The 57671-nt window shown below is 65.2% G+C and carries 48 protein-coding genes (1 of these 48 running past the window's edge); 30 read left to right on the top strand and 18 right to left on the bottom strand.

Annotated features, from left to right (window positions below; all coding sequences use genetic code 11):
- Positions 1 to 38 precede the first annotated feature (38 nt).
- A complete protein-coding gene (locus tag B8115_RS18925) occupies positions 39 to 1190 on the top strand; it encodes a fumarylacetoacetate hydrolase family protein (protein WP_010629418.1) in 1152 nt (383 codons plus the stop codon).
- Positions 1191 to 1317: 127 nt separating this feature from the next.
- Positions 1318 to 2088: a FadR/GntR family transcriptional regulator gene (locus tag B8115_RS18930; protein ID WP_010629419.1), complete on the top strand. Its 771-nt coding sequence runs from the start codon at positions 1318 to 1320 to the stop codon at positions 2086 to 2088.
- Here B8115_RS18930 and B8115_RS18935 read toward each other — a convergent pair.
- The 5 genes from B8115_RS18935 to B8115_RS18955 are packed head-to-tail and all read right to left on the bottom strand — an operon-like array spanning position 2085 to position 8241.
- Complete coding sequence (locus tag B8115_RS18935) at positions 2085 to 2867, bottom strand: SMP-30/gluconolactonase/LRE family protein (RefSeq protein ID WP_035591656.1); 783 nt, start codon at positions 2865 to 2867, stop codon at positions 2085 to 2087. The genes B8115_RS18930 and B8115_RS18935 overlap by 4 nt on opposite strands.
- Before the next feature lie 38 nt (positions 2868 to 2905).
- Positions 2906 to 4651, bottom strand: a complete 1746-nt coding sequence (locus tag B8115_RS18940) for an IlvD/Edd family dehydratase (protein WP_010629421.1) — start codon at positions 4649 to 4651, stop codon at positions 2906 to 2908.
- A gap of 24 nt (positions 4652 to 4675) precedes the next feature.
- Positions 4676 to 5686, bottom strand: coding sequence for an L-arabinose ABC transporter permease AraH (araH, locus tag B8115_RS18945; RefSeq protein ID WP_010629422.1), 1011 nt, complete (start codon positions 5684 to 5686; stop codon positions 4676 to 4678).
- Between the two features lie 37 nt (positions 5687 to 5723).
- Positions 5724 to 7217, bottom strand: a complete 1494-nt coding sequence (gene araG / locus B8115_RS18950) for an L-arabinose ABC transporter ATP-binding protein AraG (protein ID WP_010629423.1) — start codon at positions 7215 to 7217, stop codon at positions 5724 to 5726.
- A 31-nt stretch (positions 7218 to 7248) separates the two neighbouring features.
- Positions 7249 to 8241: an arabinose ABC transporter substrate-binding protein gene (locus B8115_RS18955; protein WP_010629424.1), complete on the bottom strand. Its 993-nt coding sequence runs from the start codon at positions 8239 to 8241 to the stop codon at positions 7249 to 7251.
- Between the two features lie 157 nt (positions 8242 to 8398).
- Here B8115_RS18955 and B8115_RS18960 point away from each other — a divergent pair, with 157 nt between their 5' ends.
- On the top strand, positions 8399 to 9355 hold the full coding sequence (locus tag B8115_RS18960; RefSeq protein WP_010629425.1) for a LysR family transcriptional regulator: 957 nt from the start codon (positions 8399 to 8401) through the stop codon (positions 9353 to 9355).
- A gap of 1 nt (position 9356) precedes the next feature.
- Here B8115_RS18960 and B8115_RS18965 read toward each other — a convergent pair whose 3' ends face one another.
- A complete protein-coding gene (locus B8115_RS18965; protein WP_010629426.1) occupies positions 9357 to 10283 on the bottom strand; it encodes a Gfo/Idh/MocA family protein in 927 nt (308 codons plus the stop codon).
- Between the two features lie 160 nt (positions 10284 to 10443).
- Here B8115_RS18965 and araD1 point away from each other — a divergent pair, with 160 nt between their 5' ends.
- On the top strand, positions 10444 to 11442 hold the full coding sequence (araD1, locus tag B8115_RS18970; protein WP_010629427.1) for an AraD1 family protein: 999 nt from the start codon (positions 10444 to 10446) through the stop codon (positions 11440 to 11442).
- Between the two features lie 120 nt (positions 11443 to 11562).
- On the opposite strand, the gene B8115_RS18975 is transcribed toward araD1, so the two are convergent.
- Positions 11563 to 13278 carry a DEAD/DEAH box helicase gene (locus tag B8115_RS18975; protein ID WP_010629428.1) on the bottom strand — a complete coding sequence of 572 codons (1716 nt, stop codon included), beginning with the start codon at positions 13276 to 13278 and terminating at the stop codon, positions 11563 to 11565.
- Positions 13279 to 13787: 509 nt separating this feature from the next.
- Between B8115_RS18975 and B8115_RS18980 the strand changes: the two genes are divergently transcribed.
- The 7 genes from B8115_RS18980 to B8115_RS19010 are packed head-to-tail and all read left to right on the top strand — an operon-like array spanning position 13788 to position 19898.
- Positions 13788 to 14816, top strand: coding sequence for a LacI family DNA-binding transcriptional regulator (locus tag B8115_RS18980; RefSeq protein ID WP_026038241.1), 1029 nt, complete (start codon positions 13788 to 13790; stop codon positions 14814 to 14816).
- 11 nt (positions 14817 to 14827) lie between these two features.
- A complete protein-coding gene (locus tag B8115_RS18985) occupies positions 14828 to 15847 on the top strand; it encodes an ABC transporter substrate-binding protein (protein ID WP_010629430.1) in 1020 nt (339 codons plus the stop codon).
- Entirely contained in the window at positions 15847 to 16686 is an 840-nt protein-coding gene (locus B8115_RS18990; RefSeq protein ID WP_010629431.1) for an ABC transporter permease, read from the top strand. The genes B8115_RS18985 and B8115_RS18990 overlap by 1 nt, the downstream gene beginning before the upstream one ends.
- Positions 16683 to 17474, top strand: a complete 792-nt coding sequence (locus B8115_RS18995) for an ABC transporter permease (RefSeq protein ID WP_010629432.1) — start codon at positions 16683 to 16685, stop codon at positions 17472 to 17474. The genes B8115_RS18990 and B8115_RS18995 overlap by 4 nt, the downstream gene beginning before the upstream one ends.
- Positions 17471 to 18550, top strand: coding sequence for an ABC transporter ATP-binding protein (locus tag B8115_RS19000; protein ID WP_010629433.1), 1080 nt, complete (start codon positions 17471 to 17473; stop codon positions 18548 to 18550). Before B8115_RS18995 ends, B8115_RS19000 begins: the two co-directional genes overlap by 4 nt.
- Positions 18543 to 19388, top strand: a complete 846-nt coding sequence (locus B8115_RS19005) for a phosphodiesterase (protein ID WP_010629434.1) — start codon at positions 18543 to 18545, stop codon at positions 19386 to 19388. The genes B8115_RS19000 and B8115_RS19005 overlap by 8 nt, the downstream gene beginning before the upstream one ends.
- A 60-nt stretch (positions 19389 to 19448) precedes the next feature.
- Positions 19449 to 19898, top strand: a complete 450-nt coding sequence (locus tag B8115_RS19010; protein WP_010629435.1) for a YaiI/YqxD family protein — start codon at positions 19449 to 19451, stop codon at positions 19896 to 19898.
- Here the strand turns inward: B8115_RS19010 and B8115_RS19015 are convergent.
- Positions 19895 to 20899 (bottom strand): glutathione S-transferase family protein, encoded by a 1005-nt coding sequence (locus B8115_RS19015; protein WP_010629436.1) that lies wholly within the window; start codon positions 20897 to 20899, stop codon positions 19895 to 19897. The two genes, B8115_RS19010 and B8115_RS19015, sit on opposite strands and share 4 nt — an antisense overlap.
- A gap of 99 nt (positions 20900 to 20998) precedes the next feature.
- A complete protein-coding gene (locus B8115_RS19020) occupies positions 20999 to 21898 on the bottom strand; it encodes a LysR family transcriptional regulator (RefSeq protein ID WP_010629437.1) in 900 nt (299 codons plus the stop codon).
- A 99-nt stretch (positions 21899 to 21997) separates the two neighbouring features.
- Between B8115_RS19020 and B8115_RS19025 the strand changes: the two genes are divergently transcribed.
- From B8115_RS19025 to B8115_RS19040, 4 genes are all read left to right on the top strand, one after another.
- Positions 21998 to 22846 carry a pirin family protein gene (locus B8115_RS19025; RefSeq protein WP_010629438.1) on the top strand — a complete coding sequence of 283 codons (849 nt, stop codon included), beginning with the start codon at positions 21998 to 22000 and terminating at the stop codon, positions 22844 to 22846.
- A 231-nt stretch (positions 22847 to 23077) separates the two neighbouring features.
- Complete coding sequence (locus tag B8115_RS19030; RefSeq protein ID WP_010629439.1) at positions 23078 to 24832, top strand: peptidoglycan DD-metalloendopeptidase family protein; 1755 nt, start codon at positions 23078 to 23080, stop codon at positions 24830 to 24832.
- 95 nt (positions 24833 to 24927) lie between these two features.
- Positions 24928 to 26787, top strand: coding sequence for an ABC transporter ATP-binding protein (locus B8115_RS19035; protein ID WP_010629440.1), 1860 nt, complete (start codon positions 24928 to 24930; stop codon positions 26785 to 26787).
- A 313-nt stretch (positions 26788 to 27100) separates the two neighbouring features.
- A complete protein-coding gene (locus B8115_RS19040) occupies positions 27101 to 27367 on the top strand; it encodes a DUF1127 domain-containing protein (protein ID WP_010629441.1) in 267 nt (88 codons plus the stop codon).
- A 50-nt stretch (positions 27368 to 27417) separates the two neighbouring features.
- On the opposite strand, the gene B8115_RS19045 is transcribed toward B8115_RS19040, so the two are convergent.
- On the bottom strand, positions 27418 to 29061 hold the full coding sequence (locus B8115_RS19045; protein ID WP_141638664.1) for a murein L,D-transpeptidase: 1644 nt from the start codon (positions 29059 to 29061) through the stop codon (positions 27418 to 27420).
- Positions 29062 to 29231: 170 nt separating this feature from the next.
- On the opposite strand from B8115_RS19045, the gene B8115_RS19050 reads away from it, so the two are divergent.
- The 6 genes from B8115_RS19050 to B8115_RS19075 all read left to right on the top strand — a co-directional run bounded on the left by B8115_RS19050 (position 29232) and on the right by B8115_RS19075 (position 36460).
- The gene (locus B8115_RS19050; protein ID WP_010629443.1) at positions 29232 to 29957 is read left to right on the top strand and encodes a murein L,D-transpeptidase catalytic domain family protein; all 726 of its coding nucleotides are present in this window, start codon (positions 29232 to 29234) and stop codon (positions 29955 to 29957) included.
- Between the two features lie 363 nt (positions 29958 to 30320).
- Positions 30321 to 31673, top strand: a complete 1353-nt coding sequence (locus B8115_RS19055) for a NarK family nitrate/nitrite MFS transporter (protein WP_010629444.1) — start codon at positions 30321 to 30323, stop codon at positions 31671 to 31673.
- 92 nt (positions 31674 to 31765) lie between these two features.
- Positions 31766 to 33058 carry a nitrate regulatory protein gene (locus B8115_RS19060; RefSeq protein WP_010629445.1) on the top strand — a complete coding sequence of 431 codons (1293 nt, stop codon included), beginning with the start codon at positions 31766 to 31768 and terminating at the stop codon, positions 33056 to 33058.
- 315 nt (positions 33059 to 33373) lie between these two features.
- A complete protein-coding gene (locus tag B8115_RS19065) occupies positions 33374 to 34678 on the top strand; it encodes a CmpA/NrtA family ABC transporter substrate-binding protein (RefSeq protein ID WP_010629446.1) in 1305 nt (434 codons plus the stop codon).
- Positions 34679 to 34703: 25 nt separating this feature from the next.
- Positions 34704 to 35558: a nitrate ABC transporter permease gene (gene ntrB, locus B8115_RS19070; protein ID WP_010629447.1), complete on the top strand. Its 855-nt coding sequence runs from the start codon at positions 34704 to 34706 to the stop codon at positions 35556 to 35558.
- Between the two features lie 11 nt (positions 35559 to 35569).
- Positions 35570 to 36460: a nitrate ABC transporter ATP-binding protein gene (locus B8115_RS19075; protein ID WP_010629448.1), complete on the top strand. Its 891-nt coding sequence runs from the start codon at positions 35570 to 35572 to the stop codon at positions 36458 to 36460.
- A gap of 63 nt (positions 36461 to 36523) precedes the next feature.
- Here the strand turns inward: B8115_RS19075 and B8115_RS19080 are convergent, their stop codons facing one another.
- The 4 genes from B8115_RS19080 to B8115_RS19095 are packed head-to-tail and all read right to left on the bottom strand — an operon-like array spanning position 36524 to position 41203.
- On the bottom strand, positions 36524 to 36892 hold the full coding sequence (locus B8115_RS19080; protein WP_010629449.1) for a hypothetical protein: 369 nt from the start codon (positions 36890 to 36892) through the stop codon (positions 36524 to 36526).
- The gene (locus B8115_RS19085) at positions 36879 to 38297 is read right to left on the bottom strand and encodes an acyclic terpene utilization AtuA family protein (RefSeq protein WP_010629450.1); all 1419 of its coding nucleotides are present in this window, start codon (positions 38295 to 38297) and stop codon (positions 36879 to 36881) included. Before B8115_RS19085 ends, B8115_RS19080 begins: the two co-directional genes overlap by 14 nt.
- Positions 38294 to 40207: a TRAP transporter fused permease subunit gene (locus tag B8115_RS19090; RefSeq protein ID WP_010629451.1), complete on the bottom strand. Its 1914-nt coding sequence runs from the start codon at positions 40205 to 40207 to the stop codon at positions 38294 to 38296. The genes B8115_RS19085 and B8115_RS19090 overlap by 4 nt, the downstream gene beginning before the upstream one ends.
- Before the next feature lie 21 nt (positions 40208 to 40228).
- A complete protein-coding gene (locus B8115_RS19095; RefSeq protein WP_010629452.1) occupies positions 40229 to 41203 on the bottom strand; it encodes a TAXI family TRAP transporter solute-binding subunit in 975 nt (324 codons plus the stop codon).
- A 131-nt stretch (positions 41204 to 41334) separates the two neighbouring features.
- Here B8115_RS19095 and B8115_RS19100 point away from each other — a divergent pair, with 131 nt between their 5' ends.
- Complete coding sequence (locus tag B8115_RS19100; protein ID WP_010629453.1) at positions 41335 to 42234, top strand: LysR family transcriptional regulator; 900 nt, start codon at positions 41335 to 41337, stop codon at positions 42232 to 42234.
- A 21-nt stretch (positions 42235 to 42255) separates the two neighbouring features.
- On the opposite strand, the gene B8115_RS19105 is transcribed toward B8115_RS19100, so the two are convergent.
- The gene (locus B8115_RS19105) at positions 42256 to 43545 is read right to left on the bottom strand and encodes a phosphatidylserine/phosphatidylglycerophosphate/cardiolipin synthase family protein (RefSeq protein ID WP_010629454.1); all 1290 of its coding nucleotides are present in this window, start codon (positions 43543 to 43545) and stop codon (positions 42256 to 42258) included.
- Positions 43546 to 43732: 187 nt separating this feature from the next.
- Between B8115_RS19105 and B8115_RS19110 the strand changes: the two genes are divergently transcribed.
- From B8115_RS19110 to B8115_RS19125, 4 genes are all read left to right on the top strand, one after another.
- On the top strand, positions 43733 to 44152 hold the full coding sequence (locus tag B8115_RS19110; RefSeq protein ID WP_346657474.1) for a GFA family protein: 420 nt from the start codon (positions 43733 to 43735) through the stop codon (positions 44150 to 44152).
- A 92-nt stretch (positions 44153 to 44244) separates the two neighbouring features.
- Positions 44245 to 44730 carry a peroxiredoxin gene (locus B8115_RS19115; protein ID WP_010629456.1) on the top strand — a complete coding sequence of 162 codons (486 nt, stop codon included), beginning with the start codon at positions 44245 to 44247 and terminating at the stop codon, positions 44728 to 44730.
- Positions 44731 to 44815: 85 nt separating this feature from the next.
- On the top strand, positions 44816 to 46150 hold the full coding sequence (locus B8115_RS19120) for an HD domain-containing phosphohydrolase (protein WP_010629457.1): 1335 nt from the start codon (positions 44816 to 44818) through the stop codon (positions 46148 to 46150).
- On the top strand, positions 46143 to 48635 hold the full coding sequence (locus tag B8115_RS19125) for an EAL domain-containing protein (protein ID WP_010629458.1): 2493 nt from the start codon (positions 46143 to 46145) through the stop codon (positions 48633 to 48635). The genes B8115_RS19120 and B8115_RS19125 overlap by 8 nt, the downstream gene beginning before the upstream one ends.
- Before the next feature lie 18 nt (positions 48636 to 48653).
- On the opposite strand, the gene B8115_RS19130 is transcribed toward B8115_RS19125, so the two are convergent.
- The 3 genes from B8115_RS19130 to B8115_RS19140 all read right to left on the bottom strand — a co-directional run bounded on the left by B8115_RS19130 (position 48654) and on the right by B8115_RS19140 (position 53601).
- A complete protein-coding gene (locus B8115_RS19130) occupies positions 48654 to 49718 on the bottom strand; it encodes an AI-2E family transporter (protein WP_010629459.1) in 1065 nt (354 codons plus the stop codon).
- A 126-nt stretch (positions 49719 to 49844) separates the two neighbouring features.
- Entirely contained in the window at positions 49845 to 50795 is a 951-nt protein-coding gene (gene cobA / locus B8115_RS19135) for a uroporphyrinogen-III C-methyltransferase (RefSeq protein WP_010629460.1), read from the bottom strand.
- Positions 50755 to 53601 carry a nitrate reductase gene (locus B8115_RS19140; protein ID WP_010629461.1) on the bottom strand — a complete coding sequence of 949 codons (2847 nt, stop codon included), beginning with the start codon at positions 53599 to 53601 and terminating at the stop codon, positions 50755 to 50757. The genes cobA and B8115_RS19140 overlap by 41 nt, the downstream gene beginning before the upstream one ends.
- A gap of 464 nt (positions 53602 to 54065) precedes the next feature.
- Between B8115_RS19140 and B8115_RS19145 the strand changes: the two genes are divergently transcribed.
- The 4 genes from B8115_RS19145 to nirB all read left to right on the top strand — a co-directional run.
- A complete protein-coding gene (locus tag B8115_RS19145; RefSeq protein WP_010629462.1) occupies positions 54066 to 54698 on the top strand; it encodes an ANTAR domain-containing response regulator in 633 nt (210 codons plus the stop codon).
- A complete protein-coding gene (locus B8115_RS19150) occupies positions 54695 to 55735 on the top strand; it encodes a CmpA/NrtA family ABC transporter substrate-binding protein (RefSeq protein WP_010629463.1) in 1041 nt (346 codons plus the stop codon). The genes B8115_RS19145 and B8115_RS19150 overlap by 4 nt, the downstream gene beginning before the upstream one ends.
- A 284-nt stretch (positions 55736 to 56019) precedes the next feature.
- On the top strand, positions 56020 to 57330 hold the full coding sequence (locus B8115_RS19155) for an NAD(P)/FAD-dependent oxidoreductase (RefSeq protein ID WP_010629464.1): 1311 nt from the start codon (positions 56020 to 56022) through the stop codon (positions 57328 to 57330).
- Positions 57327 to 57671, top strand: the 5' portion of a protein-coding gene (nirB, locus tag B8115_RS19160) for a nitrite reductase large subunit NirB (RefSeq protein WP_010629465.1). The gene runs 2169 nt beyond the window's last position; 345 of the gene's 2514 nt are visible here — the first part of the coding sequence; it begins with the start codon at positions 57327 to 57329; its stop codon lies beyond the right edge, outside the window. The genes B8115_RS19155 and nirB overlap by 4 nt, the downstream gene beginning before the upstream one ends.

The raw sequence follows: 57671 nt of genomic DNA on the forward strand, positions 1-57671 counted from the left end.
TGTCACGCCTGGTGGATGGCAAACGCGAGGCATGAGACGTGAACGACAACAAGACGACTGCTTATCTTCCCGAGGATGTTGATCAGGCTCTGCTGGTGGGACGCGTCTGGCGTGAGGATGGCCCGGCCCTGGTGGTCATTCGCCAGGGCGAGGTGATCGATATCACCTCCCACTGCGACTGCATGGCCGACCTGCTCGACCGTGACGATGTCACCGATTTCGCACGTAGTGCAAAAGGCGAATCGCTGGGCTCAGTCACTGCGCTGCTGCAGAACTCCCTGGCCGAACCGCAGGTCGCCCCTTACCTGCTCGCCCCCTGCGACGTGCAGGCGATCAAGGCCTGCGGCGTGACCTTCGCCGTGAGCCTGCTGGAGCGGGTGATCGAGGAGCAGGCCGGCGGCGACGCCGCCAAGGCCAGCCAGTTGCGCGCCGAGCTCAAGGAGATGATCGGCCAGGACCTGTCGCGCATCGCGCCGGGCTCCGACGAGGCCATGTCACTCAAGGCGGCACTGCAGGCCCGTGGCGCCTGGTCTCAGTACATGGAGGTGGGCCTCGGGCCCGACGCCGAGGTGTTCACCAAGGCGCAGCCGTTCTCATCGGTGGGCTTTGGCGCCCGCGTGGGTCTGCATCCGGCATCGAAGTGGAACAATCCCGAGCCGGAGATCGTGCTGGCGGTGGACGCCAAGGGCGAGCCCAAGGGCGCCACCCTGGGCAACGACGTCAACCTGCGCGACATCGAGGGCCGCAGCGCCCTGCTGCTGGGCAAGGCCAAGGACAACAACGCCTCCTGCGCCATCGGCCCGTTCATCCGCCTGTTCGACCGGGACTTTACCCTCGGCAGCGTGCGCCAGGCTCGGGTGACGCTGCGCATCGAGGGCGAGGACGACGACTTCCTGCTCGAAGGCGAGAGCGACATGCGCGAGATCAGCCGCGACCCGCTGGATCTGGTGCGCCAGACCGTCGGCGCCCATCACCAGTATCCGGACGGCTTCATGCTGTTCCTCGGCACCATGTTCTCACCGATCCAGGATCGCGACGGCGAGGGCCAGGGCTTCACCCATCACGTCGGCGACAGAGTAACCATCGCCACTCCGGCGCTGGGTGCGCTGGTCAATCGAGTCGATCGCTCCGACAAGCTGCCGCCCTGGACCTTTGGCATACGCCAGTGGATGGCCCACCGTCGTCGCTAGGTGGCGCTGCTCAATAGGCTGCGCAACGTCAAGGCGGCATTACCGCCCTGGCGTTGCGACCTAGGCCGCATTGCCAATATGTTCAACATATGGCACTTTGCGAGGCAAATCATCGACATGGGATGCCATGACCTCGCCCAAGCGCAGCGCAAAGCCCGCCCGCCCCAGCGTGGCGGAATACCTCGCCGAAGCCATCTTTTCCGGGCGCTACCAGCCCGGTGACTTCGTGCCGAAGGAGATCGACCTCTGCGAGCAGTTCGCCATCAACCGTTCGGCGGTGAGAAGCGACCTGCGCCAGTTGGTGGACCTCGGCATCATCGCGCGAATCTCAGGTCATGGCTCCAAGGTGCGCGACTACGAGGAGTGGAACATCCTCGATCCCACGGTAACCGCCTGGATGACCCGCTACGCCTCCCCCAACCCACGCATCCAGCGTGAGATCCTCGCCTTCCGCCTGGATGTCGAGCCCTACGTGGCGATGATGGCGGCAAGCCGTGCCAAGGCGCTCGACCTGGTCGCCATCGAGACGGCCCTGGAGGGCATGAGCGGCCATCTGCACGGCGCAAGTGCCGAAGAGCGTCAACGCTACAGTGAGCATGACGTCGCCTTTCATGTGGCCATCTTCAAGGCCAGCCACAATATCGTCTGGGCGCAGCTCTCGCACATCCTGCGCCCTTCGATTCACCTGCTGGTGGAAACCTCCAACGACAGCACCGCCGACCCGGTGGCCAGTTTCGAGCGCCATCGCCGGGTGATGGAGGCAATTCGTACCCGCCAGCCTCGCGAAGCTTTTCTGGCCGCCAGGGAAGTACTGCGGGGCACCGCCGAGGCGCTGGGAATCGAGCCGGGAGATAGCACGCTGGGCAGCTGGCTGGAATTGAGCCAGGCGACGGACTAGGCGACGAGCACGGGCGCGGCCAGCCCCCGAACCCCAGGCGCCACGCGAAACAGGCTGCCCGCCAGCGCCTCCTGATCGCGGCCATCGGCGGCGGTGGTGATGTAGAGCTGGTCCAGCTCGGGCCCGCCGAAGGCGCAGGAGGTCACCCGCGAGGCGGGCAGAATCAGGGTCTCGTCCAGGGTGCCGTCGGGCAGGAAGCGGCTGACGCGCCCGCCGCCCCAGTGGGCGACCCACAGGCCGCCCTCCGCGTCGCAGGTCATGCCGTCCGGATAGCCCTGGGCACCGTGGAAGCGCAGGTGCTCGCGCTTGCCGGTCAGTTCTCCGCCCGGAGAAAGATCGAAGGCATAGACGACGCCAGCCGCCCTATCACTATGGTAGAGCGTCCTGCCGTCGGGACTCACGGCGGTCTCGCTGGTCACACCAGAGCTGTAGTCGACTTGGCGCAACTCGGCATCGACGAGGCGAGCGAGGCCGCCCCGTCCCGGCTCCTCGGGGGTGACCCAGTCTCCCACGATGCGCGGCCCGTTCTCGTCGAGGCGCAGGTGCACCAGCCGCGAGGCGAGACCGGCAATGAAGCCGTCGCCGTCGGCACGCGGCACCAGCCAGCTGCACGCCTCCTCGAACGACCAGCCCCACGTCCTGCCGCTGGCGAAGTCATGCACATGCAGCGCGCGCCGCAGAATGTCGACGAACAGCAGCCGCCCCGCTTCGCCCTGCTCAGGGCACCACAATGGCCCTTTGCCCAGCCGCGCCCTGCCCCGCCATACGCACTGGATCATCGCCCCTTCCACCAGGCGCCTCTCTCCCGCCAGCCGCATCAATGGGAGTGCCTCGGCACGTCGGCACCGCGAGAGCCGAGCAGGAAGTCGAAGTCGCAGCCCTCGTCGGCCTGCAACACCCGCTCGATGTAGAGCTGGCGATAGCCGCCGTCGCTGGCGATCCGGCGCGACTCGGCGGTGGGATCGCGCTCGGCCAGGCGCGCCTGCAGCTCGGTATCGTCGACCTCCAGGTGCAGGATGCCGGCGTTGCAGTCGAGCTCGACCCAGTCGCCGTCGCGCACCGCCGCGAGCGGCCCGCCGGCGGCAGACTCGGGCGCCACGTGCAGCACCACGGTACCGTAGGCGGTGCCGCTCATGCGCGCATCGGAGATACGCACCATGTCGGTCACGCCCTGCTCGAGCAGCTTCGCCGGCAGCCCCATGTTGCCCACTTCGGCCATGCCGTGATAGCCGCGCGGCCCGCAGTTCTTCATCACCAGCACGCTGTCGGCATCTACCTCGAGGCCGGGATCGTTGATGCGCGCCTTGTAGTCGTCGAAGTCCTCGAACACCACCGCCCGACCGCGGTGGGTCATCAGCTCGGGGCTCGCCGCCGAGGGCTTGAGCACCGCCCCGCGCGGCGCCAGATTGCCGCGCAGCACGCACATGCCGCCATCCTCGCGCAGTGGCCGCTCCAGCGGGCGAATCACTTCGTCGTTGTAGAGCGGGGCCTCCTTGACGTTCTCCCACAGCGTCCTGCCGTTGACCGTCAGCGCCTCCTTGTGCGGCAGACGGTCGGCCTCGCCCAGCCGGCGCAGCACCGCGGGCAGTCCGCCGGCATAGTAGAATTCCTCCATCAGGTAACGCCCCGAGGGCTGCAGGTCGACGATGGTCGGCATACCGCGACCGATACGGCTCCAGTCGTCGAGGTCGAGCTCGACACCGATGCGCCCGGCGATTGCCTTGAGGTGAATCACTGCGTTGGTCGAGCCGCCGATGGCGGCGTTGGTGCGAATGGCGTTCTCGAAGGCCTGCCGGGTGAGCACCCGGGAAAGCCGCAGGTCCTCCTCGACCATCTCGACGATGCGGTTGCCGGAGAGGTGCGCCAGCACGTAGCGCCTTGCATCCACCGCGGGGATCGCCGCGTTATGCGGTAGAGAGGTGCCCAGCGCCTCGGCCATGCAGGCCATGGTCGAGGCCGTGCCCATGGTGTTGCAGGTACCCGCCGAGCGCGACATGCCGGCCTCGGCGGCCATGAACTCGTGAATCGAGATCTTGCCCGCCTTGACCTGTTCGGAGAGCTGCCAAACCACGGTGCCCGAGCCGATGTCCCGGCCCTCGTGCTTGCCGTTGAGCATCGGCCCGCCGCTGACCACGATGGTAGGAATGTCACAGCTCGCCGCCCCCATCAGCAGCGCGGGCGTGGTCTTGTCACAGCCCACCAGCAGCACCACGGCGTCGAGCGGGTTGCCGCGGATCGACTCCTCCACGTCCATACTGGCCAAGTTGCGAGTGAACATGGCCGTGGGCCGTAGCAGCGACTCGCCGTTGGAGAACACCGGGAACTCCACCGGGTAGCCGCCCGCCTCCAACACCCCCTTCTTGACGTGCTCGGCCAGCTTGCGAAAGTGCGCGTTGCAGGGCGTAAGCTCCGACCAAGTGTTGCAAATGCCGATGATCGGCTTGCCCTCGAACTCATGGTCCGGGATGCCCTGGTTCTTCATCCAGCTGCGGTACATGAAGCCGTTCTTGTCGGCACTGCCGAACCACTGGGCGCTGCGCAAGGGACGCTTGCGGTCGGTCATATGAGCTCTCCTGAAACCGAAGGATCACGCACGCTGGCGTCGGGTCTGCTTCCAGCGGTCGAACATCACCGCCAGCAGCAGAATCGCGCCGCGCACCAGGTATTGATAGAAGGTGGGCACGTTGAGCAGGCCCATGGCGTTCTGCACGCAGCCCATGATCAGCACGCCCACCAGCACCCCGGTGATGGTGGCCACGCCGCCGGAGAGCGCCACGCCGCCCAGCACGCAGGCAGAGATCACCGCCAGCTCCAGGCCCATCGAGGTGTTGGGATCGCCGAGCCCCATGCGCGAGGCGAGCAGCACCCCGGCAATGCCGGCCACCACCCCCTGCAGGCCGAAGACGATGACCTTGAGCCGACGCACGTTGACACCGGCCAGGGCTGCCGCCTCGGAGTTGCCACCGGTGGCCAGCACGTTGCGCCCGAAGGCGGTCATGTTGAGCAACACGCCGAAGATCACGAAGCAGGCGATCATGGTCCATACCGGCAGGGTCAGGCCAAGAAAGGAGGCGCTGCCCAGATCGAAGAACTCCGGCACGGTGATCATCACCGCATCGCCACGGGAGGTGATGTAGGCCAGGCCGCGCACGAACTCCATGGAGGCGAGAGTGGCGATCAACGAATTGATGCCGAACTTCGCCACCACGAAGCCGTTGAAGGCCCCTACCGCACCGCCGGCGAGCACGCCGCCAAGCACGCCGATCACCACGCTGCCCGAGGTCGAGGTGACCACGGCGGCGACGACACCGGCGAAAGCGACGGTGGAAGCTACCGAGAGGTCGACCTCGCCTAGCGCCAGTACCATCATCATGGTGGTGGCGATGGTGCCGATCAGGGTGATCGAGAGCAGCAGCCCTACCATGTTGCGTCCGGTGAGAAAGCCGGGGATGAACACGGACAGCGCCACGAACAGGATCACGAAGATGGCGATCAGGCCGGAGGTGTCGAGCAGGGTGCGCAGGGGCTTGGGCAGCCCCCGGCGCGGGGGAGCGGCAGCCACGCTACCGCCCCTCCCGGCAAACTTGTGGGTTGTCATGGCGTCTCTCTCTTCGTTGATGTTGTCGGGCGAGTCGTCAGGCGGGCAGGGCCAGCCCCAGCAGGCGCTCCTGGGTGGCCTCATGGCGCGGCACGATCTCGATCAGGGCACCGTCGCGCATCACGCCGATGCGGTCGCAGATCGAGCTCACCTCGGCCAGGTCGCTGGAGATCACCACCACGCTCTTACCCTGCTCGGTCAGGTCGAAGAGCAGGGTGTAGATGTCGCGGCGCGCGCCCACGTCGATGCCGCGGGTCGGCTCGTCGACCACGAACAGCTCGATCTCCTCGGCCAGCCAGCGGGCCAGGATCACCTTCTGCTGGTTACCGCCCGAGAGCGTGCCGATGGCCGTGCGCGGCCCCGGGGTCTTGATGCTGAGCCGCCGAATGTACTCCTCGGCGTTGGCGCGCTCGCGGCGGGTGTCGCGCAACACGCCCCAGCGCTTGAAGAAGCGCCGGCAGCTGATGTTGAGGTTGTCGGCCACGCTGGCCACCGGGAAGATGCCCTGGGACTTGCGGTCCTCGGGACACATGGCGATCCCCATGCGGATCGCCTCGCCGGGGCTGGCGAAGCATCGCGTCTGACCCTGGAAGCGCACCTCGCCCGAGCGGGCTCTCTCGGCGCCGCATACCAGCCGCATCAGCTCGCTGCGCCCCGCCCCGACCAGGCCGAACAGGCCGAATACTTCGCCACGCCTCACCTCGAAGCTCACCGGCGCCTTCAGTCCGCGTCCCTCTATCGCATCGATCTCGAGGATCACCTCGCCCCGCTCGCGCTCCCGGTAGCCGTAGACGTCCTCGATGTCGCGGCCGACCATCTCGCTGACCAAGGTGTCGTGATCCAGGGCGGCGAGGCTGGCATGGGTGCGGATGTGCTTACCGTCGCGGAACACGGTGACGGCATCGCACATGTCGAAGACCTCCTCCATGCGGTGGGTGACGTAGAGCACCACACGGCCCTCTTCGCGCAGCCGGGCAATGATGCGCTTGAGCTGACGCGTCTCCTGAACGGACAGGCTGCTGGTGGGCTCATCGAAGGCGATGATGCGGGCATCACGCAGCAGCGCGCGGCCGATCTCGATCATCTGCTGCTGGCCGATGGAGAGATCGCGCACCTTGGTCGAAGGGTGAATGTCGCCCTCGCCGAGATCGGCAAGGATCGCCAGCGCCCGCTCGCGCAGCTGGCGGCGCTTGATGAAGCCATGGCGGGTGGGCAGCTGGCCCAGCAGCAGGTTCTCGGCCACCGTCATGTTCGGCGACAGGGTCAGCTCCTGGTAGATGATGGCGATGCCCTGAGCCAGCGCCTCGCGGGCGTTGGCGAAGACATGCCGTTGGCCATCGATCCACAGACCGCCCTCGGTCACTCGGTTGATGCCGCTGAGCACCTTGAGCAGCGTCGACTTGCCGGCGCCGTTCTCGCCCATCAGTGCATGCACCTGGCCGGCATGGGCACCGAAGCTGACCCCGTCCAGCGCCCGCACGCCGGGAAAGACCATGCTGATGCCATCGAAGCGGAGGTAGGGTTCGGTCATGGCGTTCTCCCGCCAGCGTGAGCCGTCACGTTCACAGCCCGAGTTCGGCGCGCACGTCCTGCCAGTTGTCGCGCGTCATCAGGGTACCGGTGGTTTCGGTGTTGGCCGGGGGCTCCACGCTTTCGGTGATCCAGCGATAGAGATTCTCCGCCGTCTGGCGCCCGTGCTGGGTGGAGCTCACCGCCACGGTACCGTGGAAGCCGGTCGGGTTGCTGCGCGAGAACTCGGCGAAGGCCGCCCCGGAGCCGTTGATGCCCACGCCGATCACGTCGGCGGCGCCGAGGCCGTACTGCTCGGTGGCACGCACACCGCCCAGCACGCTCTCCTCGTTGAGGGCGTAGATGATCCAGTGCTGGAACTCGCTGCGCTGGGAGAGCACGGGCGAAGCGGCAGAGAAGGCGCTGTTGGTATCGGTGCTCTGCTGCGGGGCATCGAAGATGTTGGCCTCGGGGAAGCCCCACTCGAGTAGCACGTCGCTGGCGCCGTCGGTACGTTCCCGGGCGGTGGGCAGTTCGTTGTTGGTGATGCGCAGCGCGGCGACCTGCTGCGGATCCCAGCCGCGCGCCTCGATCTCTGCGGCTAGCGCCTCGCCCACCTGGCGGCCGATCTGGTAGCCGGACATGCCCAGGTGAGGCACGCCTTCGAGCGGTTCGCCGCTGCCGTCGACGAACTGATCGTCGACCGTGATCACCTTCATGCCGTACTGATTGGCGCGGTTCATCACGGCCGGCCCCAGGCGCACATCGGGCGGACAGATGACGAAGCCCTGAGCGCCCTGGGAGTAGAGGTTGTCGATGGCGCTGAGCACCTCCTGGCCATCTCTGCCGGCCAGGCGCACCACGCGGAAGCCGAGCTCCTCGCCGCGTTCGGTGGCGGCCCGCTGCTCATTGATGAACCAGGCCTGCTCGGGCTGCTTGACGATGAAACCGATGCGCACGTCGTCCTGGGCCTGGGCGCCACCCAGCGTTGCCAGAGCCAGGGCGCCGCCCAGCGCCAGTCGGGAAAGCGTGGTCGTGATTGGCATGTGTCGTCTCCTGCTGCGGAGGATTGTTGTTGTTGCCGCGACGGGGGTGTCGCAGATACAGCCGCTACAGTAGACAGGCCTGACATAACCAACCAATATGCATTTATCGATCGAGTAATATAAAAATGGATATCGACAGGCGAAGCGGAGAGGCGCCATGCGCACCCTGAACGACGACTGGTTCCTGGAAGCACGACTAAAGTTGCGCCACCTCCAGCTCTTTCTCGCCCTCGACGAGCAGCGCAATCTACATCGTGCCGCGGCACAGTTGGGCATCAGCCAACCGGCCGCCTCGAAACTGCTGGGAGACGTCGAAGCCCAACTGGGGGTCAAGCTGTTCGATCGGCATTCCCGTGGGCTCGACCCGAACTGGTACGGGGAGGTCATGGTGCGGCATGCGCAGACCATGCTCTCGGAGCTGCACAACGCCGGCGAGGAGCTCAACGCCCTGTTCGAGGGCAACGCCGGCAAGGTAGCCATCGGCACCGTGATGGCACCGGCGGTGACGCTGGTGGCCAGTGCCATCGAGCGGGTGCACCGCAGCCACCCCAGACTCAAGGTCAGCGTCGAGGTCGACGTCAGCAAGCGGCTGGTGCCAAGGCTGCTGGAGGGAGAGCTGGACTTTGCCATCACCCGGATACCGGCCGGCTTCCCGTCCGAGCCGTTCGTGTTCGAGGAGATCGGCGAGGAGGAGATCTGCTTCGTCTGTCGCGAGGGCCATCCGCTCACGGGCGTCGACCCGCTGACGCTCGAGGCCATGGCCGCCTATCCGTGGGCGCTACAGCCCGAGGGAGCGCTGATGCGCCAGCGGGTCGACGCGCTGTTCCTCTATCACGCCATCGAACCTCCGGCGCAGATCGTCGACACCACCGACATCCTGGTGGCGCTGGCCCTGATCGACCGCTCGGATACGATCACGGCCATGACGCGTCGGGTCGCCGAGCTGCTGTGCGCCCCGACGCGGTTTCGCATCCTGCCCTTCCATCAGCGGCTCAGCGTGCAGCCGTTCGGCCTGGTGAGCCTGCGGCGCCGACGCCCCTCCCCAGGCGCGGCGACACTGATGACCATGTTGCGAGAACTGATCGGGTATCAGCGCCAGCAAGGCCTACTCTAGTTCACTCGATGAAGGGCTCGGTCGGCTCGCGCCAGGCAGCAAGACAGGCGTCCGCCACGTGGCGGAGAGGCGCCAGATCGACGTCGCTGCGTCGCTGTCGAATCAGTTCGGCGAACCTGGCATAGAGATTCGGGTATTCGCGCTCCTCGGCGTCGAGCAGGCAGCGGCCGTCGAGCTCCAGCCGGCAGCCGCCCCGCAGCAGACTGAGCCGTCCCGCCTCGGTCTCCACGTGAATGCTCCAGATCGGCGGGCTCGGCTGGCGGAAGTCGAAGTCGGCCACGATGGGCGTTCCCTCGGTGTCGCTGAAGGTCAGCGCGGCGGCAATGGGCGCCTGGCAGTTGCTCGGGACCCACAGCCGCGCATCACGCAGGAAGAAGGCCCGCGGCAGGATCTCGGTGGCGATCGACAGCGCATTGATGCCGGGGTCGAACACCCCCATGCCGGCCGGCTCCCAGATCCACGCCTGCCCCGGGTGCCACACCCGCACGTCTTCCCGCCAGTCGATCTCGACCCGCTGAATACGCCGCTCGCGCAGCCAGTCACGAGCCTCCGCCACGGCCGGGGCGAAGCGTGAATGCCAGGCCGCAAACAGCGTGCAGCCCTGGCGCCCGGCCAGCTCGACCAGATCCTCCACCTCGCTCAGGGTCGCACCGGGCGGCTTCTCCAGCAGCACGTTTCTGCCTCGCTCGAGGGCGATACGTGCCTGGGAGTAGCGCAGATGCGTCGGCGTACAGATGGCTACCGCCTCCAGCTCGGGATGCGCTTCGAGCATTGCCGTCAGGCCGGCATAGCCGGGCATCGACGCAAGCCGAGCGTTGGGGTCCGCTGTCGCCAGCAGACGGAAATCGCGGCTCTCGGCCAGAGCCGGCAAGTGCTGGTCGCGGACGATCTTGCCGACTCCGACCAGGCCTAGTGTGGTGACGGACATGACGCCTCCTTCTGCTTGCTCAGCGCTTGCCTTGCTTCAGCGCGATTGGGAGATAGCGATACGAAAGTATAAATTGAACATTGAAACTTATATGTTGAACATACAAGCCTTGCCTTCCTTTGGCCAGCCATTGAGGCGACATCCCCAGGAGAGCTTCACCATGCGTTTGATTCAATGCGAGCACCAGGGCCGGGTCCATGCCGCCCAGGTCGAAAGCGACCGGGAGGTTCGTCTGCTCGATGCCGATACCTACACCCTGACCCGCCGCGCCATCACCGCAGGCCGGTCATTGGTGGAAACCGCTGAGGCAGCACTCAGCGAAACCCGCCTCGACTATTCGAAGCTGATCGAGGAAAAACACCTGCTGCCGCCGCTGACCCATCCCGACCCGGCCCACTGCCTGGTCACCGGCACCGGCCTCACTCACCTGGGCAGCGCCGATACGCGTGCGGCCATGCACGCCCACTCTCAACAACAGGCTCAGGTCGCCGAAACGGAACTGACCGACTCGATGCGCATGTTCAAGCTCGGCGTAGAAGGCGGCAAGCCCGCCCCCGGCGAGACCGGCGCCCAGCCGGAGTGGTTCTACAAGGGCGACGGTAGCTGTGTCGTCGCCCCCGAGGCAGCGATTGCCGTGCCACACTTCGCCGAGGATGCCGGCGAGGAACCTGAGCTGGCCGGGCTCTACGTGATCGGCGACGACGGCCAGCCCTGGCGGGTGGGCTACGCCATCGGCAACGAGTTCTCCGATCACATCACCGAGCGCTTCAATTACCTGTGGCTGGCCCACTCCAAGCTGCGCGCCTGCAGTTTCGGCCCCGAGCTGTTGATCGGCGAGCTACCAGCGCACCTGGAAGGCACCAGCCGCATCGTACGCGGCAGCGAGACCGTGTGGCAGAAGCCCTTCCTCACCGGCGAGGCCAATATGGCCCACAGCCTGGCCAACCTGGAGCATCACCACTTCAAGTACCCAAACTTTCGACGCCCCGGCGACGTGCACGTGCACTTCTTCGGCACAGCGACCCTGAGCTTCGCCGATGGCATCCAGACCCAAGACGGCGACCGCTTCGAGATCAGCCTTCCCGAATTTGGCAGGCCACTACGCAATCCTCTGCGCTTCGAGTCAAGCAGCCCCGCCATCGCAGTGAAATCGCTCTGAGAAACCGGCCCAAGCCGCGCGCACCATGGCCATGATCGCTTCCCTTGAGCATAAAAAAACCCAGGCCGGTACCGGCCTGGGTGTCGTTCGCCTCAGCCACCGTAGCGGCCGAGGGTGCGCTCAAGCGCTGGTGCGACGACGCACCGGCGCATCGCCGTCTTCACGGCGGCGGCGCGGGGCACGCTCGGGGGCACCGCTGTCTTCGCTGATCTCCAGCGCACGGCCGGCGACGCGGGCGCGAGCCATCTTGGCCAGGATGCTGGGCGGCAGCGAGCTGGGCAGCTCCACCACCGAGAAGGCGTTACGGATGTCGATACGGCCGATCCGCGAACCTTCGATACCACCCTCGTTGGCCAACGCGCCGACCAGCTGGCCCGGCTTGACGCCATCCTTGTGGCCGACAGCCACACGATAGCGGGTCATGCCTTCGCTCGGAGCACGGTCGCGACGCGGGGCCTTGCCGTCACGCGGGGCACGCTCGCCGCCACGCTCGACACGCTCCTTGCGCGGCGCCTGCAGGCGGCCGATGGGCGCCTCGTCGGCGCGGGCCAGGGCGGCAAAGGCACAGGCCAGCTCGACCGGGTCATGACCTTCCGCCACCAGACGCTCGACCAGCGCACGCTGCTCGTCGGCTCCGGCGGTCAGGGAACCGATGATGCGCTGATGGAACACCTCGTCACGATGGGCGCGAATGGCCGCTTCGTCGGGCAGCGCCATCTCGGTCATGCGCTGGCCGGTAGCCTGCTCGATCCAGCCCACCTTGCGGCCTTCACGGAAGCCCACGAAGGTGATCGAGATGCCGGTACGTCCCGCCCGGCCGGTACGGCCGATACGGTGGGTATAGGCTTCGCTGTCCTGGGGCAGGTCGTAGTTGAAGACGTGGGTGATACGCGGCACATCGAGGCCACGAGCGGCCACGTCGGTGGCGATCAGCACGTCGACCTTGCCGCGCTTGAGGCGCTGGATGGTGCGCTCACGCAGGCTCTGATCGAGGTCGCCGGAGAGGCTGGCCACGTTCACGCCACGGGCGGAGAGCTGCTCCATCAGCGTGGTACAGGCGGCACGGGTGCGTACGAAGACGATGGCGGCATCCACCGGCTCGACCTCGAGGATACGTGCCAGCGCTTCCAGCTTGGCCCCGCCGTCGACCCGCACCAGGCGCTGTTCGATGTTCTCACCCGTCGTGGTACGCGACTCGATGGCAACCTTGACCGGATCGACTAGGTAGCGATTGACGATGCGCTCGATCTCGGCCGGCAGGGTGGCGGAGAAGAACACGCGCTGAGCGTCCTTGGGGGTATCGGCGACCACGCGCTTGACGTCGTCGATGAAGCCCATGCGCAGCATCTCGTCGGCTTCGTCCAGCACCAGGGCGGAGAGGCCGTCGAGCTTGAGGCTTCCGCGGTCGAGGTGATCGATCACCCGGCCCGGGGTACCCACGACTACCTGGGCGCCGCGCTTCAGCGCACCCAGCTGTTCACGATATTCCTGGCCACCGCACAGGGTGGCCACTTCCAGACCCTGCAGGTTCTGGCCGTACTTGGTGAAGGAGACGGCCACCTGCTGGGCCAGCTCACGGGTCGGTGCCAGCACCAGCACCTGGGGCTCGCGGCGAGTCAGCTCGAGCCGCGACAGCAGGGGCAGCGCGAAGGCAGCGGTCTTGCCGGTGCCGGTCTGCGCCTGGCCCAGCATGTCACGACCTTCCAGCAGCGCAGGAATGGTCTGTGTTTGAATCGGTGAAGGAGTTTCGTAACCCAGTGTTTCGACAGCGGCGAGAACGGCAGGCAGCAGAGCAAGATCGCCGAAGCTCGGCGAGGCGACAGAAGTCGAGGTCATCAATCACACCTTGGTAGGCCGGCACTCGCCGGCAAATCACATTGAGGCATCCCCGACACCGCTCTTGGCAGGTCGGTGGCTCTGTCTTCACTGGCCGATAGGGCCTGGACAGAGCGGATCACGTTATCGTGGGATGCCGGTCGCACCTGGCATCCGGTTCGCGCCATCGGCGGGAACCGCTGTGGCGACCTTTTTGCGCCGATGTCGCCCGGTTGGCGGCATCCTGTAGCGCTCCATCTTCACATCTCGGACGTTGCAGCGGATCGCTGTCGGTCTCGGTGATTGCCTCTCGAACGCGCGGCGCTCGGAGCGAATCGTCATGATGGCGGGGTCAACACATGCGAGGAGCGCGCATGCTATCACGCTGCATGCCGCCTTGCCAGCATTATCACCGTCGCTATGGCTGCCACCGAACTGCCACCCGAACATCATCATTCCGTCATTGAGCACACCTAGAGTGACGCAATGAGATCGATCTCATTGCGTTCACGAACAAGTCGAGGTGGTGAGTGGCAAACCTACTCAGCGTGGCAAGACTGGCGGGAGTCTCCCGGGCCACGGCAGCCCGAGCGTTTTCCTCACCGGAAAGCCTGCGCCCCGAAACCCACCGGCGGGTGATGAAAGCGGCCCGCGATCTTGGGTTTCGCCCCAACAAGGTGGCACAACAGCTTCGCACCCGAGCCACCCTGATGCTAGGTGTGATGGTTCCCAGTCTCGACAACCCTGTGTTCGCCGAGCAGTTGCAGGCAATGGAGCAGGCGGCCCGGGCCGCTGGCTATTCCTTGCTTGTCACCACGAGCGGTTACAACCCTGGTCGCGAGGAAGCCATCGTCGAGGAGATGCTGCGTCAGCGGGTCGACGGGCTGGCCCTAACCGTGGCAGAGGCAGAGCGCAGCACGATACTCGACAAGCTACGCCGGGAGAACACGCCTTGCCTGCTGGTGCACAACCCCCCCGTCGCCCCGTGTTTTCCTTCTGTGGGAGTGGATAATCGCGCCGCCATGGCCGATGCGACCCACTACCTCATCGCTCAGGGTCATCGGCGCATCGGCATGATTGGTGGCCCGTTACTGCAGTCGGATCGCGCCCGCCTGCGCCATGAGGGCTACCGCGAGGCCATGCAGGCCGCAGGCCTCACTCCCCTTGCACTGATTGAAATGCCCCGCCACACCCAGGTCGCCCTCTCCCAACTGGAACCCGCCTTGGGTGGGGCAGACGGGCTGACGGCCGTACTCTGCACCAACGACTTGCTCGCCATCAGTCTGATCGGCGAGTTACGACGCAGCGGACGCTCAGTGCCGGGAGACCTGTCGGTGATGGGCTTCGACGGTATCGAGCTTGGTCGTCATCTCTACCCTTCGCTTTCCACGGTAGTACAGCCCCGCGCCGAGTTCGGTCGCGTGGCGGTAGAAACATTGCTTGCCCTGATACGGGGAGAGGATCCACAGCCTCGCCCCCTGCCCCACGTCTTGCGTGAGGGCGAAAGCGCCGGATCACCTCCGGCACCCTACCAAGCCCCGGAACCATCCGCCCCATAGAGGAACACACCATGCCCTTCCCGCGTCTTCGTCAGACTCTGCTGGCTGCCGCCTTGCTAGGTATCAGCGGGGTTGCATCCGCCGCACAGGCCAGCGGCAATGCGATCTGCTACAACTGTCCCCCGGAGTGGGCCGACTGGGGTTCCCAACTGCGTCTAATCCAACAGGAAACCGGCATCAACGTGCCGCAGGACAACAAGAACTCCGGCCAGTCACTGGCTCAACTCGTCGCCGAGCGCAGCAATCCCGTGGCGGATGTCGTCTACTACGGTGTCAGCTTTGGCATCCAGGCTGCGGATGAGAACGTCATCGAGCCCTACCAACCTGCGCACTGGGACGAGATCCCCGAGGGGCTCAAGGATCCCGAAGGCCATTGGTTCACCCTCCACTCCGGCACCATGGGGCTGATGGTCAACGTCGACGCCCTGGATGGCGCTCCAGTTCCTACCTCCTGGTCCGACCTGCTCAAGCCAGAGTATCGCGGCATGGTCGGCTACCTCGATCCTGCCAGTGCCTTCGTTGGCTATGTCGGCGCAGTGGCAATCAACCTGGCCTTGGGCGGCGACATGGATGACTTCTCTCCGGCCATCGACTATTTCAACGAACTCGCCGCCAACCAGCCCATCGTGCCGCAGCAGACCAGTTACGCACGGGTGCTCTCCGGTGAGATTCCCATCCTGCTCGACTACGATTTCAACGCCTACCGAGCACGCCACAGCGACGGCGCTAACGTGGAGTTCGTGATTCCCGAGGAAGGCAGCGTGGTAGTGCCCTACGTGATGAGTCTGGTGAAGAACGGCCCCAACCCCGACAACGGCCGTGCGGTACTGGACTTCGTGCTCTCCGATCAGGGGCAGGCAGTGTGGGCGAACGCCTATCTACGCCCGGTGCGCGAAAGCGCCATCTCCGAAGAGGCTCGCGAAGTCTTCCTTCCCGACAGCGACTATGCCCGTGCCAAGACCGTGGATTACGACGCCATGGCCGCTGCGCAGCGAAGCTTCTCCGAGCGTTATCAGGCCGAGGTGCGCTGATGCTCCAGCAGGTAAACCGGCGCCAGCAAAAGCTGGCGCTTTTCACCCTGGCCCCGGCAATGGCAGTGTTCGGCGCCTTCTGGCTACTGCCCTTCACTCGCTTGGTGGCAATGGGCACGGAACTTGACCGGGCCAGCGGCATGAGCGCTTACTTCGCCATCCTCACCCAGCGCCAGTACCTCATCAGCCTGGGTACCACTCTAGGCATCTCGCTGACCGTTTCGGCCCTGGCAGTACTGATTGCGGGTGTGGCGGGTTTCTTCCTTGCCCGCCACCACTTTCCCGGCAAGGCGGTATTAGTCGCTATTCTCACCTTCCCATTGGCCTTTCCCGGTGTGGTGGTGGGTTTTCTCGTCATCATGCTGGGCGGTCGTCAGGGCGCCTTGGCGCAATTCAGCATGTGGCTGTTCGACGAGCGATGGATGTTCGCCTACTCCCTCACAGGGTTATTCGTCGGCTATCTCTACTTCTCCATCCCTCGCGTCATCACGACCGTCATGGCCGCCTGTGAAACCCTGGACCGTAGCTTGGAGGAGGCCGCACGCTCACTGGGCGCCAGCCCTTGGCGGGTCACTCGCGACGTGATAGTACCCGGCATCGCTCCGGCCCTGCTCTCCACTGCGGCGATCTGCTTCGCCACCAGCATGGGAGCCTTTGGCACTGCTTTCACCTTGGGCACACGCATGAGCATCATGCCGCTGACCATCTACGGCGAGTTCACCAACTACGCCAACTTCGCCATGGCTGCGGCACTTTCGGTGGTGCTCGGCGTGATCACCTGGCTGGCACTTAGCCTTGCCCGCAAGCTGGCCGGTGCCAGCCTGGGAGCACCGGCATGAATCGCTTACGTTTCTACTTGCAACTGAGCTTCACCCTGGTGGTGTGCCTGTTCATGATCGTACCGGTCATCATGTCGGTCATGGCCGGCCTTACCGCCAATTACTTCATCGGCCTGCAGAGCGGCCTGACGCTACGCTGGGTAATAGAGGTGTGGGCGCTTTATGCAGATACCATATGGCTCTCCATTCGGCTCGCCCTGGCCTGCTTGTTTCTCACCGTGCTGCTCGGTGTGCCTGCCGCCTACGGCCTGCTGCGCAGCAAGCGCCGCTGGGCGAACGCCATCGAAGAGGCGCTACTACTGCCAGTGGCAATACCCGGACTGGCCACAGCGCTGGCCCTGCTGCTGTCCTACGGCCATATGCGCGGATTCCGTGAGAGCTGGCTGTTCATTCTCATTGGCCATGTTCTCTTCACCCTGCCATTCATGATCCGCCCGGTACTGGCGGTCATGCGTGGCGCCCGGCTGGCCGAACTGGAGGAGGCCGCCGCCAGTCTCGGCGCCGGCTTCAGACAGCGCTTCCTCGGCGTGGTGGTGCCTAACTGCATAGGCGGCATACTCGCCGGCGCACTGATGGTGGTAACTCTCTCCATCGGCGAATTCAACATCACCTGGATGCTGCACACTCCGCTCAACAAGACCTTGCCGGTAGGCCTGGCCGACAGCTACGCCTCGATGCGGCTGGAAATCGGCTCTGCCTACACGCTGATCTTTCTCGCCATGACCCTGCCTCTACTTGTCGTGATTCAATGGGCAGGGCGTTTCGTCAATCGTTCGAGAACGCCATGACTTCCACCTCCATTACTCTTGAAAGGTGCGGACGCACCTTCCCCGGCGGCCAGGTTGCGCTGCACCCACTGGATCTCACCGTCGCCGCCGGAGAAACCCTGGTCCTGCTCGGCCCATCCGGCTGTGGCAAGACCACCACCCTGCGCATCATCAGCGGCCTGGAGAGTCCGGACGCCGGCGGCCGTGTTCGCTTCGGCGAGCGTGATGTCACCGCTCTGCCCATCGAGCAGCGCGACGTGGGAATGGTGTTTCAAAATTATGCGCTCTTTCCCAACATGAGCGTTGCCGACAACATTGCCTACGGCCTGCGGATCAAAGGCTTGCCTCGAGACGCGATCCGCCGGCGGCTGGAAGAAGTGATGGCCATGGTCGATCTCCAGGGCTTCGACACACGGCGCATTCACGAACTCTCCGGCGGCCAGAAGCAGCGTGTGGCGCTGGCCCGAGCCATCGCCGTGCGGCCAAAGGTCTTGCTGTTTGACGAACCGTTGGCAGCACTGGACGCGAAGCTACGCGACCGGTTGCGCCTGGAAATCGGCCAACTGCTACGCGAGCTTGGTATCACGGCCGTATACGTTACCCACGATCAGGCCGAGGCCATGGCGCTAGGCGACCGTATCGCCGTGATGCAGGCGGGGCGCATCGCCCAACTCGCAACACCGAGGGAAATCTATCACCGCCCTACCAGCACCTTCGTGGCCGACTTCATCGGCGCCGTCAACCGCCTTGAGGTTCACGCCACGTCGGCTGACCGCCGCTTGCGCGTGAGTGGTGGCGAACTGCACGCACCGCACCTCGCCGGAGTTGCAGCGGTCTATTGCCGGCCGGAAGACGTTCAGATAGTGACGGCTGACAGTGCAGACTTACGCGGAAAAGTGCGTCAGAGCATCTTTCTTGGCCAGAGCCAGCGTCTGTTGATAGACCTTGGCGACAGCACATGCTTACAGGTCGAGACCGCTTCGCGCCGCCAGTGGCGTGCGGATGAACCCATTGGTCTCCGGCTACCGCCAGAAACTCTGTTTCACCCAGAGTCTCATGCGTATCCAGCCAAGGACCTGGAGACAAATCATGCATGACCCAAGCTCAAGCGAACCTTTTCTGATTGCCCAGATCAGCGACCCACACATCAAGACCGATGGGCGCCTCTCTTACCGCCAGGTGGATACGGCTGGGGCATTGCACCGGGCCGTCGAGGCCCTCAACTCACTGACTCCCGCACCGAAGCTGGTATTGATCAGCGGCGACCTGACCGACTTCGGCCACCCCGAGGAGTACGCCGCCTGCAAAGCGTTGCTGGAGAGGCTCCAGGTGCCCTACTACCTGGTGCCCGGTAACCACGACGATCGCACCGCCATGCGCGACGCCTTCGCCGGGCACGAATACCTTTTTCAGCACCCTCGTTTCCTGCAATGGGTCGTAGAGGATCACCCGGTGCGGCTGATCGGTCTGGATTCCAGCGTACCCGGGCAGTCCCATGGCGAACTCTGCGCCGAACGCCTACGCTGGCTCGACGAGACCTTGAAGCAGCGGCCCAACCGCCCCACCCTCGTGATGCTGCACCACCACCCTTTTGCCAGCGGTATCGCCCATATGGACCGTCAGCCCCTGCACGAGCCGGCGGCTCTGGCCGAGATCATTGCGTCTCACCCTCAGGTGGAGCGGGTACTCTGTGGCCACCTGCATCGCGCGATCCAGACACGCTTCGCCGGCACCCTGGCAATGAGCTGTCCCGGTGTATCGCATCAGGTCAGCCTGGATCTCGATCCGCACGGCCCCTCAGGCTTCCACCTCGAGCCACCGGGCTATTTGTTGCATCAATGGAGCCTTACCCACGGCTTGGTGACTCACCAAGCCGTCATTGGCGATTATCCCGGACCCTTCCCTTTCTATGACGAACACGGTCTGATCGACTGATCGGCAGGAGACGGGGGCATGCTATTATCTTGCCCTCGTCTTCACGAGGAGCCCTGCCGAATGCCCACGCTCTGGGTCGATGCCGATGCCTGTCCCAAGGTCGCGCGCGAGATCATCGTTCGCGCCGCCGAGCGCACTACCACGCCCACCTGGTTCGTCGCCAACCACTCGATCCCGCTGCCGCCCTCGAAGTGGGTCAAATCGCTGTCGGTGAGCCATGGCTTCGACGCCACCGATAACGAGATCGTGGCGCGCCTCGCCGCCGGGGACCTGCTGATCAGCTCCGACCTGCCGCTGGCCATGGAGGCCATCGACAAGGGCGCCGCGGTGATGACCACTCGCGGCGAGATGCTCGATAAAAATAACATTCGCGCCAAGGTACAGCTGCGCGATTTCATGGAGACGATGCGCTCCAGCGGCGAACACACCGGCGGGCCGAAAGGCTATTCGGACACCGACCGGCGCGAGTTCGCCAATGCTCTGGATCGCTGGCTGGCCAAGAACCGTTAACCCTTCTCGCGAATGCCCTGCCCCGGCAACCGCTCCCGATCGTGGGGCCGGTCGAAGTCGAGCAGCGGCCCCTTGGGCACGATGCGGGTCGGATTGATGGTGTCGTGGCTGTAATAGTAGTGGCGCTTGATGTGGTCCAGGCTTACCGTCTCGGCCACGCCCGGCCACTGGTACAGCTCACGCAGGTAGTTCGAGAGGCTGGGGTAGTCCTCGATGCGGCGGAAGTTGCACTTGAAGTGGCCATAGTAAACCGCATCGAAACGCACCAGGGTGGTGAACAGGCGGATGTCGGCCTCTGTGAGCCACTCCCCGGCCAGGTAACGGTGCTCGGTCAGCCGTCTCTCGACCCGATCCAGCGCCTCGAACAGGGCCGTGACGTGCTTCTCGTAGACCGCCTGCTCAGTGGCGAAGCCCGACTTGTAGACCCCGTTGTTGATGTGGTCGTAGACGTCATCGTTGATCGCATCGATGGTCTCGCGCAGGTCGAGGGGGTAGAAGTCGAGACGGTTGCCGGTCAGGTCATCGAAGGCATCGTTGAAGATCCGTACCAGCTCGGCCGACTCGTTGTTGACGATGCGCTTCTCGTGCTTGTCCCACAGCACCGGCACCGTGACCCGGCCGGTGTAGCGAGAGTCGGTCAGCGTGTAGAGTTCGCGGTGGTATTCGACGCCGTTGACCGGATCTCCGCTGGCGCCTTCGTCCTCGTGGTAGGTCCAGCCCTGGTCGAGCATCAGCGGACTGACCCAGGACACTCCGATCAGGTCGTCCAGCCCCTTGAGCTTGCGCATGATCAGGGTGCGATGCGCCCAAGGACAGGCCAGCGAGACATAGAGATGGAAGCGCCCCGCCTCGGCCGGCACGGCGCGATGGCCCTCGGGGCCGGCGCTGCCGTCACGCGTGACCCAGTCGCGCAGCTTGGCGGATTCGCGTACGAACTCGCCGCCGTGCTTCTTGGTGTCGTACCACTGGTCGTGCCACTTTCCGTCGATCAGCAGGCCCATAACGTTCTCCGGCAAACAGAATTTGCTAGTCAGAGTAAACCGTTCGGCCTCTCGCTCAAGCGCAGTTTTTCCGTTTCATGCAATGAAAATTCCGAACGGTCACACTCGACCCGTACATTCACTCGCCACGGCTTCCTTGAGCGCACGCGCCATGGCACGGGTGGCGGGGCCGGCCCGGTCCCGGTCGCGGAAGATCATCTGCATGGGCACCTCGCGGACCCCACCGGCCGCAAGCGGCAGCGGTCGCAGCACGCCGCTCTCCAAGTCAGTGTGGATGCGGGTCTCGGGCAGCCAGGCAAAGCCCAGGCCACGCCGTACCATGTCGATGGAGGTTTCGAGATGGCTCACCGTCCAGCGCTGCTCGGCCTTGAGCCAACCGGCATCCATCGACTGGCGCAGCGCCGAGTCGCGCACCACCAGTTGGCGATGCCGCTGCAGATCGCGCAGATCGAGCTGCCGCTCGAGCCCATGCAGTTCATGCTCGTGATGCGCCACCGCAACGAAACGCACGGTGACCAGCGGCTCGCCAAGAAACCCCTGAGCCGCCAGACCCGATATGGCGATATCGGCGCGGCCGTCGTAGAGCATCTCTATGCCGCCGTTGAGCACCGTTTCGTGGAGCTGCACGCGCACATAGGGGTAAGCGGCGGAAAAGCGACTCAACGCCACCGCCAGCGCGGCGTTGGGAAATATCTGGTCGATTGACAGCACCACTTCCGCCTCGAGGCCTTCGGAGAGCCGGCCGGCTACGTCCTCCAGCGCCTCGGCACTCTCGATCAGTTGACGCGCCCGGCGCAGCAGCAGCTCTCCCGCATCGGTCAGCCGTACCTGCCGCCCAACGGGTTCCAGCACTTTGACGCCAAGCTGCTGCTCCAGCTTGTGTACGGCATGATTGAGCGTGGAGGGACTTTTGTGGACCGCCTCGGCGGCGCGAGCGAAGCCGCCGTGATCGACGACTGCCGCGAGCATCTGCCACTGGGCCAGGGTAACGCGAGACATATTCGACTTCCTCGAATGAAAAGTGCGAAACGTTGCGATTAATCTTCGAAAAAAACGGCCTAAAATACCAGTCATATCCATCATTGGAGACTGCAAGTCATGGCCACCAGCCCCAGCATCCGGCGCATCGAGCGCCTGTTTCACAGCCACCCCAGCCAGGATGGCGACGGCGTTCATATCCAGCGTATCCACTGCTTCGACGGCGAGCTCGACCCCTTCCTGATGCTCGACGAGCTCGGCTCCGACCGTCCTGACGACTACATCGGCGGCTTCCCGCCGCATCCGCACCGCGGCATCCAGACGCTGACCTACATTGTGCATGGCGGCATCACCCACGAGGACCACCTGGGGCACAGCAGCACCATCCAGGCCGGCGACGCCCAGTGGATGCACACCGGGCGCGGCATCGTGCACTCGGAAATGCCGCTCACCGACAGCCAGGGGCTGCATGGCTTCCAGATGTGGTTGAACCTGCCCGCCCGGGAAAAGATGAGTGCGGCGCGCTATCGCGACGTGCGCAGCGACGAGATGCCGCGCCTTAAGAAAGAGAAGGCAGAGCTGATTGCTCTCGGTGGCAATTGGTCGACACAGCAAGGCGAGAGCGTGTCGGGACCTCTGGACGCCCTGGCGGGCAGTGGCGGCGTGGCCCATGCCCGCTTCGAGGCCGATGGGGAGCTCACACTCACGGCGCCGAGCGAGACACTGGCCGTCTACGTCTTCGAAGGCACTCTGCAGATCGAGGGGGAGAATGTGGCCGCCGGTCAGCTGGCCAGGCTAAGCCCCGGCGATTCGGTGGCCCTTTCCAGCCAGCCTGGCGCCCAGTGCCTGCTGCTGGCGGGCACACCTCACCGCGAACCGATCGCTCATTACGGTCCGTTCGTGATGAACAGCATGCACGAGATCGAGCAGGCCCTGCGCGACTACCGCAACGGCACCTTCACTGACTAAACAGGCGGTTCAGTAAAAGTTACCGAAAAGGGGTTGTCTTCCCTCTTTTCTTCACGTTCAATGAACATTGTTGAACAGTGTTCGACAACACTTGACGGCCCGGGGTCTCGACAGTGAGGCGCCGGGGCGCACATTGCTGTATGCACGTACAGTCTAGGCAGGCCATATATCATGGGTTAAGGTTCCCATGCCTTTTTATATTCTTGTCATCTTTTTTTATGGCCGATACCAATGTTGCGAATCCTTCATTCGCTGCCCCGCACGCATAAGTTGCTGCTGCTACCTGTTGCCACCATGGTGACTGTGCTGGGCGCACAAAAGATCGTTACCGTCGTAGAGAATACCCAGCGTCAGGGTCAGGTTCCCGAAACCGTGCTGTTCCCCCTGTCGCCCGAGGCTCAACCAGGCCTCCCCGCACTCAACAGTGACCGCTATTCCGTCGCCGATGCCATCGAGATCGCCACTCAGGCCATCGATGCCACCCGAGACTACATTCCGCTCTCCCAGCTCAAGCCGACCGAGATCATCGACCTCTCCGGGGTCGCTATGGCTCAGGCAGAACAGGCGACACCGCCCACCCCCGTCAGAGCCGCTGCCGAGCTCGATACCGCCACCATGCCCGATGACGGCGGTATCGAACTGACAACGGAGCTCGACCCCGGGGCGCTGCACATGGCGATGGTGATCGGCACCCTGGCCAACGGCATGCTCGACGACATCCATACCGATGACGAAGCACTGGCCGCGGCGGATGCCACCTCCTTCGACGATGCCACCTCCTACGAAGATTATCCTGACGAAGAGCTGGCGCTGTTCGTGGACGGCCCGATCCTCTTCGATCATGAGGTTGCTGCTGCCGAGCCCTTCGTGCCGGAATGGCGCACCTATACCGTAGAGCAGGGCGATACCTTCGCCGTGCTGGCACAGAATGAACTGGGCATGGGCTACAGCGAGGCCATGCGCCTGCTCGACAGCCTCCCGGACAAGCGCCTGCTGACCCATTGGCGGGTCGGCAACACCTTCGAATATCAGCTCGACGAGCACGACCAACTGCTGGCATTGCGCGTGATGCGCAATGCCCGTGAAGGTTTCCTGCTCGAGCGCGACGAAGACGGTTTCGACGTCGCCACCATCGAACGTGCCGGCGAGGCCACGCAGCGTCTGTTCGCCGGCAGCGTGAGCGGCAGCTTTGCCCGTTCCGCTCAGTCCACCGGTCTCTCCAGTACCGAAGTGGCCCAGGTCACACGGCTGCTGGAGAAGAAGCTCGACTTCCGCCGCGACACCCGCCGCGGCGATGAATTCAAGGTGCTGGTCGAATCCGACATCATCGATGGCAGCAGCTTCGACTCCCGCGTACTGGCGATTCAGTACACCGGGGCGCGCATGGACCTGACCCTGGTGCGCAACAGCGACGACAACAACTTCTACACCCCGGATGGCCAGAGCCTCGACCCCGCTTTCGCCCGCTACCCCTTCGAGGGCAGCTATCGCATGAGCTCAGGGTTCAATCCGCGCCGTACCCATCCGGTCACCGGCCGGGTCAGCCCGCACCGCGGCACCGACTGGGCCATGCCCATCGGCACGCCGATCATCGCCCCGGCCGACGGCCGCGTGGAAAAGGTGGGCAACCACCCGGTGGCAGGTCGCTATCTGGTGGTCCGTCACGACAACGGTTACCGCACGCGCTACCTCCACCTTTCTCGCGCCATCGTGAGCCGCGGCGACCGTGTCACCATGGGAGAGCGCATCGCACTGTCGGGTAATACCGGCCGCAGCACTGGCCCGCACCTGCATTATGAGGTGCATGTCAACAACACGGCTGTCGATGCCATGAAGGTCGATCTGCCCGAAAGCAAGAGTCTGGAAGGCCAACGCCTGATGGCCTTCCAGCGCCAGGCCGAGCCGCTGCTCGCCACGCTGCGCTCCGGTCAGACCGGGCCGGCAGTGGCACAGGCCAGCGCCAGCGCAGAGAGCGACGACGATTGATCCGATATCATCGCCGATGCACGTCAAACGACGCCCTGCCCCAGTGCAGGGCGTCGTTTGTTGAGCACCACTCCCTGGTCGTCTCCAGCTAACCCATGCGCCGCGCCATCCCAGCCCCGCCGCCAGCCAGTGGCAATCGCCTGACCGCCTTCTTCGGCGTGTTCCGCTACAGCCGCCGCGCGCTGGCACTGGTATGGCAAACCTCCCGACCCCTCACCCTTGGGCTGGCGGTCTGCACTCTGGTCGCCGGCGTGCTGCCGGCGGTGGCGGCCTGGATCGGCCAACTGATCGTCGATGCCGTGGTCGAGGCCATGGCTTATCATCGCGAGACCGGCGCCTCCCTCACCTTCGAGAGCGCCTGGCCGGTGCTGCGCTACGTGCTGGCGGAAGCCGGAGTCATTGCCGCCATCGCCCTGGCCCAGCGCGGCCTGTCGGCACAGCAGTCGCTGCTGCGGGCGCTGCTGGGTCAGAAGGTCAACGTCATGATCCTGGAGAAGGCGGGCACCCTGTCGCTTGCCCAGTTCGAGGACTCCGAGTTCTACGACAAGCTCACCCGGGCGCGCCGTGAGGCTTCGATCCGTCCGCTGGGGCTGGTCAACAAGACCTTTTCGCTGCTGCAGAATGCCATCTCGCTGGTCAGCTTCGGCGTGCTGCTGGTGCAGTTCTCGCCCTGGGCCATCCTGATCCTGGTGATCGGCGCCCTGCCGGTATTCGTCTCCGAGGCCAAGTTCTCCGGCGACGCCTTCCGTCTATTCCGCTGGCGCTCCCCTCAGACCCGCATGCAGATGTACCTGGAGACCGTGCTGGCCCGGGAGGACAGCATCAAGGAGGTCAAGCTGTTCGGGCTGGAGCCGCTGCTGCTGCAGCGCTATCGCCGGATCTTCGAGACACTCTACGGCGAAGACCGCCGCCTGACCATCCGCCGCGAGAGCTGGGGTTTTCTGCTCGGTCTGCTCGGCACACTGGCCTTCTACGGCGCCTATGCCTGGGTGGTGGCGGAAACGATCTCGGGCGCGCTGACCCTGGGCGAGATGACCATGTACCTGATGGTGTTCAAGCAGGGCCAGGCGGCGCTGTCGGCCAGCCTCACCTCGATCAGCGGCATGTACGAGGACAACCTCTACCTGTCGAATCTCTACGAGTACCTGGAGCAGCCGGTGACCTCCGAGCCCGGCCGCCTCACCCAGGGTGCCCACCCCGGCGACGGCATTCGCTTCGAGCGGGTGGGCTTCACCTACCCTGGCGCCGAGCGGCCGGCGCTGCAGGACATCACGCTGCACCTCGCGCCAGGGCAAAGCCTGGCGCTGGTGGGCGCCAACGGCTCGGGCAAGACCACGCTGATCAAGCTGCTCACACGTCTCTACGAGCCCAGCCAAGGGCGCATACTGCTCGACGGCAGCGAGCTGCACGAATGGGACGTGGCGACCCTGCGCCGGCGCATCGGCGTGATCTTCCAGGACTTCGTGCGTTACCAGCTCAAGGTGGGTGAGAACCTCGGCGCCGGCGACGTCGAAGCCTTCGGTGACGAAGCGCGCTGGCAGGAGGCGGCCGAACGCGGCCTGGCCGACGAGTTCATCCGCAACATGCCCGGCGGCTATCACACCCAGCTCGGCCGCTGGTTCAAAGGGGGCCAGGAGCTCTCCGGCGGCCAGTGGCAGAAGATCGCCCTGGCCCGGGCCTACATGCGGGAAAGCGCCGACATCCTGGTGCTCGACGAACCCACCGCGGCCATGGACGCCGCCGCCGAAGCGGCCGTCTATGCCGACTTCCGCGAGCACCGCCGCGACAAGATGACCATCCTCATCTCGCACCGCTTCTCCACCGTGCGCGCCGCCGATCAGATCCTCGTGATCGACGATGGCAAGGTCATCGAGCGCGGCAACCATGAAAGCCTGATGGGTCAGAACGGCCGCTATGCCAGGCTGTTCCGGCTGCAGGCGGAAGGCTACCGTTAGATCATTCGTTGACGCTTGTTGAGCGATTGGCTATAAGAAAAGAGTCGCATTGAAGATGCGGCACCATCCATCGTTCATTACCCATCGAGAAACGTCCCTCATGCGCTGGCTACTTCCAGGCAACAAGGCAAATCGGCAACATCGCGTATCCATTAACGCGATGCGTACCCGTTTGCTGCTGCCGTGGGCCGGCCGTCGAAACGACGACACCTGAAGGACGCTGGCCGCGGCACTTGTCGCGGCCAAGCCTGGATAGCATTTTTCCCGTCTACCGCGCACAAGTTCCCGGCCTCCACTCAAGGAGACCGAGATCATGGCACTACTTCGCACTACCCGTCGTCTGCTGCGCGCCGTGGGCGCCCACTACGCCAATCGCCGCCGCGATGCTTCGCTGCGCGACTGCGATCCCCGCATGCTCAAGGACATCGGCCTGCGCTGGGAACGCGGCAAGCTGGTACCGCTCCACCCGGAGCGTATCGCCACCGGCAAGAGTGAAGTCGTAGCGACTTCCGGCGCTGCCTCCGCTGCAAGCGAAAGCCCCCGCACGGTCTGTCCCCGCTGCGGGGCAAGCCTGGCTTAGCCATGCCCCGGCCACAGGACGTGGCCGGGGCTTTTTTCACGCCCGCTGGCTCACAGCTCCAGCGGGCGATCCAGTTCGCGCAGCAGCTCGTCGTCACGCTCGTAGATATCGGGACGGAACGAGAGCGCACCGTCATCGTCAGGGTTGACGGTCCAGTAGTGCAGGATGACCGGCATGCGGTTGGCGAGCGAGACGTTGCGGGTTTCTCCGCTGTCGATGCGCGCGTCGATGTCCTGATCGCTGTCGGTATCGTCGAACAGCAGTTGGGCCAGTCCACGAATGTTCTCGACGCGAATGCAGCCAGAGCTGAAGGCGCGCTGATAGCGCGAAAAATTTCCCTGTGCCGGCGTATCGTGGAGATAGACCATGTGGTCGTTAGGAAAGCGGATGGCGAGCTGCCCCAGTGCATTCTGCGGCCCCGGCGCCTGGCGCAGCACGATGTTGCCGGGATTGTCCCAGTCGACCCGCCAGGGGTCGAGCGGCTGCCCGGAAGGACTCAGTACCTGGATGCGCTCACGCCATAGATATCCCAGGTCGCGGCGCACCGCCGGCAGCACGTCCTGGCGCAGAATGGTGGGTGGAATCGTCCAGGTGGGATTGACGGTCATGTGGGTGATCTCGGAGCGCAGCGACGGCGTACGCCGATAGGGCTGCCCCACCACGATACGCGAGCGCCAGACCTCACCGTCGGGACGAAAGTAGCTGAGCTCGTAGCCGGCGATGTCGACCAGCACATAGGCCTCGGGCAGGCCGTGCAGCAACCAGCGGGCACGCTCCATGTTGAGGCGAATCTGATCGATGCGCCGCTCGACGGGAACGTTGAGCGCTGCAAGCGTCTGACGTCCGACGATGCCGTCGGGCTCCAGCAGGTGCCGCCGCTGGAAACGGCGCACTGCCGCTTCCAGGTCGCTGTCGAAACGCCGCGGATCGGCGCCCTCCCGAGCCTCCCCGGAAGCGGCGCCGTTGTCTTCATCCCCGTCGTCGGTCGCCCCATTTTCGAGCACACCGGCCACGGCCAGACGTTCACGCAGAAGCTCCACGTCGTCGTCGTCGTCTCCCACACGCAGCGCACTATCGCGTTCCGGCAGCCGCTCCCAGCCGCCCTGCCGTTCGATGTCGCGATAGCGAGCCAGTCCTTCACGCAAGCGCTGGTAAGGCGTGTAGGGCGGTCGCGCCTCCACCAGCATGCGGTCGAATTGCTGCTGGTCGATGGCATCCGATATCGCGGCAAGATCCAGGTCGGGCGCCTCCACCGGCACCTCCCAATCCGCGCTCAGCGATTTGGGGTCGACCTTGCCCCGCTGCAGATGCTCGAGCGCCGTGAACAACATGCGGCTGGCAAATAGCTCGTAGTGGATTTGCCGTTCGCTATCCGCGTCCTCGTCGCGCACGCTGCGGTATTCCGCCTCGATATCGTCGGGACGGTAGTCCTCGGGGGTCAAGCCATCCTCATCGAGGGCACGCAGCGTTGAAACGAGCCCGGCTATCGTTTCCTCATCCCGCCAGGCCGGTCGATGGTCGCGCTGGGCATAGAACGCCTGCAGCAACTCGCTTTCATCGGCCAGCGCGGGCGATAGGCTCGGCCTGTCATCCGCATCGTCAACGCTCGCCTGGCGCGCCCGCTCCTCCGCCGAGGCTCCCGGCATGGCGACAAGCAGCATCACCAGTACTCCCATCCATGTAATAAAGCGCATCGATCCCCCCTGCTCCGTTGATGGCTGGTCTGGCCTTCCTGGCCTCTCTCTTCATAATAGTGCCTGGCTAGTGGCTGCAAGCCAGCCGGGCCCGTGCATCTTCACTTTTCTTTACGTTTACCCTGTATGCGGCGCTGCCGCTGCGGTGTTGCAACGCCATAGGCATGCCAATGCGCTTTTTACCGACGCTACGACTTCCGCTCTCGACCCTGGCCGCCTCCCTGCTGGTCACCCTGCCCACCGCCCATGCCGGTAACTTCCTGAGCCAGGCAGGGCTTTCGTATCCTTCTCCCGCACCGCTCAGTCGGACCCTGGCCAACCTGGCTCCCGACGCCAACCCGGTGGTGCTTAAGCTGGCCGCCAAAGCCGTGGCCTGCGCCGAGCCCGATGCCAGGCGCCTGGCCGTCATCGACTTCTCCCGCCCCTCCACCGAACCGCGCCTGTGGGTCTTCGACCTGGCCCAGCAGCGCCTGATGTTCGAGGAGCTGGTTTCCCATGGCCGCGGCTCGGGCGATGCCGAGGCCACGGTGTTCTCCAACACTCCCGAGAGCTACCAGTCGAGCCTCGGCCTGTTTCGCACCATGAACAGCTACTACGGACGCAACGGCTACTCTCTGCGCCTGGAAGGGCTGGAGCCAGGCGTCAACGACCTTGCCTATCAGCGTGCCATCGTGATCCACGGCGCCGACTACGTCAGCGAGGCGTTCATCCGCCAGACCGGCCGGCTGGGGCGCAGTCACGGCTGCCCGGCGGTACGCCAGGAAGTGACCTATCCGCTGATCGACAGCATCAAGGAAGATCATTACCTGTTCGCCTACTTCCCCGATCCCGAATGGCTGGAAAATTCCGCCTTCCTCAGCTGCGAGCGTGACGCCACCCAACTGGCCATGTACTGATCCACGGTTAAGACCTGCTGAACCCTGAAGACCTGCTGAACCGATCTCGCCGCCCTCCCCCCTAGCACCAGCAGGGGGCATTATCGTGCGGCACTGCACCATTCTTGCCACCCTGTGACCACTCTCCCACCTCTCTCTTGTCATTCTCTTCCAGGGTCATACGGACTCCGATCCACCCATCAAACCATAACCCGATGTTTTAAATGAACAACGTGAAGATGTGGCAAACGGATTGCTTGATATGAATCAAATTGCCGGGTAGGCGTGGACCAGGCTTCCAAGGGAAGTACGAGTGCGTCAGACCTGACCTTCAACGGAGAAGGGCGAACTCATGTATCGACAATCCGTACGAGGTCATAGCCCATGGAAATTCTCAACAAGGCGAACCGCATTCGTCTCTTGAGCCTGCGCACGCCACAGATGCGTGCCTTCCACTTCTCCTGGTTCGCCTTTCACATCTGCTTCTTCGGCTGGTTCGGCATCGCCCCGCTGATGGCGGTGGTACGCGAAGACCTTAACCTGACCCAGACCCAGATCGGCAACACCATCATCGCCTCGGTCTTGATCACCGTGATCGTGAGGCTGCTGATCGGCGTGCTGTGCGATCGTATCGGGCCGCGCAAGACCTACACCGGCCTGCTGGTGCTGGGCTCCATTCCGGTGATGAGCATCGGCTTCGCCAACAGCTTCGAGACCTTCCTGCTGGCGCGCCTGGCCATCGGCGCCATCGGCGCCTCGTTCGTCATCACCCAGTACCACACCACCATGATGTTCGCGCCCAACGTGGTGGGCACGGCAAACGCTACCAGCGCCGGCTGGGGCAACCTGGGGGGCGGCACCACCCAGATCGTCATGCCGCTGATCTTCTCCGGACTGCTGATGCTGGGCGTCAGCGAGACGCTGGGCTGGCGTCTGGCCATGGTGGTACCGGGCGTGGTGATGTTCGTCACCGGTATCGGCTACTGGCTGTTCACCCAGGACGCCCCCAACGGCAACTTCGACGAGCTGCGCGCACGCGGCGAGCTGCCCCCCGCCACCGGTGAGAACAGTGCCGGCAAGAGCTTCATGTCCGCCGCCAAGGACATCCGCGTGTGGGCGCTGTTCGTGGTCTATGCCATCTGCTTCGGCGTCGAGCTGACCATCAACAACATCGCCGCCATCTACTTCTTCGATCACTTCGACCTGACGCTGGCCACCGCCGGTATGATCGCCGGGCTGTTCGGACTGATGAACGTCTTCGCCCGCACCCTGGGCGGAGTGTTCTCCGACCTGTTCGCCCGCAACGGCGGCCTCAAGGGGCGCGTGCGCTGGTTGTTCATCGCCCTGATCTGCGAGGGCATCGCCCTGGTGGCCTTCTCGCAGATGCACGTGCTCTCTTATGCCATCGGCATCATGCTGGTGTTCAGCCTGTTCGTGCAGATGGCCGAAGGCGCCACCTACGGCGTGGTGCCCTTCATCAACAAGAAGGCCCTGGGTGCGGTGGCCGGCATCGTCGGGGCCGGTGGCAACGTCGGCGCCGTGGCTGCCGCCTTCCTCTTCCGCAGCGAAGCCATCACCTATCAGCAGGGCCTGTTCTACCTCGGCCTGATCGTGCTGGTACTGGCCTCCTGCGCTCTGCTGGTGCGCTTCAGCGACGAAACGGAAGCCGAGGAAGCCGAAGCCTATCGCCAGGCCGTGGGCGAGGATACCGGCGCCGGCGCGCTGTCGCTGCGCTGATCGCAAGCACAGCGGCACCCGCTGCCGCAACGCTTGCCCAATCTGGCCGCCGCCCTCGGGGCGGCGGCCATTGCGTATGAACGAGGTGAGCCATGACACCCGCCGAACGCCTGCTGCTGGCAGCCAAGCGCTGCGAAATCGACGATCTCGAACACCTTACCGCCGCCTGCGACATCGTCGGCGACGTCAGTCGTTTCATCCACGCGCTGCAAAAGGAACGCGGCGCTTCGAACGTCTATCTGGCCTCCGACGGACAGCGCTTCGCCGAGCATCGTCAGGAGCGCATAGAGGAGTGCCTGGCCACCGAGCGCGCCCTGCGCTCCCGCCTGGAGGCGCTGGGCGAGACCGCCGGTCGCCCCGCCACCACTGCTAGGCTGCTCAAGCGGGTTGCCTTCGTCTGGCACGCTCTCGAAGGCCTGGACGCGCTGCGCCGCGACATCGCCGCACTCGGCACCGGCCCCGATGCGGCAACCCAATCGTACAATCAGCTCATCAGCGCCCTGCTCTCGGTGGTGTTCGAAGCCGCCGATACCGCCGGCGACCCCGACATCACCCTGGCGCTGGTCGCCGTTTTTCATCTGATGCAGGGCAAGGAGCTGGCCGGCCAGGAGCGTGCCTGCGGTGCCGCCGGCTTCACCTCCGGCACCTTCGACGATGCGCATCGTCAGCTGCTGCTGCACCTGATCGACGCCCAGCAGCGCTGCTTCGACACCTGTCTCGAATTCACCAGCGAGGCGGTACGCGAACAGTGGCAGCTGGAGATGCCCGGCCGCACCCTGGCCGGCATTCAGCAGCTGCGGGAGATGGCCTGCGGCGATATGGCGCTGCCGGAGAGCGCCAACACCCTGGGCGAGACCTGGTACGAACTGACCACTTGGCGGATCGATGCCATGCAGCGGGTCGAGACCTTCATGATCGGCGAGCTGACCAGCCTTTGCCTGACGCGAACCCTGGATGCGCGGCGCAGCCTGACCCACCGGGATGAGCTGACCCGGCAGTTGAACGATGGCTTGCCGAGCGTGTGTCAGCAACTGGTGGAACTGCTCGATGGCAGCGCCAGCCAGGAGCTGGGCGAGGTGACCGCCCGGGTAGTGGGCTCCTCGCTCAATCGCTCGCTGGTGGAGCTGATGCGCGCCCAGGCCGGGCGCCTGCAGGCCTTGAGCGACGAGCTGGAGGACACGCGCCGGGCGCTGCGTGAGCGCAAGCTGATCGAACGCGCCAAGGGCCTGATCATGTCCCACCAGAAGATGAGCGAGGAACAGGCCTACGCCTTCCTGCGCAAGATGGCCATGGACCAGAGCAAGAGCATGGCCGAGATCGCGCAAACCGTATTGGGGCTGGCCGACATCCTTCAGCCAACGGCGGAAACCGGAATCGAGCACTGAAAATGGCACAGGCGGCAATGGTGCATCGCACAACCCGAGCGCACCTTCGCGGCGCCTGCGAGCCGGACACGGCCCTTGATAGGTATCACAAACAAAATATCAACGAATTGTTTTAAAAGAAATAAATCGATAACAAGGCGCAATGGCATCCAAGCTGCAAAGTCTAACCGTCCGCTGAGTCAACGACGGTTCAGCGCTTCCATGCAGCACCAGGACCAGACAACGGCGTCTGCCCAGGTTCCCGTGACATCGTCATGCGAATCGGGGCAGGCGCCGTTTTATTTGGCCAGACACTTCTTATTGGGAGCCATACCCATGAACAAGACCAACAAGGGCAACCCCGTACTCGACCGCCGCCGTTTTCTGCAGCAGACCGCTGGCGTCGTGGGCGGTACCGCTCTGCTCAGCAGCCTGCCGTTGAGCTGGGCCGTGGCCAGCGGACGGCCTGAAACCACTTCGGCCAAGCTCGGCTTCATCGCCCTGACCGATGCCGCACCGCTGTTCGTGGCAGTGGAAAAGGGCTTCTTCGCTGCCCACGGCATGACCGACGTCGAGGTACTCAAGCAGTCCTCCTGGGGCACCACCCGCGACAACCTGGTGCTGGGCTCCCAGCGCAACGGCATCGACGGCGCCCATATCCTCACCCCGATGCCCTATCTGATGAGCGCCGGCGCTATCACCCCCAACAACCGGCCGGTGCCGATGAGCGTCCTGGCGCGCCTCAACCTCAACGGCCAGTGCATCTCGGTCGGGCGCGACTATGCCGATCTCGAAGTGCAACTCGACACACGAGAGTTCGGCCAGGCACTCGCCGAAAAGCGCGCCGGCGGCGACGAAGCGAGTGCTGCCATGACCTTCCCCGGTGGCACCCACGACATGTGGATCCGCTACTGGATGGCGGCCGGCGGCATCGATCCCAACCGCGATGTCTCGACGATTACCATTCCCCCCGCCCAGATGGTGGCCAATATGCGCGTCGGCAGCATGGACACCTTCTGCGTCTGCGAGCCGTGGAACCACCAGTTGATCAATCAAGGCATCGGCTACACCGCCAATACCACCGGCGAGATCTGGAACGATCACCCCGAAAAAGCCTTCGCCCTGAGAAGCGATTACGTCGAGGCCAACCCCAACGCTGCCATGGCGCTGCTGAAGGCGATCATGGAGGCGCAGATGTGGTGCGAGGACCCGGCCAACCACGAGGAGATGGCCCAGATCTGCTCGCGCCGTCGCTGGATCCATGCCCCCTATGCCGATCTGATCGACCGCATCCAAGGCAACTTCGACTACGGCACCGGCCGCGTGATCGAAGACCATCCACAGATGATGCGCTACTGGAAAAACCAGGCCTCTTATCCCTTCAAGAGCCATGACCTGTGGTTCCTCACCGAGAACAAGCGCTGGGGCTACCTGCCCCAGGACTTCGACAGCCAGGCGCTGATCGAGCAGGTCAACCGTGAGGACCTGTGGCGCGAGGCAGCTGCCGCCCTCGGTATCGACTCCGCCGACATTCCCGATTCCACCTCCCGCGGTGTGGAGACCTTCTTCGACGGCAAGACCTTCGACCCAGAAGATCCCCAGGCCTATCTCGACAGCCTCGAGATCAAGCGCCTCGCCTGATCTCGCACGAGAAGGAGATATCGTCATGAGTAGCATGCAACGCAGCAATACCCTGGCCAAGGCGGTCTCGTTCCGTTGGGCTCCCGACTTCGCCGCCATTCAGCAAGTGCTGGTTCAGCGGGTGCTGCCACCAGTGGTGATCATCGCCCTGCTCGGCATTCTGTGGGAGCTGCTCTGCTCCTCCCCCGGTGCCGTGCTGCCGCCTCCCTCCCAGGTGCTGCGCGATACCTGGGAGCTGATCGTCAATCCGTTCTACAACCACGGCGGCAACGACGTGGGCATGGCCTGGCAGATACTGGCCAGCCTCGAGCGGGTGGCCTACGGCTACTCCCTGGCCGTAGTGGCAGGTATCGCCCTTGGCGTGCTGGTGGGGCAATCGACCTGGGCCATGCGCGGCCTCGACCCGGTGTTCCAGGTGCTGCGCACCGTGCCGCCGCTGGCCTGGCTGCCGATCTCGCTGGCCGGCTTCCAGGACAGCACTCCCTCGGCGATCTTCGTGATCTTCATCACCGCCATCTGGCCGATCATCATCAACACCTCGGTGGGCATTCGTAACATCCCCGAGGACTACCGCAACGTGGCCCGGGTGCTGCGCCTCAACGGCATGGAGTATTTCACCCGCATCATGCTGCCCGCCGCCGCGCCCTACATCTTCTCGGGACTGCGCATCGGCGTCGGCCTGTCATGGCTGGCCATCGTCGCCGCCGAGATGTTGATCGGCGGCGTGGGTATCGGCTTCTTCATCTGGGACGCCTGGAACGCCTCGATGATCAGCGACATCATCCTGGCACTGGTCTACGTCGGCATCGTCGGCTTCGTCCTCGATCGCATGGTCGCCTTCATCGGCAATCGGGTGACCCGCGGCACCGCCCAAGGCTGAGGAGCAAGAACATGAGCAACCGCTATCTGAGTATCGAAAACGTCGACATGACCTTCCATGCCAAGGGCGTGGAGAGCCAAGTGCTCAAGGGCATCGATCTGACCGTGGACCGCGGCGAGTACATCTCCATCATCGGACACTCCGGCTGCGGCAAGTCGACCCTGCTCAACATCGTCGCCGGGCTCACCGAATCCACTTCCGGCGCGGTGATCCTCGACGGCAAGGAGGTCAACTCACCGGGGCCCGACCGCAGCGTGGTGTTCCAGAACCACTCGCTGCTGCCCTGGCTCACCGTCTACGAGAACGTGGCCCTGGCGGTGAACAAGACCTGTGCACGCACCAAGAACAAGGCCGAGCGCCACGAGTGGATCATCAAGAACCTGGAGATGGTCGGCATGGGGCATGCGCTGGACAAGCGCCCGGCGGAGATCTCCGGCGGCATGAAGCAGCGCGTGGGCATCGCCCGAGCGCTGGCCATGGAGCCCAAGGTGCTGCTGCTCGACGAGCCCTTCGGTGCGCTCGACGCCCTGACCCGCGCCCACCTGCAGGAGGAAGTGATGCGCATCCAGGACGAGCTGGGCAACACCGTGATCATGATCACCCACGACGTCGACGAGGCGGTGCTGCTCTCGGATCGTATCGTGATGCTGACCAACGGCCCTTCGGCGCGCATCGGCGAGATTCTCGACATCGAGCTGCCACGCCCCCGCGACCGTATCGCCCTGGCCGACGATCCGCGCTACAACCACTACCGCCAGGAGGTGCTGCGCTTTCTCTACGAGAAGCAGCGCAAGGTGGAGAGCCTGGCCCAGCGGCGCGGTGCCGTCGGCGAGAAGGAGAAAGGCGAGAAGCAGAAAGACGAAAAGGAGAAAGCCAAGGAGAAGGCCAGAGCCAAGGCGTGAGCCTCGCCCTGCCCCAACGCCAACGGGCCACCCAAGGGTGGCCCGTTGGCGTTGGAGCCGACCTTAAAGATCGTCCGCGAGCGTCACGCTCATGCCCAGCAGCAGATAGGAGAGCGTCTTGCCGTGTCCGTCCAGGTTGAGGGCGCCGTTGACCCCGCCCTGCAGCACGTCGTCGATCACCAGGTTCATGCCGGCCAGGCCCGGCATCAGGTAGCGGCGCACCCGGCTGGCACCGCGATGGGCGAACAGCGCCAGCACCCGCTCTTCGGTGACCTGTTCCACTAGGGTGTCGTAGTGACTTGACTCATAGGCAAACAGCGCCAGGTTGAGCCGGTCGCCCTTGTCGCCAGCGCGGGCATGGGCAAGGCGGTGAAGGGCTACCGCATGCCCCGCCCGGGGGCTTGCGGCCGAGTTCACGTCAGCGTGCGCCATGGGCGACCCTCCTCTCGTTGGCCATCTTCGTCTCGAAAAGAGTGGTATCGAACAAGGTGGCAAAGGCTTCCACGTCGCTGCGTTGCACCAGGTAGGAGGCGGTGCATACGCGCCGCTGAAACTGCCGGCGCACCCCGCCCCCGCCGGCCGGGCCAGCACAGTACAGTGCCAGCAGCTCCTGGGTCGCTCGCTCCACCCAGCGCCGCTCGGCATGCTCGGCGGCCAGCCGCAGTCGATAGTCACCGCCAGCGGCTGCCGGCACGCTGCGCTGCAGATCACCGGCATCGCTGTCGAACACACTGGCATGGCCGACGATGTCCAGCCGCGTGCGCAGCTCCGGCGGCGCGCGGAAGGTAAGTCGCTCGCGCAACACCTCGGCGGCCAGCTGCGCCCGGGCCAGCGCGTTGGGGCCGGCGTAGGAGATCTCCGCCTCGCCCTGCCAGCCGCCCTCGTAGCAGACGGTGGTCTTGAGCCGCTGCGGCGCCGGCTTGCCGCGAATTCCGCGCACCGCCACCCGGTCGGGGCCGATCTGCTCTACCCGCACGGCGGAAAGATCCACCACCACGTCGGGGGTCAGGTAGTTGGCCGGGTCGTGCACCTCGTAGAGCAGCTGTTCCTTGACCGTGCGTTCGGTGACGGTGCCGCCCGTGCCGGCGGGCTTGGTCACCACCAGGCTGCCGTCTTCCTCCACCTCGATGATCGGATAGCCGACCTGGGCCAGGCCCGGCACCTCCTTGCAGCCGGGGTCGGCGAAATAGCCCCCCGTGACCTGCGCGCCGCACTCGCCCAGATGGCCGGCCATCATGCCCGCAGCCAGGCGGTCCCAGTCGTTCCAGGCCCAGCCGAAGTGGTGCACCAGCGGCGCCAGGAACAGCGCCGGATCGGCCACCCGACCGCTGACCACTACCTCGGCGCCAAGCTCCAGCGCCTCGACCAGCGGTGCCGCACCGAGATAGACGTTGGCCGAGATCAGCGCCTCTTCGCCGGGCAGCTCGCGGCTCTCCGCCTCCCAGCGCTCGAGATCGACTTCGCCCAGCCGTGCGCGGATATCGTCGCCGTGCACCCGGCCGATTCTCGCCCCGCCCCGCTCGCTGCGGGCGGCCAGTTCGGCTACCACGCCGCAGGCGCCGTCCGGGTTGGCCGCACCGAAGTTGCCGAGAATGGCGATGCCGTGCTGCAGGCAGTCGTCGAGCACCGGAGTGAGCAGCTCTTCCAGCAATGGCTCGTAGCCCGCCGTCGGGTCGTCGCGCAGGGCGCGGTGAGCCGCGGCGAGGGTACGTTCGCCCAGGGTCTCGAAGATCAGCGCGGCGGGCTGGCCGCGGCGGATCAGCTCTCTCACCACGGGAATGGCGGCATCGGTACGGTCGCCGGAAAAGCCGGCGCCACTGCCCAACAGAAAGGTCATGAGTGGGTCTCCTTGGCCGTCATGCCATGTGCACCTGGGGCCTTAGCAGCGACCGGAGCCGCTGCCAGACGCTGACGCCGCCGGGCGTAGAGCGCCACCAGCAGCAGCAATGCGCCGCTGGTAGTCAGCCAGCCGGGAATGAGTGCCAGGCCCACCACCAGCCCCAAGCCCGCGACATCGAGCAGCCGGCTGCCGGTAACGGCGACCCGCGACATCAGCGTGGCGAAGGCGAGCACGAACACCACGCCCTGGGAGCTGGCCAGCAGAATGTCGATGGCGCTGCCGAAGCCGGCCAGGGCGGGATAGATCAGCAGCAGGAACGGGATCACGTAGATCGCCGCCGCCAGGCGCACCGCCTCTACCGCCGCCGGCAGCCAGTTGGTCCCAGCGATGCCCGCCGCGACGAATACCGCCACGCACACCGGCGGCGTGATAACCGACAGGGTGGCGAAGTAGAACACGAACAGGTGGGCGATCAGCGGTTCGACGCCGATGCTGGTGAGCGCTGGCGCGAGCACCGAGGCCACCAGCACGTAGGCCGCCGTGGTGGGAATGCCCATGCCCAGGATCAGACACACCCCGCCGACGATGAAGGCCACCAGGAACAGCGACTGCCCGCCCACGTTGACGATCAGGCTGGCCAGGGTCACGCCGATGCCGGTCATGCCGATCATCGCCACCAGCATCTGCGCGCCGGCCAGCAGCACGCCGATGATCACCATACCCTTGCCGGCATCGATCAGCCCCGAAAGCAGCTTGCCGGCGATCTCGCGCAGCGGAGTGCGCGCCAGCAGAGCGAAGGGCACGAAGGTCAGTATCGTCATCAGAATGCCGTAGAAGGCCGACATCTGGATCGAGCGTCCGGAAAGCACGCCGTAGAAGAGCCCGCCCAGCGCCGCCAGGATGGGAATGATCCGCTCCGGGCGCAGCACCTCGGGCCAGGTGGGTAGCTCCTCGTCGGGCACCACCTGCAGGTTGCGCCGCCGCGCCACCAGATGAATGGTCAGGAACACACCGAGATAGAACAGGATGGCCGGCAGCAGCGCCGCCAGGGCGATGCGCAGGTAACTCTCGCCGAGGATCTCGGCCATGATGAAGGCCGCCGCACCGAGGATCGGCGGTGCGATCTGACCACCGGTGGAGGCCACCGCCTCCACCCCCGAAGCGAAGGGCGCCGGGTACTTGAGGCGCTTCATCATCGGAATGGTGAAGTTGCCGGTGGTGGCTACGTTGGCTACCGCACTGCCGCTGACCATGCCGAATAGCCCCGAGGCCACGGTGGCCACCTTGGCCGCACCTCCCGGCGAGCGCCCACTGATACGCAGCGCCAGGTCCATGAAGGTCTGGCCGCCGCCGGTGTGCAACAGCAGGCAGCCGAACAGCACGAAGGCGGCGATGGTAGTGGCGGCCACGCCCACCAGCATGCCCCACACACCGAGATCGCCGAGATAGAGCGTCTCGGTGATGTAGTAGAGATCGAAGCCGCGATGCCCCAGCGGTCCGGGAATCGCCGCGCCGAGCCAGGCGTAGGCCAGCCCCGCCAACACCAGCAGCGGAAAGATAACGCCGATGGCACGCCGCGACAGCTCCAGCACCGCCACCACCAGCACGGCGGTGAATAGCATGTCCCGCGGCGTGGCCCAGGGCAGCTCGACGAGAATGCGTTCGTAGTTCATCACCACGTAGCCGCAGGCCAGCACCACGCCGGCTGCCAGCCCCAGGTCGCAGGCCAGCCCCAGCGGGCGCCAGCGCTTGCCCGCGCCCAGCGGATAGAGCGTCAGCCCCAGCAGGATCACCAGCGCAAGAAAGATGCCCCGCTGTACCATGCTCTCGAAGGGGCCGGTCGCCGAGGTGTAGAGGATCAGCCCGCCCAGCAAGAGGGCCAGCAGCTTGGTCAGGTTCTCGCGCATGGCAATCGTCTCCCCTGGCCGTTACTCGACGGGCCGCAGCGCGTCGGGAATCTCCAGGCCCTGCTCCTCGAAGTAGCGGGCCGCCCCGGCGTGCAGCGGCACGGTGCCCACTTCCAGTGTCATCTGCGCCAGATCGGCGTCGCGCACCGCGGAGAAGGCGTTGGCCTGGGGCTCGGGGTTTTCCATCACCGCCTTGACGATCTGGTAGGCGGTCTCCTCGTCGAGATCCGGATGGGCGTGTACGGCCACGCCGAAGGCCCAGGTGGTGTAGGCCGGAATACCCTCACCGGCACCTTCGGGCACGTCGATGATGGCCACGTCGGGCATCTCCTCGCGCAGCGTGGCGGCCTGCTCGTCGGTGAGCGAGATCACGCTGATCGGGGTGAAGGTGGCGATGTCCATGCTCGAACCGTCGAGACGGTTGCCGACGCCGGACTTGGCCGAGCCCATCACCCGGCCATCCTTCATCGCATCGACGATGTCGGTGGTGGAACCGCGTACGTAGTTGGGCGAGATGCCGAGGGTACGCATTACCGCCTCGGTAGTCTTCTCGGTGGCCGAACCGGTGATGCCCGGGTTGAAGCGCACACCATCGAGGTCCTCGAGGGTCGAGACGCCGGCATCCTGACGCATCACCACGTTCTGCGGAGCGACGGTATAGACCCACAGCAGGCGGCTGTCGACCGGGCGGCCGTCGAAGTCCTCCTGGCCGGCGTAGGCGTGGTAGCCGGTGTTGGTGGTGACCAGGCCCATGTCGATCTGATTGCGACTCAGGCGGCGCAGGTTGTCGACGGTGGCACCGGTTTCCGCCACCGAGGCGCTCACGCCCTCGACCTGGCTGTTGATGATCTGGTTGACGGCGACGAAGTAGCCGTAGTGGCTCGACGAGCTGGAGGTCGAACCGATCAGCAGGCGCTCGTTGGCTTGCGCCATGCCCGCGGTAAGGAAGGTAGCGCTGGCGGCAGCGGCCAGCAGGGTCTTCAGCGTTGGCTTCATGAGTGGCTCCTTGGGCCCGGCTTGCGGGCTTGTTCTTGTCGTGTTGCATGTGGGTTTCCCCATGAAGCAGCTTGGATTGGGCCAACTATTTTGTATATTGAATTGTTTTTAAATTGTGTTTTACTTTCTAAATGAAACCCAGCATCAAGCAGCTGCGCGCCTTCGTCGCCGTGGCCCAGTCGAACAGCCTGGCCGAAGCCAGTGAGCGCATTCACCTCTCCCAACCGGCGATCTCCATCGCCCTGCGCAAGCTGGAAGAGGCGGTGGGCGGCGCGCTGTTCTCGCGCACCACGCGTCAGCTGACCCTGACCCCGGAGGGCGAGGCCTTCCTGCCAGTGGCGGTGCGTCTGCTCAACGACTGGTCCGAGGCCTTCGAGGATCTCGAGGAGCGCTTCTCCAAGCAGCGCGGCAAGGTCACCGTGGCTGCCCTGCCCACCCTGGCGGCGGGCCTGCTGCCGGGCATCATCGCCGCCTTCCATGCCCGCTACCCGCGCATCAACCTGAGCCTGCACGACGTGCTGGCCGAGCAGGTCAGTCAGATGGTGCGTGAGGGACGCGCCGACCTGGGCCTTTCCGTGGCGCCCCACGACACCGAGGAGCTGGCCTTCGAGCCGGTGCTGATGGACCGCTACGTGGCGGTGTGCCCCAGCGGCCACCCACTGCTGGCACACGAGAGCCTAGCCTGGCGGCAGTTGGCCGGTCACCCGTTCATCGGCATCAACCGTCTCTCCAGCTCGCGCCAGGAGATCGACCGCATCATGGCCGAGGTGGGGGAGCCGCTCACGATCCTCTGCGATGCCAGCCAGATCGCCACCGTGGGGCGCATGGTCGCCGCCGGGCTCGGCATCAGCGTGCTGCCGCGGCTCAGCTTTCGTCAGATATCCACCCAGGGCATCGAGTACCGGCCGTTGACGACACCGGACGTAGAAAGGCCGCTGGGTATCGTCATCCGCCACCGTCACCCGCTCTCGGCCGCCGCCGCCGCGCTGCGCATCCTGATTCAGGAACGTGCGCAGGAATCGCTCGGCTAGCTCCCCCCATGCGCCGCCGGCTCAATAATGCGCGCCGGCGATCATGCTCACCCAGCCCACCAGGCGCTTGTGCCAGGGGCGCTCTTCCCAGCGCTCGACGGTATAGAGGATGGCGTCGTCGAGATCGTCCTCTACCAGGCCACGAACGTAGCGGGCGAAGTCCTCGTCGTAGACGTTGACGTTGCCCTCCTTGTTGATGCGAAACGAACGGTTGTCGATGTTGGTGGAGCCGATGCTGGCCCAGCGGTCGTCGATGCTGATCAGCTTGGCGTGGTACATGGCAGGCTGATACTCGTAGATCTCCACTCCTGCTTCGAGCATGGGGCGCCAGCGGTTCACCGAGGCATGCCGGACGAAGCCGTAATCGATGCTGTCGCCGGGCACCAGAATACGCACCTCGACGCCTCGCTCGGCGGCTTCGGTCAGCGCATCGAGGAAGCTTGGGTCGGGGTAGAAATAGGCCGAGGAGATCGTGATGCGCTCCTGGGCGGCAGCGATGGCGTACTTGAACATCATGCGAATCCGATGCATGCCCTCGCGAGGCTTGCTGCTGACCATCTGCATGAGCAGCTCTCCCTGAGGTTCTAGCTCGGGGAAGTAGTCTTCGCCGTGCAGCAGCTCCCCGCTCGCCTCGAGCCAGACCTCGACGAAGGCCGCCTGCATGTTGCCCACTACCGGTCCGGTAATGCGGAAGTGGTGGTCGCGGTAACCCGGCGCGTCGTCTTCCGGCAGCCAGCTGTCGGTGACGTTGGCGCCCCCGGTAAAGCCGATTTCACCATCGACGATGAGCAGCTTGCGATGGGTGCGGTGATTGAACTGCGGCAGTTGGTACCAGGCCGGCTCGCGCCAGCGAATCACCTCCACCCCGGCCTCCTCCATGCGTTCGAGATGTTCCTCCTCGGCGGGCATGGTACCTACGTAGTCGAGCAATGCGCGTACGGCCACGCCCCGCTCGGCCGCCTCGGCCAGCGCGTCGGCGAAGGCCGCCGCCGCCTCGTCACCAAAGAATTCGAAAACCTCGAAGTTAATGGAATGTTGCGCCGCAGCGATGGCGTCGAGCTTGGCCGCATAAATCGCCTCGCCACCCTCGATATGGTCGATACCGTTGCCGCCAACGAGGGGATGCGGAAGGATCTGTCCCAACGACCGCATGAAGCGTGGGTCGTCGAGGCCATGATCGATCACTATCGGCTCGACCAAACGTTTGGGCTTGGGGGTGAGGTTGGACATCATGACCGCACCGATCGCGAAGAGTAACGCAACCGTCAGTGCAGTGGCTCCTATCCATTTGAGCTTCTTGCGTCGCTGCAATGTGCCGTCTCCCTGACGTCATTTGACTCTACACACCGTAGCAAACATCGCTCCCTCGCCTCTGGTCAGGCAGCGTTGGATATCCATCCATACAGTTTGAAAAGGAGACGAGTGGCCTGGCGCCGGTATGGCTACACTGCTGGAGTCGGTAACCCTTTCCGTCGTGTAACGCAGGAGAAAATGGATGATGGATGGAATGAACGCGCGCGGCAGCTGCCTGTGCGGTGCCGTCAACGTGGCGGTGGCCGCCCATAAGCAGAATGTCGGCGCCTGCCACTGCAGCATGTGCCGCACCTGGGGCGGCGGGCCGCTGCTGGCGTTGGAGTCGGTCAGCGACATCGAGATCGAAGGCGAGGAGAACGTCACCGTCTATCCCTCGTCGGACTGGGCGGAGCGAGGTTTCTGCAAGCGCTGCGGCACCCACCTCTTCTACCGGCTGAAGACCGGCGATCACTATGCCGTTCCGGTAGGCCTGGTGGATGGCGGCGAAGCCTGGACCTTCGACACCCAGATCTTCATCGACCAGAAACCCGAGTACTACCGTTTTGCCAACGAGACCCACAACATGACCGGCCAGGAAGTCTTCGATGCCTATCAGGGCAGTTGAAACTCGCTACATTCGGCAACGACCCTGATCCAGGAATTGCTCTACAGTATCCAGGCGATGCCAAGACCCCATCCCCAGACAAGGAGCTGCCCATGCCCATTTCGGTAGGCGACAAGATCCCCGACGTAACGATCAAGACCATCGGCCCCGACGGCCCCGAGGATATCTCCACCGGCGACATCTTCAGCGGCAAGCGCGTGGTGCTGTTCGGCGTACCCGGGGCCTTCACGCCGGGCTGTTCGAATACCCACATGCCAGGCTTCGTGATCAAGGCCGACAAGGTGCTGGAAAAAGTGGATACGCTGGCCTGCATGTCGGTCAACGACGCCTTCGTGATGCGCGCCTGGCAGAAGGATCAGAACGCCCAGGCGATTCTGATGCTGGCCGACGGCAATGCCGAGCTGACCCGTGCCCTGGGCATGGAGAAAGACGCCAGCGGCGCCGGCATGGGCATCCGCAGCCTGCGCTTCGCGCTGATCGCCGAGGATGGTGTCGTCAGCTACGTAGGCATCGATACCGAACGTGGCGTGATCGACAAGAGCAGCGTCGATACCATTCTCGAGCACCTCCCGGGCTGAATTTCCTAAAGCTTCCTCTTCATCTGCCGATAAGTGTTAATAAAGCCGTTTCGGCACAGTTCTCACCAGGATGGGAGGAAGCTGCATGGAAGACGTGGCACAGGAACCCGTACCCGCCAGGCTGCTGCTGGTCGACGATGAACCCAATGTGCTCGCCTCGCTCTCCCGAGTGCTGCGTCATGAAGGGTATGTATTGCACACCGCAGAAAATGGCCCTTCCGCCCTGGCGATACTCGAACGCGAACCGATCGATCTACTGCTCTGCGACTTCCTGATGCCCGACATGGACGGCGCCGAGCTGTGTACACGGGTTCGCCAGCAATGGCCGAACTGTCAGCGCCTGTTGCTCACCGGTCAGAGCGATCTGGCCGCTACCGTGCGTGCCATCAACGACGGTCACATCTATGGCTATCTGGCCAAGCCCTGGGACGACGATGGGCTACGCCTGACCCTGCGTCAGGCCCTTCAGCATCAGCACGCCGAGAGTGAGAGAAAGCGGCTGGAAGCACTCACGCGAACTCAAAACCAGGAGCTCGCCGCGCTCAACGCGACGCTGGAGCAGCGCGTCGAAGCGCGTACCCAGGAGCTCAAGCAGACCTCCGACATGCTGGAAGTGGCCTTCCAGGAGCTGCGCAAGAGCTACGTGACGGCCACCAAGGTCTTCTCGTCACTGCTCAGTCAGCGTTTCCCGCCGCGCTATCAAACCAATGCCAAGGTAGGCGCCCTGGTACAAGCCTTCGCCACAGAGCACGGCCTGGACGAAAAGCTGCAGCATGAACTGGAACTGGCCGCTGCCCTCTATAACTTGGGCAAGCTGGCCTGGAGCGACCGCATGATCGCTTCCCCCGCCGAGCAGCTCACGGGCGAGCAGCGCGAACTCTATCGCCGTTACCCGACCACCGGGGAAAACCTGCTGATGTCCCTGGAGCACATGGAAGGGACAGCACGGCTGATTCGCCATCACCGAGAGCACTGGAACGGCAATGGCTTTCCCGACCGACTGCAGGGCGAAGCCATTCCCTATGGCTCCCGCCTGCTGGGGCTCGCCGTCGACTTCATCGAGCTGCAGCGCGGCATGATCCTGCCGCAGCAGGTGACTCGCCCACGTGCGCTGGAACTGCTGCGCAAGTTCAGCGGGCGCCTCTACGACCCCAGCCTGTGCCGGGCTTTCATTGCCCTGTGCCAGGACAAGGCGCCCGACCTCGAAAGCCATGGCCGCCCAGTGACGGCACTGGAAACCCGCCAGCTTCAGCCCAGGATGGTACTCGCTCAGGACATTCGTTCCACCAGCGGCATGCTGCTGCTGCATGAGGGCAAGGAGCTCACGGCCCACCTGATCGAGAAGCTGATGTTGCTCGAAGAAGCCGAGAATCAGCGCTACACGATCCTGGTGTATCGCGAGGACAAGGACGATGAGTAACGCTCTCGAGCTTCAGCTTGCAAGCTGCCAGGAGCAGTGCAAGCGCCTCGAGGCGCGCCTGAATCGCCTACTGGAAAGCATCACCGATGGCTTCATCAAGGTGGACAAGGAGTGGTGCATCACCAACGTCAATCCGGCGGCTGAGCGCATCATCGGAAGCCCTCGGGAAGCGTTGGTCGGCCAGCTGCTGTGGGACGCCTTTCCCGATGTCAAGGGCACCCGCTTCGAAACGGAGTATCGTCGCGCCTTCGACGAGTCGGTACCGGCCAGCTTCGAGGCCTATTATGCCAAGCTCGATCTGTGGGTGGAGGTGAACGTCCACCCCAACGAAGAGGGGCTGGCGATCTATTTCCAGGACATCGGCCAGCGCAAGAAAGCCGATGTAAAGCTGCGCATCCTCGAGCGAGGCATCGAATCCAGCGTCAACGGCGTGGTCATTGCCGATGCCCGCGCGCCCGACCTGCCCATCGTCTACGTCAATGCCGCGTTCGAACGCATCACCGGCTACAGCCGCGACGAGGTCATGGGGCGTAACTGCCGCTTTCTGCAGGGCGACCAGCCCGACCCTGCCCTGGGTCAGCGCATTCGTCGCGAGCTCGACGCACAGCGCGATTTCCACATGACCCTGTGCAACTATCGTAAGGATGGCTCGCCCTTCTGGAACGATCTACACATTTCTCCGGTGAGGGACGATACGCAGCAGATCAGCCACTACATCGGCATCCTCAACGACATCTCGGCGGAGCGGGAGTACGAATCGCGGCTGGCCTATCATGCCGACCACGACGTTCTCACCGGCCTGGCCAATCGCCACTATCTGGAGCGGCGCCTGCGCCAGAGCTGCACGCCCTCGCCGGGGCAGCCGCAGCGTATCGCCCTGCTCTACCTCGACCTGGACGATTTTCAGTCGATCAACGACAGCCTGGGTCACGAGCAGGGCGATCGCATCCTGATCGAAGTTGCCGCCAGACTGGTGCAGCAGGTGCGCCGCAGCGATACCGTGGCGCGCATTGGCGGCGATGCCTTCATCGTGATGCTGCCCGAACCGGACGACATCATCGCCATCGTCGAACGCCTGCTCACAGCCGTCGCCCGCCCCTATCTCATCGACCAGCGCGAGCTGCATCTCACCGCCAGCATCGGCATCGCCCTGCACGATGGCAGCGGTGCACCCGACCAGCTCATTCAGCAGGCCGATCTGGCGATGTACCAGGCCAAGCGCCGCGGCCGCAACACCTACTACTGGTTCTCGCGCGAGCTCGATGACAGAGTCAGCCATCGCGTTGCCTTGCGCAGCGCCCTGCAGCGCGCCATCGACGAGGGTCAGTTCGAGCTGCACTATCAGCCGCAGTTCCACGGTGCCAGCAGCCGCGTGGTCGGCTACGAGGCGCTGATTCGCTGGCACCATCCCGAGCGTGGTTTCATCCCGCCGGGAGAATTCATCGGCCTGGCCGAGGAAACCGGCCAGATCGTCGCCATCAACGACTGGGTCGTGCGCACCGCCTGCCAGGACAATCGCCGCCTCATGGACATGGGGTTGGGGCAGCTCCCGATGGCGGTCAACCTTTCGCCGACGCAGTTCCATCGCAGCGGGTTCGTCGAGGCCGTGCTGGCCATGCTGGAAGAGACCGGCCTGCCGGCCGCCCTGCTGGAGCTGGAGCTCACCGAGAACATCCTGATGGACAGCACCGACAAGGCCATCGAGACCCTGTCCGCCCTGCGCCAGCATGGTATCGGCGTGGTCATCGACGACTTCGGTACCGGCTTTTCCAGCCTGAGCTATCTCAAGCATCTGCCCATCGACAAGATCAAGATCGACCGCTCCTTCATCAAGGATGTGATCAGCGACCATCGCGATGCCGCCATCGTCCAGGGCATCATCGCCATGGCCAACCGCCTGCAGCTCAAGGTCATCGCCGAGGGGGTCGAGACGCAGGCTCACCATGCCTATCTCAGCAGGCTCTGGTGCGATCTCTTCCAAGGCTTCTACTTCGCTCGCCCCATGCCCTTCGACGATCTGGTCGCGTTCATGAGAGAACATAACGCGAGGGCTCACGAGACCGACCTTGCCCAGCCCGACGCCTCGACCCCGACGATCCTGCTGGTCGACGATGAGATCAACGTCCTGCGCGCCCTGACCCGCACACTGCGCCGCGAGGGCTACCGCATCCTGACCGCTAGCAGCGCCCAGCAGGCCTTCGAGCTGCTGGCCACCGAGGAGGTTGCCCTGGTCATCAGCGACCAGCGCATGCCCGAGATGAACGGCACGGAGTTTCTCAAGCGCATCAAGGCACTCTACCCGCGAACGCTGCAGATCCTGCTCTCCGGCTATACCGACCTGAAAACGGTCACCGAAGCCATCAACGAGGGCGCCGTGTACAAGTTCCTGACCAAGCCCTGGGACGATGACGAACTGCGCCTCATCGTGCACCAGACCGTACGCGAGGCCGTCTCACTGCACGACGATACCGGTCGAGGGGGATAGGCGTGAGCCGGCCGCCCTCTAGCGCCCGCCGAGAACCTCGATGTCGTCCCCCAGCACGTCGTTGATGTAGAGCGCCTGCAGCGTGACCACGGCAACCACCGCAAGGGGCGTCGAGAGAATCACGCCGGCCACACCGGCCACGGCCGCCCCGGCCAGCTGCACGATGACGGTATAGGCGGGTGGCAGTCGCACCAGCCCCTTGGCGGCCAGCGGCATCACCAGGTTCGACTCCAGGGTCTCGACCACGAAATAGAGAATCAGGGCATACAGCGCCAGTTGGGGCGATTCGAGAAAGGCGATCAGGATCGTCGGGATGGCACCGATGATCGGCCCCAGGTAGGGAATGAAGGTGAACAGCCCCGCCACCAGGCCCAGGGCGCCAGCCATGGGCACGCCGAGCAGGACCAGCCCCAACGCCACGGAAACGCCCACGAACACCATCGAGACGAGCCGGCTCAGCAGCCACAGGCGCAGTGCCCTGCCCTGCATGCACAGCACCTGGGCCAGCCGGTCGCGTTTTGCGGGCGGGCACAGCAGCAACACGTTGCCGATGTACTTGGCCGGGCTGAGCACCAAATAGAAGCCGATCAGCAAGATCAGGAAGAAGCTGGCAATGGCGCCGAAGGTGGTGGCAAAGAAATTGGTGAAATAGTCGATGACGGGCTCGCCGATCAGTTGCGCCGGCTCCTCCACTTCCGCCATCGCCGTTTCGATGCCGGGCAGCTCACGGAAGTTGTTCAGGAACTGCTGGAACGCCTGGGGCAGTTCAGCCACCAGTTGCGGCAGCTGCTCGCCGATACGTGGGCCGATCAGAGCTCCCAAGCCCACCATGCTCAGGCAGATCATGAGCAGCGCCAGCAACAGCGCCCAGGGTCGACTCAAGGGCAGATAGCGCTGACACAGCCGCACCGCACCGTCGATGGACACGGCAACCAGAATGCTGGCAAAGACCAGCAGCATCACATCGATGAGTTGACTGGCGAAGAACAGCAGCACCGCCACCAGGCTGGCAAGCCCGATGACGATCAGCGTGCGTCGGGTGAAACGTGAGAGCGCACTCTCGTTCCGCTCGATTTCCTGCATGGCAACTCCTTGCCGTAAGAGAGGGCATCCAGCCCGACTGCGTCGAGGTCGAGAATCAGCCTAGCTCTCTTCAGCGTGCTGCGCCTAATAAGCAGAAGCTGCGAGCGTGTTCTTGAGTGACGAGCGTTACGGTGTCGGCGGCGCTGCCAGAGCCTTGTCTCCGGCGGCGGGGGTCGTCTCGGTCATGCGCACCACGCTGCCGACCACGATCAGGCAGGGCGAAGGCAGCGGCGAGGCGGCCAGTTTGGCGGGCATGTCGGCCAGGGTGCCCACCAGCGAGGCCTGTTCGGGCAGGCTGGCGTTGGCCACCAGCATGATCGGCCAGTCGTCGGGCAGCCCGTTGCGCCGCAGCCCGGCGCAAATAGCCTCGACCTTGGTCAGCCCCATGTAGAAGATCAGCGTCTCGTCCTGGCGCGCCAGGGTGGCCCAGTCGGGCTCGCCGTCCTTGCGGCACAGCTGGGCGGTGATGAAGCGCAGCTGCTGGGCGTGGGCGCGGTCGGTGAGCGGAATGCCCATACCGGCCGCCGCCGCCGAGGCGGCGGTGATGCCCGGCACGATCTCGGCCTGAATGCCGCCCTCCGCCAGCGCAGCGAGCTCCTCGCCCATGCGACCGAACACGCCGGGATCGCCGCCCTTCAGTCGCACCACCGATTTACCTTCCTGTGCCAGCTTCACCAGCAGCGCGCCGATCTCGGCCTGGGGCACACTGTGGTGGCCGCGCTCCTTGCCCACGTAGTAGCGCTCGTGGCCGGCGGGAATCAACGCCAGCACGTCGTCGCCCACCAGGCGGTCGTAGACCACCGCATCGGCTTGCTGCAGCAGGCGCGCGGCCTTCAGCGTTAGCAGCTCGACGTCACCGCTGCCCGCCCCCACCAGGTAGACGCAGCCGGCACGACACTCACCGTCCAAGGTCACGGTGGGCGCCGGCGTGGAGCGCGACCCGCCGAACGGCGAGCGCACGATATGGCCGAGGCCGTGCAGGCGCGACAGTGCCGCCTGACCCAGCGTTTTCGGCAGCAGCGCCTTGAGCCAGGCCTCAGGCGACAGCAGGGTCTTCAATTGGCTCAGCGAGCGCATGGGCCTTCTCCTCTTCGATCAGCGATTTCAGCTCGGGAATGCAGCTTCCGCACTGGGTGCCACAGGCTAGCCGGGCGCCCAGCGCCTCGACGCTGTCGTCGCCTTCACGGATGGCTCCTAGGATAGCGCGTTGACCCACCTGATGGCAGCTACACACCACCGGCCCCTGGTTGGCGGCGCCATCGTCGCAGCCGGCCAGCAGGCGGCGGCGGTGCTCGGCGGCCATGCTCTCGCCACTTGCTGCTTCGCCGAAACGCTCGGCGAGCCAGGCCAGGTTGGGCAGCTCCTTGGGCGGCCCCGACATGAACCACCAGCGCAGGCGCCCGGCGTCATCGACCCCCGCGGCACGCAGGCGCCCGCTAGCCGGGTCGGTGCACCACAAGGTGGGCGGCACCGGCAGGGTCGCCTCGAGCCAGCTCAGCCACTCCGGCGAGGCGGTTTCCATTTCGCCGCGGGCCATCTCGCCGCGGGCGCTCTCGACTTCGCCGCGGGCGCTCTCGACTTCGCCGCGGGCGCTTTCAATCCTGCCGTTGGCGCTAGCTGGTTCTCCGCCGGCCAGCTGCCAGCGCTGAGCGGCGCCCAGCGGAATCCGCGCCCAGTACTGGCTGCGGTCGCACCAGCGCGATTCGGCCACACCCAGGTCGTCCGCCACCAGCAGGGTGGCCTCCCACTCCACCGGCAGCGGCGCCAGCGCCACCGCCCCGTGCTTGGATTCCGGCTGGCCGGAAACCGGGTCGACATGGTTATCGATCAGCGCTCCGGAAAAGGCCGAGCCGCTGAAGTAACCGTTCCAGTGCATCGGCACGAACACCTCGCCGCGGCGCTGCCCGCGCGACACCCGCACGCGGCCGACATAGCGACCGCCGACGCCCTGCAGGCAGGCCAGACCCTGCTCTTCCACCCCCAGCGCAGCGGCATCTTCCGGGGCGATCTCGATGAACGGCTCGGCACGGTGGTTCATCAGCCGCGGCGAGCGGGCGGTACGGGTCATGGTGTGCCACTGGTCGCGAATGCGCCCAGTATTGAGCCGCAGCGGGCGCGCCGCGTCCAGCTCTTGGGCGGGCGCACGCGAACGCACCGCTACCATCCGCGCCAGCCCATCGGGCGTGGCGAAGCGGCCGTCGGTGAACAGCCGCGCGGTGCCGCGGGGGGCAGCGACATTGACCGGCCACTGGATCGGCTCTAAAGCATCGTAGGCGGCGCGGTCGAGCCCGGCCAGACCGGAGATGTCGAACAGCCGGCGCCGCTCACCCGGCCCCTCGCCGTTCTCGAAGCCGGAGAGCCGGGCGTGCTCGTCGAAGATCTCGCTGGGGTGGGTGTAGCCGAAGGCCTCGCCGAAGCCCAGCCGCTTGGCCACCTCGCACAGCGCCCACCAGTCGTGCCGGGCCTCACCCGGTGGCGGCAGGATACCGCGCTGGCGCGAGATGCGCCGCTCGGAGTTGGTCACCGTGCCATCCTTCTCCGACCAGCTCGAAGCCGGCAGCACGATGTCGGCATAGGCCAGCAGATCGGCATTGGCCATGCAGTCGGAGACGATCACCAGCGGGCATTTCGCCAGCGCCGCCCGCACGCGGTCGGTGCGCGGCAGGCTCACCGCCGGGTTGGTGGCCATGATCCACAGCGCCTGCACCTCGCCGCGCTCGATCGCTTCGAACAGCGCCACCGCCTTGTGCCCCGGTCCTTCGGGCAGGCACGGCACCAGCCCTTCGGTAGCCCAGAAGCGCGTCACGCGGTCCCGCGCGCCGGGGGTGTCGTAATCCATGTGGGCGGCCAGCTGGTTGGCCAGCCCGCCCACCTCACGCCCGCCCATGGCGTTGGGCTGGCCGGTGATCGAGAACGGTCCCGCCCCCGGCAGGCCGATCTTGCCGCCGGCCAGGTGGCAGTTGATGATGGCGTTGCCCTTGTCGGTACCGCTGCTCGACTGGTTCACCCCCTGGGAGAACAGGGTGACCACATGCAGGTGGCTGGCGAACCAGTAGAAGAAGGTCTCCAGACGTTCCGCATCCAGGTCGCAGTCGGCGGCGATGGCTTCCACACCGGCCTCCTGCTCCCGCGCCGCGGCAAGCGCCTCCTCGAAGCCCTGGGTATGCGCCTCCAGATACACCCGGTCGAGCTTGTTGCGCGCAGCCATCCATGCCAGCAGCCCGGTGAACAGGCGGGCGTCGCTGCCCGGCTTGAGCCCCAGGTAGAGGTCGGCGAGCTCGCAGGTATCGGTCACCCGCGGGTCGATCACCACCACCCGCAGCAGCGGATTGCGCTGCTTGGCCACCTTGAGACGCTGATAGAGCACCGGATGGTTCCAGGCCAGGTTGGAGCCTACCAGCACCACCAGCTCGGCCTCTTCGAGATCTTCGTAGCAGCACGGCACCGCGTCGGCGCCGAAGGCGCGCTTGTGGGCCGCCACCGCCGAGGCCATGCACAGGCGCGAATTGGTATCCAGGTGCGGCGTACCGAGAAAGCCCTTGAACAGCTTGTTGGCGACGTAATAGTCCTCGGTGAGCAGCTGCCCGGAAAGGTAGGCAGCAAGTGCCTCGGGGCCGTGAGCGTCACGCACCTTCCGCAGGCGGCTGGCCACCGCATCCAGCGCGGTATCCCAATCGCTCTCCACACCGTCGACGATGGGCCGGGTCAGACGACCGCCATGACCCAGCGTCTCGTGCAGGGCCGAGCCCTTCACGCACAAACGACCGAAGTTGGCGGGGTGCTGCGGGTCGCCCTGCACGTCGACGATCTCGTTCTTCTCGACGCTGGCCACCACGCCACAGCCAACGCCGCAGTAGGGGCAGGTGGTTCGGGCCTCGCGCATGTCGATCTCCTCTGGAGCACTCTTGAAACGACGATCTCGAAACGACGACGCCCGCCAACTCTTCCCCGGGATCTTGCTGAGGGAAGGTTTGGCGGGCGTCGTTGCCGCTCGGGCGCTGACGGTGCGCCCATGTCGATATTTACTGATGTGTATCAAGCAGAAAGCGTGCCATGGCGAGAATAACCATCCCCTTTCAGGCAGATGTCACGCTTTGCCTTAACGCCCAGGGACTTGTTTCATGCTGCTTCGCACCATGACCCGGCGCCCCGGCCCGGCCATGCACCAGGCTGGTGCCGAGCGGCCCATGCCGGTGCCGCTGTGCGGCCTTTTACTCACCAGGAGAGTGACGCCGAGCGCGATCATGGGCGTGAAAAAGCGCAACTGGAATGTTTATTGCTTGGCGTTAGCCATAGCGCCTTGGTCAAACCCGAGCCGAATACGATAGCCAGACACGAGCGACGCCTATGCCCCCACCCCTGAACATCCTGCTGGTCGACGACGAGGTAGTACGCGCCGCCATGGTCGAGGAAGCGCTGATGGCCGAGGGGCACCGGGTCATCTGCCGGCTGACGAGCCCCGCCAGCCTCAACGAGATGGTCGCGCGTCACCAGCCCGACGTGGTGATCATCGACATGGAGAGCCCCGACCGCGACACCCTGGAGAGCATGGCCCTGCTCAACCGCGAGAACCCGCGACCGGTGGTGTTCTTCGCCGACCAGCACGACTCCGACATGCTGCAGGCCGCGCTCAAGGCCGGGGTCAGCGCCTACGTGGTCGACGGCTTGGTGCCCGAGCGGGTCAAGGCCATCGTCGAGGTGGCCATTGCCCGCTTCGACGCCTTCCACAGCATGCGCCAGGAGCTCGACAAGGCACGCAACCAACTGGCCGAACGCAAGCGCATCGAGCGTGCCAAGGGCCTGTTGATGAAGCATCAATCCTGCGACGAGGAGCAGGCCTACCGCATGCTGCGCAAGCTGGCCATGGACCGCGGCCAACGCATCGCCGAAGTCGCCGACAGCGTCATCGACGTTCTCGAGCGCCTGAACCTGACATCGCCCCAGGGGCGAACCGCCGACAAACGGGGTCCCCGCTCATGAGCCACCCGCACCATCACGCCACCTCGCCGGAACTGGCACGCATCACCCTCGGCTTCGTGCCGCTGCTCGATGCCGCTCTGCTGATCGTCGCGCGCGAACGCGGCTGCTTCGCCGACCAGGGGCTCGACGTCTCCCTCTCGCGGGAGAACGCCTGGGCCACCCTGCGCGACAAGGTCGCTGCCGGCCTGCTCGACGGCGCCCAGATGCTCGCCCCCATGCCGCTGGCCATGAGCCTGGGGCTGGGCCGGGCGCCCTGCGACACCCTGGCCCCGCTGCTGCTCAGCCGTAACGGCAACACCGTGACGCTTTCCACGGCACTCAGCGAGGCCAGCGGAGCGACGCTGGGCGACGCCCCGGTCGTCAGCGCCCTGGCACTGGGCAACTGGTTGCGCGGCCCTGGCAGCGGCAAGCGCCCCCGCCTGGCCATGGTCTATCCCTACTCCTGCCAGCACTATCAGCTACGCGAATGGCTGACCCTCGGCGACATCGATCCCGAACGCCACGTGGAGCTGGTGGCCCTGCCGCCGCCGCGTATGGTGGAAGCGTTGCGCAGCGGAGAGATCGACGGCTTCTGCGCCGGCGAGCCCTGGGGCACCCTGGCCCGGCACTGCGGCGCCGGACGGCTGGTGGCCACCGGTGACCAGCTATGGCCCGACCACCCGGAGAAAGTGCTTGGCGTGACCCGCTCCTGGGCCGAGCACTACCCGGCCACCCTGGCGGCCCTGCTGCGCGCCCTGGTAGCGGCCAGCGAATGGCTGGCCGCCTCGCCGGAGAACCGACATCAGGCGCTGGCATGGCTCGCCCTGCCGCCCTACCTGGACCATTCGGTACGGCATCTGGAGTCGCTCGAACTCAACGCCGCGCCCATTCGGCAGCGCCTCTACGGTGCCGGCATGCTGCGCCCCACCCCGCAGGATGCGCTGCACTTCGCCGAGCCCATCGCCCGACAGCTGGAAGCTCAAGGGGGACGCTTCTCGCCCGGCGAACTCGCCGCGTGCTACAGCCCTGTGCATTTCGATGCCGCAACGCACCATTGATGTGCACGGCCGGTATGGGCCAATGCCCATACCGGCCCTCCCGCCCTACCCCAGCTCAATGAAATAGAAGAGAAAATCATCCGCCAGGCACATCCTGGCCGGCTTCTTGAAACTGATGGACAAACGGCGATCAAAGAAGGTCGCCACACACAGCAAGCGACAACGACGTCTCTGCGCACCCGGTTCGATCTTCGCATCGACAGGGGCCGCGCCGAGGCGTCGTTGCGTTTGTGCCCAGCCACTGGGCAACCACCACGACAAGCGCAGCGAAAGGAGGTGTTCGCATGCCACAGCGACATCCCGAGACATCGACAACCGACCGTCTGGTCATCGTCGGCAACGGTATGGCCGGCCACCGCCTGGTCGAAGCGCTGCTCGCTCGGCCCGAGCGGCCCGCGATCACCGTGATCGGTGCCGAAACCGCACCGGCCTACAACCGCATCCTGCTCTCACCGCTGCTGGCCGGCGAAATGGAGCGTGATGCCCTGACCCTGCGCAGCGCCGAGTGGTACGCCGAGCAGGGCATCGAGCTGGTGCTGGGCGAACGGGTGGAAAACATCGACCGCGATGCACGCACGCTTACCACCGATGCCGGTCGCCGACTCGACTACGACCGCCTGGTGCTGGCCACCGGCTCCACCCCGGCCCGCCCGCCGGTGCCGGGGCTCGAACTCGGCGGTGTACACGTGTTCCGCGACCTGCACGACGCCGACGCCCTGGCCCGCGCCGCCGCCACCGGCCGCAACGCCGTGGTGATCGGCGGCGGCCTGCTCGGCCTGGAAGCGGCAGAAGGGCTGCGCAAACGCGGCATGCAGGTGAGCCTGCTGCAGCGCGAAGACCGCCTGATGAACCGCCAGCTCGACCTCACCGCCGCTCGCCTGCTCGAAAGCGAGCTGCGCGGTCGCGGGCTCGACATTCATACCGACGCCCAGCTCGAGCGCCTGGAAGCCGACGCCGAGGGCCAGGTGTGCGCCGCCCTGCTCGCCGACGGCACCCGCCTGGCCGCCGACTGCGTGGTAGTGGCCATCGGCATCGTGCCTCAGGTCGAGCTTGGCCGGGTGGCCGAGCTCGAGGTCAACCGCGGCATCGTGGTCGACGAGTGGCTCACCACCAGCGACCCGACCATTCACGCCCTGGGCGAATGCTGCGAGCACCTCGGCAATCTCTACGGCCTGGTCGAGCCGATCTGGCGGCAGGTCGAAGTGCTCACCGACAAGCTCTGCCGCGCTAGTGCAGAGAGCGCCGAGAGTGCCCAGGGCTACGTCGAGAAACCGACCGCCACCAAGCTCAAGGTCAGCGGTATCTCGCTCTACGCCTTCGGCCCCACCGAACCCGAGCCCGAACACGAAGTGCTCAGCTATCGCGACCCTCAGCAGGGCGACTATCGCCGCCTGCTGCTGCGTGACGGCCGCCTGGAAGGCGCCGTGCTCTACGGCGACACCGCCTCCGGCCCCTGGTACTTCGAGCAGGCCCTGGCTGGGTGCGACCTCAGCGACTGCCGCGCCGCCCTACTGCTCGGCGCCGCCGACGCCCAGGCCCGGCTCGACGACGCATTGAACGAATCACCGCAACGCCCCGCGAAGGAGGCCGCATGAACACGCCCGTCAAACCGCAACTGATCGTCATCGGCAACGGCATGGTCGGCCACCACCTGGTCGAGCAGTTGGTCGAGCGCGGTGCCACCGAACGCTACGCCATCACCGTGTTCGGCGAAGAGCGTCACCTGGCCTACGACCGCGTGCACCTCTCCGAGTACTTCAGCGGGCGTGACGCCGCCTCGCTCGCGCTCTCCACCGCCGACTACTACGCCGAGCACGGCATCGAGCTGCGCCTTTCCGAAGCGGTGACTACCATCGACCGCGACAAGGGCGAAGTGGTCACCGATCAGGACCGCTACCCCTACGACCGCCTGGTGCTGGCCACCGGCTCCTACCCC

The organism is Halomonas sp. KM-1 (assembly GCF_000246875.1).
GTDB lineage: Bacteria > Pseudomonadota > Gammaproteobacteria > Pseudomonadales > Halomonadaceae > Halomonas > Halomonas aerodenitrificans.

Coding starts and splice junctions, on each gene's coding strand:
- B8115_RS18930 (WP_010629419.1), top strand. CDS start 1,318: ATGACCTCGCCCAAGCGCAGCGCAAAGCCCGCCCGCCCCAGCGTGGCG.
- B8115_RS18935 (WP_035591656.1), bottom strand. CDS start 2,867: ATGATCCAGTGCGTATGGCGGGGCAGGGCGCGGCTGGGCAAAGGGCCA.
- B8115_RS18940 (WP_010629421.1), bottom strand. CDS start 4,651: ATGACCGACCGCAAGCGTCCCTTGCGCAGCGCCCAGTGGTTCGGCAGT.
- araH (WP_010629422.1), bottom strand. CDS start 5,686: ATGACAACCCACAAGTTTGCCGGGAGGGGCGGTAGCGTGGCTGCCGCT.
- araG (WP_010629423.1), bottom strand. CDS start 7,217: ATGACCGAACCCTACCTCCGCTTCGATGGCATCAGCATGGTCTTTCCC.
- B8115_RS18955 (WP_010629424.1), bottom strand. CDS start 8,241: ATGCCAATCACGACCACGCTTTCCCGACTGGCGCTGGGCGGCGCCCTG.
- B8115_RS18960 (WP_010629425.1), top strand. CDS start 8,399: ATGCGCACCCTGAACGACGACTGGTTCCTGGAAGCACGACTAAAGTTG.
- B8115_RS18965 (WP_010629426.1), bottom strand. CDS start 10,283: ATGTCCGTCACCACACTAGGCCTGGTCGGAGTCGGCAAGATCGTCCGC.
- araD1 (WP_010629427.1), top strand. CDS start 10,444: ATGCGTTTGATTCAATGCGAGCACCAGGGCCGGGTCCATGCCGCCCAG.
- B8115_RS18975 (WP_010629428.1), bottom strand. CDS start 13,278: ATGACCTCGACTTCTGTCGCCTCGCCGAGCTTCGGCGATCTTGCTCTG.
- B8115_RS18985 (WP_010629430.1), top strand. CDS start 14,828: ATGCCCTTCCCGCGTCTTCGTCAGACTCTGCTGGCTGCCGCCTTGCTA.
- B8115_RS18990 (WP_010629431.1), top strand. CDS start 15,847: ATGCTCCAGCAGGTAAACCGGCGCCAGCAAAAGCTGGCGCTTTTCACC.
- B8115_RS18995 (WP_010629432.1), top strand. CDS start 16,683: ATGAATCGCTTACGTTTCTACTTGCAACTGAGCTTCACCCTGGTGGTG.
- B8115_RS19000 (WP_010629433.1), top strand. CDS start 17,471: ATGACTTCCACCTCCATTACTCTTGAAAGGTGCGGACGCACCTTCCCC.
- B8115_RS19005 (WP_010629434.1), top strand. CDS start 18,543: ATGCATGACCCAAGCTCAAGCGAACCTTTTCTGATTGCCCAGATCAGC.
- B8115_RS19010 (WP_010629435.1), top strand. CDS start 19,449: ATGCCCACGCTCTGGGTCGATGCCGATGCCTGTCCCAAGGTCGCGCGC.
- B8115_RS19015 (WP_010629436.1), bottom strand. CDS start 20,899: ATGGGCCTGCTGATCGACGGAAAGTGGCACGACCAGTGGTACGACACC.
- B8115_RS19020 (WP_010629437.1), bottom strand. CDS start 21,898: ATGTCTCGCGTTACCCTGGCCCAGTGGCAGATGCTCGCGGCAGTCGTC.
- B8115_RS19025 (WP_010629438.1), top strand. CDS start 21,998: ATGGCCACCAGCCCCAGCATCCGGCGCATCGAGCGCCTGTTTCACAGC.
- B8115_RS19030 (WP_010629439.1), top strand. CDS start 23,078: ATGTTGCGAATCCTTCATTCGCTGCCCCGCACGCATAAGTTGCTGCTG.
- B8115_RS19035 (WP_010629440.1), top strand. CDS start 24,928: ATGCGCCGCGCCATCCCAGCCCCGCCGCCAGCCAGTGGCAATCGCCTG.
- B8115_RS19040 (WP_010629441.1), top strand. CDS start 27,101: ATGGCACTACTTCGCACTACCCGTCGTCTGCTGCGCGCCGTGGGCGCC.
- B8115_RS19045 (WP_141638664.1), bottom strand. CDS start 29,061: ATGCGCTTTATTACATGGATGGGAGTACTGGTGATGCTGCTTGTCGCC.
- B8115_RS19050 (WP_010629443.1), top strand. CDS start 29,232: ATGCGCTTTTTACCGACGCTACGACTTCCGCTCTCGACCCTGGCCGCC.
- B8115_RS19055 (WP_010629444.1), top strand. CDS start 30,321: ATGGAAATTCTCAACAAGGCGAACCGCATTCGTCTCTTGAGCCTGCGC.
- B8115_RS19060 (WP_010629445.1), top strand. CDS start 31,766: ATGACACCCGCCGAACGCCTGCTGCTGGCAGCCAAGCGCTGCGAAATC.
- B8115_RS19065 (WP_010629446.1), top strand. CDS start 33,374: ATGAACAAGACCAACAAGGGCAACCCCGTACTCGACCGCCGCCGTTTT.
- ntrB (WP_010629447.1), top strand. CDS start 34,704: ATGAGTAGCATGCAACGCAGCAATACCCTGGCCAAGGCGGTCTCGTTC.
- B8115_RS19075 (WP_010629448.1), top strand. CDS start 35,570: ATGAGCAACCGCTATCTGAGTATCGAAAACGTCGACATGACCTTCCAT.
- B8115_RS19080 (WP_010629449.1), bottom strand. CDS start 36,892: ATGGCGCACGCTGACGTGAACTCGGCCGCAAGCCCCCGGGCGGGGCAT.
- B8115_RS19085 (WP_010629450.1), bottom strand. CDS start 38,297: ATGACCTTTCTGTTGGGCAGTGGCGCCGGCTTTTCCGGCGACCGTACC.
- B8115_RS19090 (WP_010629451.1), bottom strand. CDS start 40,207: ATGCGCGAGAACCTGACCAAGCTGCTGGCCCTCTTGCTGGGCGGGCTG.
- B8115_RS19095 (WP_010629452.1), bottom strand. CDS start 41,203: ATGAAGCCAACGCTGAAGACCCTGCTGGCCGCTGCCGCCAGCGCTACC.
- B8115_RS19100 (WP_010629453.1), top strand. CDS start 41,335: ATGAAACCCAGCATCAAGCAGCTGCGCGCCTTCGTCGCCGTGGCCCAG.
- B8115_RS19110 (WP_346657474.1), top strand. CDS start 43,733: ATGGATGGAATGAACGCGCGCGGCAGCTGCCTGTGCGGTGCCGTCAAC.
- B8115_RS19115 (WP_010629456.1), top strand. CDS start 44,245: ATGCCCATTTCGGTAGGCGACAAGATCCCCGACGTAACGATCAAGACC.
- B8115_RS19120 (WP_010629457.1), top strand. CDS start 44,816: ATGGAAGACGTGGCACAGGAACCCGTACCCGCCAGGCTGCTGCTGGTC.
- B8115_RS19125 (WP_010629458.1), top strand. CDS start 46,143: ATGAGTAACGCTCTCGAGCTTCAGCTTGCAAGCTGCCAGGAGCAGTGC.
- B8115_RS19130 (WP_010629459.1), bottom strand. CDS start 49,718: ATGCAGGAAATCGAGCGGAACGAGAGTGCGCTCTCACGTTTCACCCGA.
- cobA (WP_010629460.1), bottom strand. CDS start 50,795: ATGCGCTCGCTGAGCCAATTGAAGACCCTGCTGTCGCCTGAGGCCTGG.
- B8115_RS19140 (WP_010629461.1), bottom strand. CDS start 53,601: ATGCGCGAGGCCCGAACCACCTGCCCCTACTGCGGCGTTGGCTGTGGC.
- B8115_RS19145 (WP_010629462.1), top strand. CDS start 54,066: ATGCCCCCACCCCTGAACATCCTGCTGGTCGACGACGAGGTAGTACGC.
- B8115_RS19150 (WP_010629463.1), top strand. CDS start 54,695: ATGAGCCACCCGCACCATCACGCCACCTCGCCGGAACTGGCACGCATC.
- B8115_RS19155 (WP_010629464.1), top strand. CDS start 56,020: ATGCCACAGCGACATCCCGAGACATCGACAACCGACCGTCTGGTCATC.